The sequence below is a fragment of the Bradyrhizobium canariense genome, assembly GCF_019402665.1.
Lineage (GTDB): Bacteria > Pseudomonadota > Alphaproteobacteria > Rhizobiales > Xanthobacteraceae > Bradyrhizobium > Bradyrhizobium canariense.
Genome location: NZ_VSST01000069.1, coordinates 1 through 56784, shown reverse-complemented (window position 1 = coordinate 56784; position 56784 = coordinate 1). Strand labels below are relative to the sequence as shown.

The following is a 56784-nucleotide window of genomic DNA, read 5'->3' as shown; positions in this document are numbered from 1 at the left end:
TCGACTATGTCTCGCGCCGCCTTGCGGGCCGGCCGCGGCCGCAATTCGTGATCTTCGATCTCCACCGCGTCACCTCCACCACCCGCGCCGGGGCGCGGCTGGTAGCCGAAGCGTTCGAGGAGCTGGCGGCGCTGAATGTGACCGTCGTACTGTCCGGCGTCAGGCGCGCCTCCAAGGAATGGGACAGCCTGCGGGAATGGACCGCCGAGCTCAAGAACGTCCGCGACTTCTATTTGCTCGACACCGCGATCGAATGGGCCGAAGACCAGATCATCTATCGGTACGGAGGCTCGATCGATTTCCACGAGACCACCGAGCTTGCCGAACAGCCGCTGCTGGCCGGCATGAGCGAGGAAGAGCTGACCGACCTCGCCTCGATCTGCACGATCCGGACCTATCAATCCGGGACAAAGATCCTCACCACGGGCGATCCCGCCGATGCTCTGTTCTTCCTGCGCAGCGGCGCCGTGCATGTCACGCTGCCCGACGGCGTGCGGCTGGCGACGCTCACCGCCGGCATGGCCTTCGGCGAAATGGCCCTGATCGAGACCACTCGCTCCGCCGACGTGTTCGTGGACATGGCAGCGACCGCGTTCGAAGCGCCCCTGAAAGCGTTCGAGCGCTTCCGCAAGCAGCACCCGCACGCCAGCGAACGCATCATGCGCAATCTTGCGCAGCTTCTCGCCGACCGTCTGATCGTCGCCAACGCCAGGGTGGATATCTTGACCTCGACCTGAGCGGCCTAGCGGCCCGCCGCCTCACTGATCCGCCGATTAATCTTGGCCGCACTCGCCTTGAGCAATTCGGACGGCTGCTGGCCGGTCGCTGCGCATAGGCAGGCCCAGTAATAGATGACATCGCCGAGCTCTTCGACGAGGCCTGCCTGGTCGAGCCAGTCATCGCGCAGCAGCTTCTTGATGTGCTCGGCGACCTCGCCGGATTCGCCGGCGAGACCGAGGCCCAGATAGGACAGCCGTTCGTTGGACGGATGCTCATCGACTTTTGCAACGGTGGCGGCCCAGGCCGCATATTCATCGATCGTCATCGGCATCCCTCGCCGCGGCTTTGGATCAGCCAACCACTTCCGTGACCGGCTGAAGATCGATCTCAAACGTCTCCAAAAACTTTGACGTCATGATGTAGAAGCCGACCGAAAGCTGCAACTCGACGAGTGCGGCGGGTGTCAGCTTCGATGCGATCGCGTTGAAGATCGCCGCGGTCGGCTTGTTCAATTTCACGATCTCGTCGGTGAAGGCGAGCGCGGCACGCTGCACCTCGTCGAAGCACTTGGCGTCCTGCCAGTTCTCGAGCGCTTCGTTCTGCTCGTCGGTGACGCCGACATTCTTGCCGATGCGCTTGTGCGCGACGATCTCGTACGGCGCCTCGCACAAAATTCCGGTGCGGGTGATCGCGAGTTCGCGCACGATCGGATCGAGCTCGCCCTTGTGACGGATGGCGCCGCCGAGCCGGCAGTACTGCTCGAAATAGCTCGGCGAATGCGACATCATCCGGAAGATGTTGGCGTTGCGGTTCTTGTCGAGGATCTCGCGGGTGCGGTCGGATGCCTTGGACGGGTCGCTGTAGTTGATGCGGGCCATGATTTTCCTGAAGTTTTTCCCTAAGCCTTTAATGCTTTTTGTCGTTAGCGGCGAAAGTTCCACGAAACTGTATTCTTGCGCGTCCGCAGGAGCAACAACATCGAGTCAAAATGCCGCCGCATTGCTGAACGACCTTGGTACAGTCGATATTCGCCGCGTGGGGACTTGATCGCGGCGGATACTCGCAAGGGGTGTTCCGAGTAAAAACAATTGGCCGTTGGGCGCTAACCGCGCATCGATGAGTCACGCCCAAGTCTAGGGAGAAAATGGCATGAAGGAAGCCACCAAGGGGGCGGCCTCGGAGGCGCTCGCGCATATGCTGGCGGTGATGGCGATGCTCGTCATCGCCAGCATCCTGTTCTACGGGCGCTAGTTAAGAGTCGGGTGAGAGCTTTCGTCATTCCGGGGTGGCCCTCGCACAGGCCAGGCCCAGAATTCCCGTTCCAGGCTCGGTCTCTCAGGACCGCCCCCGAATGACGAATCCCACCGCTGGCTTTGCAGTAGCCCGGATGGAGCGAAGCGCAATCGGGAAAGTCTATCGGTGAGGTGAAAATTCCGGATTTCGCTGCGCTCCATCCGGGCTACATTCGAGCATCCAAATTTCACTATCCATCTTTGGCGAAGAACGGCACCAGCCTGCCAGCGAACGGTTTGAAGCTCGCACTGACCTCATCGCCGATGGCGAGATCATTCTCACCATGCGCCATCATGCGAAAACCCTCGGCGCAATCGACCAGCAGGATGTTGAAGGGCACGTGCGGCCGCGTCTCAGGCGTCGCGGCGCGGCAGACCAGCGACGTCGCGTAGACCCTGCCCTTGCCGCTGGCACGCTGCTCGCGCGGATCGGGCGCACCGCAGGCGGCGCAGAAGGCGCGATGGAAATACTGCACATGGCTGCAGGAGGTGCAGGTCTGAAAGGTGATGACTTGCACACCTTGGGTCCAATCCGCGATTCGCTCGCTCATCGCACCCGCTCCAGGAACATGCTGACGTGAGACGACAGCACGCCGCCGTCGCCGTGCAGGAGCGCGATCGAGGCGTCACGCACTTGACGATTCGTCGCCCGCCCCGTCATCTGCAGATGCGTTTCGACAAGATGCGCCATCGCGCCACCGACGCCGCAATGACCGTAGCTGAGCAGGCCGCCATGGGTGTTCAGCGGCATCGCGCCGTCGCGGCTGAAATGGCCTGCGCGCACGCGCGCGGCTGCCTCGCCCCGGCCAGCAAGGCCAAGGTCTTCCAGCAGCATCGCGAGCGTGATCGTAAAGCTGTCATAGATCGCGGCGTAGCGCACGTCGGAGATCGCAAGGCCGGTCGCCTCCTTGGCGCGGCCGACGGAGATCTCCGCGCCGAGCTCGCTCAGGGCGGGCGCTGCAGTGACGTGCTGATGGGTATGGGCCTGGGCACAGCCGCGAATGCGCACGCCGGCCTCTCCGGTCCGCTCGCGGCTAACGACGAAGGCTGCGCCGCCGTCGGACACCGGGCAGCAATCGAGCAGCTTCAGCGGCATCGCCACCGGCTTCGAGGCCATGACGTCGGCGACCTCGATGCGATCTTGGAATTGCGCACCGGGATGAGTGCAGGCGTGGGTGCGCATCAGCACCGCGAATTCGGCAAGGTCTTCTTCCGTCACGCCGTATTCGTGCATGTACCTGTTCGCGACCAGGCCGTAATAGGCGGGAATCGTCGGTCCGAGCGGCACTTCGTAATCGGGATGGCCGACCTGCGCCAGCGCCTGGATCGAGGCATCGCGGCTCTGCCCGGTGAGACGGTTCTCGCCTGCGACGACGAGCACATTGCGGGCGACGCCTGCTTCGACGAGATGATGGGCGAGCATGGTCATCGCGAGCCCGGTCGCGCCGCCGACCTGGACGGCATGGGCGTAACTGGGGCGGATGCCAAAATGCTCGGCAAAGACGGTCGCCAGCATGATGTGCGGCGAAACGGTGGAGTAGCCGCAGAGGATGCCGTCGATCTCGGCGCGCTCGAGCCCGGCATCGTCGAGCGCGGCCTGCGCGGCCTTACTCATCAGGTCCAGCGAGGACGAGCCTTCGTGCTTGCCGAAAGGCGTGAGGCCGACGCCGGTGATAAAGCTCATGGGCGCACCAGTGCATCGTCATTCCGGGGCGGCGAACGGGTGACGCCATCGCGGACCATGGCGTCGATCTCGTCGGCGGAATAGCCGATCTCACGCAGGATTTCCGCGCCGTGCTCGTTGAGCTGTGGCGCGAGCCGCACCGGTTCGGCCCCGGTCTCGGACCAGGTCGCCGTCACCCTCATGCTCCGGATCGGCCCTTCAGTTGGATGGTTCACCACCGGGAAAAAGTTGGTCGCCTCCAGATGCTCATCGTGCAGCATCGACGCGAGGTCGTGCATCGGCATCACGGGCACATCGGCCTTGGTCAGCAGGTCGATCCATTCCTCGGTGCTGCGCGTCTCGAAGATGCGCGCGAGCTCGGCATAGACGACGTCGATATTGGCGGCGCGGCCGGCGAATGTCGCGAACATCGCGTCGGCCCGCAGGTCGTCGCGTCCCGTCGCCTTGAAGAAGTTCTCCCACTGCTTGTCGTTGTAGACGATGACGCTGAGATAACCGTCCGAGGTCTTGTAGGGCCGGCGATCGCGCGAGAGGTGGCGGGCGTAACCGCCCTTGTCGAGCGGGGGCTCGTAGGTGAGCCCGCCCATGTGGTCGCCCATGACGAAGCCGGCCATGGTCTCGAACATCGGGATGTCGACGCGCTGGCCGCGTCCGGTGCGGTCGCGATGCACGAGGCTGGCGCAGATCGCGCCCACGGCGGTGAGGCCGACGATGCGATCGACCAGTGCGTTCGGCACATAGCGCGGCACGCCGTCGCCCGTCTGCGCCATCAAGGCCGGCAGCGCGGTGGCGCCCTGGATCAGGTCGTCATAGGCGGGTTTTGCAGCATACGGCCCGTCCTGGCCGAAGCCGAACACGCCGGCATAGACCAGACGCGGATTGATCTTGGAAACAACGTCATAGCCCAGTTGAAGCCGCGCCATCGCCTGCGGGCGGACGTTGTAGACGAGAACGTCGGCGTCTTTCAGCAAGCGCAGCACGGCCTCGCGGCCGGCGGGCTTCTTCAGGTCGAGGCAGATCGAGCGTTTGCTGCGGTTGGTGTTGAGGAACACCGGGCCCATGCCGGCGTGCCGCATCGGACCGATCAGGCGGGTGACGTCACCGTCCAGAGACTCCACCTTGATGACGTCTGCGCCATAGTCGCCGAGCATCTGGGTCGCATAGGGACCCATCAACACGGTGGTCATGTCGACGACCTTGATGCCCTTCAGCGGCCCCATCGTTCACTCCCGATTGCGCGGGCTCAAGCGAGCCCTGCGATTTCGGTCCAGCTAACGGCAGCGGCGGCGCATGCGCAAGGGCGGCCGGCGTATGGCCGCATGCGCCGGCCGCTAAGGGCTATTTCTTCTGACGGGATTCGCGAACCTTGAGGAGACGGTCGAGCTCCTCGTTCTGCTGGTTGATGCGGTCTGCGATCCGCGACTCGTTCTGCTCACCCGAGGCGGCCGCGGCCTGCTCGATGAGCTGGCGGATATTGTCCTCGAGAATCGCGATGCGATCGTTGAGTGCGTCCATCGACAGCGAATCTTCGTAGTCATTGCTCATGATGCATGTCCCGCGAATCAATCAGTGCCGTAGGGTGGGCAAAGCGAAGCGTGCCCACCATGATCTAGCGCAAACAAGATGGTGGGCACGGCGCTGGCTGCGCCTTTGCCCACCCTACAAGGTCGGAGCTTACTTCAGCGGCTCCAGCACGGAGACGTAGTTGGCAACCGCCGCACCGCCCATGTTGAAGATGCCGCCGAGTTTTGCATTCTTGAGCTGCATGCCCTCGGGCGCTTGGCCGGCGAGCTGCATCGCGGTCATCACGTGCATGGAGACGCCGGTGGCGCCGATCGGATGGCCCTTGGCCTTCAGGCCGCCGGACGGATTGACCGGGAGCTTACCGTCCTTGAGCGTCCAGCCTTCCTTGATGGCGCGGGCGCCCTGCCCCCTCGGCGTCAGCCCCATCGCTTCGTACTCGATCAGCTCGGCGACGGTGAAGCAGTCATGGGTCTCGACGAAGGAGAGATCCGACAATGTAACGCCCGCCTTCTCCAGCGCGCGCTGCCAGGCGACCGTGCAGCCCTCGAACTGGAGGATGTCGCGCTTGGACATCGGCAGGAAATCCTGGGCGTGCGCGGTGGCGCGGAAGCCGATCGACTTGCTCATGCCCTTGGCGGTTTCCGCGTCGGCCAGCACCAGGGCAGCGGCACCGTCCGAGACCAGCGAGCAATCGGTGCGCTTCAGGGGACCGGCAACGTAGGGGTTCTTCTCGCTCTCGGCGCGGCAGAACTCGAAGCCAAAGTCCTTGCGCATCTGGGCGAAGGGATTGGCGACACCGTTCTTGTGGTTCTTGGCCGCGATCAGCGCCAGTGCGTCGGACTGGTCGCCGTATTTCTGGAAATAGGAGCTGGCGATCTTGCCGAACACGCCGGCGAAGCCGCCGACGGTGTCGCCGTCCTCGGGCAGATAGGACGCCTTGAGCAGATTCTTGCCGATCTCCGGCCCCGGCGTGCGCGTCATCTGTTCGACGCCGACAACGAGGACAATCCTGGCCGCGCCGGCCGCGATCGCGCGCACGCCCTGATGGACGGCGGCGGAGCCGGTGGCGCAGGCGTTCTCGACCCGGGTCGCCGGCTTGAAACGCAGCTGCGGGTCGGCCTGGAGCACCAGCGAGGCGGTAAAATCCTGGGGCGAGAAGCCGGCGTTGAAATGGCCGAGCACGATCTCGTCGACATCGCCAGCCGAAATGCCGGCATCCGCCAGCGCCTCATTGGCGACCTTCACCACGAGGCTTTCCACGGTCTCGGTGTCGAACTTGCCGAACGGCGTATGCGCCCATCCGACGATGCTGGCGGTCATGGTCTTTCTCCCTGGCGGTCTCTTGCTGACCTAAGTCTTAGCTCAGGGATGGCAAGACTTCACGCGGGTTTAAGCGCCTGGAGGGTGCGCTGGCAGATGGCAGTTATGCCGGCCCAGTTCCCGGCCCTGATCTCCGACGTCGGGCACAGCCAGGAACCGCCGACAGCGACCACATTGGGCTCCGCGAGCCAGGTTGCCGCATTGGCCTCGCCGACCCCGCCAGTGGGGCAGAACCGCACGTTCGGGAACGGCCCACCCAGAGAGCGCAGCCCCTTGATGCCGCCAGCCTGCTCGGCCGGGAAAAATTTTGCGATGTCGAAGCCGTAGGACAGCGCCATCATCAGCTCGGACGCCGTGGCGATACCGGGCGCAAACGGCAAGGAGCTATGGGTGGCGGCCTTCAACAGGTCCGGGGTCAAGCCGGGGCTGATGCCGAACGCAACACCGAGCTTCTCGACACGCGTGAAGTCGGCCGGATTGAGAATCGTGCCGATGCCGACGATCGCCTCGGGCACCTCGGCCATCATCGCCCTCGCCGCCTCGATCGCAACGGGGGTACGCATGGTCACCTCCAGCGTGCGGACGCCGCCGGCGACCAGCGCACGCGCCAGCGGCACAGCATCCTGGATACGCTCGATGGTGAGGACGGGAATGACGGTCGCGGCCTTGAACAGCGCGGCGAGTTGGTTCTGTTGGGCAGTCGTGGTCATCTTGGCTTTCGTTTCACTTGGTCGCTTGACGCGTGGTCGCCGGCCGGTGCCGTTTCTTCGGCGGCATGGCATAACCCGGAATGATGGCGCCGGAATAGCAGATCACGAGGCTGGCGAGGCGGTGCCCGGCCTGGGCGGACTCGACCGGGTCGGAACCGGCGAGCCGTGCGGCGATATAGGCCGCCGCAAAGCTGTCGCCGGCCGCGGTGGTGTCGACCACGGGCTTGGTCATGGGCTCGGCGCGGACCTCGTAGGGGCCCCCGGGAAAGCGCAGCAGGCTGACCGGCTCCGCGAGCCGGAACACCAGCTCGGGGGTCGGGATGCGCGCCATCAACTGTTCGTGGCTTTCGCCGGGATAGAGGGCGAGCAGATCCTCGGTCGAGGTCAGCACGATGTCGGCAGCCGCGAAGGCGGCTGAAAACACCTCGCGCGCGACGTCGCGATCCGGCCATCCCCGCGCGCGGAAATTGGTGTCGAACACGAAGCGGGTGCCGAGCAGGCGCGCGCGCTTGATCGCCGCGAACAGGCGCTCGCGCCCGGCCGCGTCGTAGATCGAGAGCGTGATCGCAGAGAGATAGATGATGTCGTAGCTCATCAGCGAGTTGAGGAGATCGTCCGTCTCCGGCAGATTCATCAGCTGGCGCGCCGCCGCACTGTCGCGCCAGTGGAAGAACTGGCGCTCGCCCTTCGCGTCCAGCTGGATCATGTAGAGGCCGGGCAGCTTGCCCGGCAGCCGCGCGACGCGCCTCGTGCCGACGCCCTCGGCTGTCCAGGCCGCGATCATCTCATCGCTCAGGGCATCGTCGCCAAGCGCGGTGAAATAGTCGACCTTGACCTCGAGCCGCGCGAGGTACACGGCCGTGTTGAGAGTGTCGCCGCCGAATCCACGCGAGTAGAGGCCGCCACCCTGCCCGCCGGATTGTCCACCCTGGGCCTGCCGGAGCTCGACCATGCATTCGCCGATGCAAGCAACGCTCGCCATCACTTTACCCGCTCAGTCAGAGATCACGCGACGAAATTGCCGCCGAGCTCGTCTTCGATGTGAATGCGGATGATGTCGTCGAAAGTCTTCTCAGCGGTGGTGAAGCCGAGCTCGAGCGACCGCTTTGCATTGAAGTTGCGCGGCCAGCCGCCGACGATGCCGACGATGAAGGGATCGGGTTCCCGCTTGATGCGGGCGGCGACCTTGTCGCCGGCGACGCGTTTCAGCGCAGCGATCTGCTCGCCAACCGTCGCCGACAGGCCCGGCATGGTCAAATTACGGCGCGGCCCCACCGCGGCGAGGTCCATGGTGCCGGCATGCAGCAGGAAGCCGACGGCTGAGCGCGGCGTGGCATGCCAATGGCGGACGTCCTCGGACACGGGAAGGACCGCTTCCTTGCCGGCCAGCGGCTCGCGCAGAATATTGGAGAAGAACCCCGATGCCGCCTTGTTGGGCAGGCCGGGCCGAATGCAGATGGTCGGCAGGCGGATGCCGATGCCGTCGAGGAAGCCGCGGCGGGAATAGTCGGCCAGCAGCAGTTCGCCAATCGCCTTCTGCGTGCCGTAGCTCAGAAGCGGCGTGTGGAAGAACTCGTCGCCGATCGCATCGGGGAACGGCGCGCCGAACACCGCGATCGAGGACGTGAAGACCACGCGCGGCTTGTAGCCGCCGCCGGCGAGCCTGACGGCATCGAGCAGCATCCGCGTGCCGTCGAGATTGATGCGGTAGCCCTTGTCGAAATCGAGTTCGGCTTCGCCTGAGACGATCGCGGCGAGGTGAAAGATCACATCCGGACGGCCGGCGATCAGCTTTTCGGCCGCACCCGGCATGGCGAAATCGCTCGACACCGTCTCGACGGCAAAACCGGCTTTTTCCGGCGCCTTCGGCTCGACCACGTCATGCATGGTCAGCTTGGTGATGTCGCTCTTGCCAAGCCGGCCGTCGCGCAACAACCGTTCGCACAATTTGCGGCCGACCATGCCGGCGGCGCCCAGAACCAGAATGTGCAAGAGCCTACTCCTTTTTATTGGCCGGAACGCGCCGATTTCGGCGATTCGTCCTGGCGCGCTCTCAAGGCGGGCCCCGCGATCATTCCTTCACGGCGCCGGTCATCGCCGACACATAATACTCCACGAAGAAGGAATAAAGGATAACTACGGGGACCGAGCCGGTCAGAGCCGCCGCCATCAGCGCGCCCCAATGATAGACGTCGCCATTGACGAGCTCGGTGATCGCACCGACGGGGATCGTCTTGTTCTCGGACGAGGAGATGAAGGTCAGCGCGTAGATGAACTCGTTCCAGGACAACGTGAAGGCGAAGATGCCCGCCGAGATCACGCCCGGCAGCGACAGCGGCAGCGTGATCTTCATCAGAATCTGCAGCCGCGTCGCCCCGTCGATCAGCGCACACTCCTCCAGCTCATAGGGAATGGTGCGGAAATAACCCATCAGGAGCCAGGTGCAGAACGGGATCAGGAAGGTCGGATAGGTCAGGATCAGCGCCAGGTTGCCGTCGAACAGCCCGAGCTGAAACACGATCGCCGCCAGCGGAATGAACAGGATCGAGGGCGGCACGAGATAGCCGAGGAAGATCGCAAGGCCGACATAGCGCGAGCCCTTGTAGCGCAGGCGCTCGATCGCATAGGCAGCGCAGACGCTGGCGAACAGGGAGATGAAGGTCGAGGACACCGAGACGATCACGGTGTTCCACATCCAGAGCGGATAGTCGGTGTCGAAGAACAGCTTCTTGATGTGCTCAAGCGTCGGATGCACGATCCAGAACGGATTGTACTTTTCATAGTCGTACATCTCCGCGTCCGGCTTGAACGTCGCGACCGCCATCCAGTAGAACGGGAATAGCAGGAAGAAGATGATCAGGCCGAGCGGAAGGTAGACGCGAAAAAACTTCCGCGGAAAACTTTCCAGATAGTCCATTCCGACGCTTTGGTCGTCCGCTGTGGTCATGGTCAGTCCCTCCCGCCCTGCTGCCAGCGGGAACGCTGAAGCCCGAAAAAGCTGAGCAGGATCGCCGCGACCAGGAACGGAATCATCGCGTTCGAGATCGCCGCGCCCTCGCCCAGATTGCCGCCGGTGATGGCGCGCTGGAACGACAGCGTCGCCATCAGATGGGTGGAGTTGATCGGCCCGCCCCGCGTGATGGTGTAGATGAGCTGGAAGTCCGTGAAGGTCATCAGCACCGAGAACGTCATCACGACCGCGATGATCGGCGACAGCATCGGCAGCGTGATGTGGCGGAAGCGCTGCAGATTGGTGGCGCCGTCGAGATTGGCGGCCTCATAGAGCGAGGGCGAGATGGTCTGAAGTCCCGCCAGCAGCGTGATCGCCACGAAAGGAACGCCGCGCCAGATATTGGCGGCGACCACCGACCAGCGCGCATTCCAGGGATCGCCAAGGAAATCGATATAGCGTGTGATCAGGCCGGCCTTGATCAACACCCAGGAGATGATCGAGAACTGGCTGTCATAGATCCACCAGAACGCGATCGCAGAGAGCACCGTGGGCACGACGAAGGGCAACAGCACGATTGCCCGGATCATCGACTTCATCGGCAGCCGCTCGTTCAGCAGAAGCGCCAGGTAAAGGCCGATGGCGAATTTCACCGCGCTGGCGGCGACCGTGTAGAAGATGGTGTTGAACACCGACAGCCAGAACACCGAGTCCTTCGCCAGCGAGACGAAATTCTGGAAGCCGATGTAGCGTCCGGCACCGCCGATCTTGGTGTCGGTCATGCCGAGCCAGAAGCCGAGCGCCAGCGGGTAAGCCAGAAACAGAATGAGGATGGCGATCGCCGGCACCATGAACATCGCGCCGAGGAAATGCCGGCTCTCGAATGCTCTGGTCCACAAGCTGCTGCGCTTGGCCTGCGCGACAGTGGACTCGGCCATAACTGCCATGTCGGATTCCCCTCGACGAAAAGTCGCGGCGTCCGGCGAACCGGACGCCGTGCAGATTGGAGCTGATCAGACCTGGTAGTAGCGCTTGGCGCGCTCGGCTGCGCGTGCGGCTGCCGCCTTCGGCGTCACGGAGCCCGACGCCGCCTCGGCGAACATGTCGACGACGACGAAGTCGCCCATCACGGCGGCGGAGGCATAGCCGAGATCGCCGGCATAGCCGTTGTCGCGGCAGCGCTTCAGGCAGTCGCGATACGGCGTGATCTTGGGATCGGAGGTCCACACCGGGTTGTCGTTGTAGGCCGGAAGCGGCGGCGACACGTAGCCGTTGGAGGAGACCTCCCAGGCGTCGTAGTTCGGCTTGTCCATCATGAACTTGATGTATTCCTTGACCGCCTTCGGATACTTCGAGTGCTTGTAGCCGTAATAGACGAGTACGTTCTGCTGCTCGGTCGACACGCCCACGGGCCCGATCGGCATCGGCGCGTGGTTCATGTCCTTGGCGATCTCCTGCTGCTTCGGATCGGTCGAGTTCTTTCCGACGGTCCAGATCGAGATGCCGTTCAGCGTCAGGCTAAGCTCGCCGTTGAGGAACGCCTTGTTGTTGTTCGAGTCATTCCACGACAGCACGCCGGGGATGAAGGTCTCGTAGAGCTGCTTGACGTATTCGAGCGCGGCGATCGTCTCCGGCGAGTCGATCACGACCTCGTTCTTCTCGTTGACGACCTTGCCGCCGAAGGCCCACAGCGCCCACTGGCACCAACCGTTGGCGTCACCCGTGGCGTGGCCGAGCGCGAAGCCGGCCGGCGTGTTGTTCTTCTTCAGCGCCTGGCAGAGCTTGAGGAAGCCGGCAGTGTCCTTGGGAAATTCATCGAAGCCGGCGGCCTTCACGTGACTGACGCGGTAGTTGAGGCAGCCGCCGGTCGCGCCCTGGGGAATGGCGATCCAGCTGTTGCCCTTCTTGCCGTAGCGTTCGGCGACCGGGTACCAGCCGCCATACTGCGCGCCGAGATAGTCGGCGACGTCAGTCATGTCGATCAGCTTTTCCGGGAACTTGTGGGGATCATCGAGCGTGCCGATGATCAGGTCGGGACCGGCGCCGACATTGGCGGCGACCGCGGCTTTCGGGCGGATGTCCTCCCAGCTCTCGGCCTCGAGCTTGACCTTGACGCCGGTCTTCTCGGAAAACGCCTTGGTCTGCTCGGCGAATTTGTCGAACTCGGCCTGAATGAACTGCTTCCAGCGCAGCACGCGGATGGAGGCGTTCGCCTCGGGCGTGTTGGTCCACTCCGCCGCGCGCACCGGGACGATGCCCGGGCCGGCCAGCAGCGCCGCGCCGCCCAGACCGACTTTAAGCACACTTCGCCTGTCGAAATCGCTCATCGTTCTCTCCCTAAATTTTATATTTGTATTGGGTCGTCTTGTATTGGGCAGTTCTTCGGCGTCGCTACACGCGTTTGCCCGTCGCCTCGTCGAACAGATGAATTACGGAAGGATCGGGCTTCAGCTTGACCTTGTCACCCGGGTTGAACTGGTGACGTTCGCGGAAGACCGCGACGACCTGCTCACCACCGAGCTTCGCAAACACCTGCGTTTCCGAGCCGGTCGGCTCGACCACGACGATCTCGGCATCGGCGCCGTCGTCAGCGATGGTGAAATGCTCTGGGCGCACGCCGTAAACGACAGGACGCCCGTCGGACGCCGCCGGCGCGTTCCTGAGCGGCAGCTTCACGCCATTCGGCCCCTCGAAGGTCGCAACGCCGTTGACGCGCACATGCCCCTTCAGGAAGTTCATGGACGGCGAGCCGATAAAGCCGGCGACGAACTGGTTCTCGGGCTTGTCGTAGAGCTCGAGCGGCGTACCCATCTGCTCGACGATGCCGTCATGCATGACGACGATCTTGTCGGCCATGGTCATGGCCTCGATCTGATCGTGGGTGACGTAGACCGTCGTGGTCTTCAGCCGCTGGTGCAGCTCCTTGATCTCGGTGCGCATCGCGACGCGCAGCTTGGCGTCGAGGTTCGACAAGGGCTCGTCGAACAGGAAGACCTGCGGGTCGCGCACGATGGCGCGGCCCATGGCGACGCGCTGGCGCTGGCCGCCGGAGAGCTGGCGCGGATAGCGTTCGAGCAGCGGCGACAGTGCCAGGATCTCGGCGGCGCGCTTGACGCGCTTGTTGATCTCTTCGGTGCTTTCGCCCCGCAGCTTCATCGAGAAGCCCATGTTCTCGCCGACCGTCATGTGCGGATAGAGCGCGTAGTTCTGGAACACCATCGCAATGTCCCGCTCCTTGGGCTGGACATTGTTGACGACGCGGTCGCCGATCGAGATCGTGCCAGAGGTGATGTTCTCGAGACCGGCAAGCATGCGCAGAAGCGTCGACTTGCCGCAGCCGGAGGGACCAACCAGGACAACGAACTGGCCGTCCTCGATCGGAATCGAAACGCCGTGCAGGACTTCAAAATTGCCGAACGATTTCCGCACGTCGCGGATTTGCACAGACGACATCTAGCTCCCTCCTCGAAAGTCCACGACGCATCTCGCGCCGCGACCGTCTTGTTTTTTCAGACTTCACCGAACGAAGCCCAACCTTAGCGGGCGACATTGTCGGCAGTTTGTGCGGTTTTGGCAATTTGTCTTTGGTTAGTCCGTGCTGGTAGCGCTGTCAACGTTCCTTTGTTTGCGACAGTGAGTGTGTTAAGAGCAGCAAATGGGTCGAAACCGCACCAAGTCAGGCAAAATCCGGCTGGCGGAAGTCGCCGAGCTCGCCGGCGTAAGCCCGATCACAGCGTCCCGCTTCTTCCGCAATCCCGAGGCGCTGTCGCTCGCCAAACGGACACGGGTCGAGAGCGCGGCCAGGGAGCTCGGCTATGTGCCGAACCTGGCGGCGCGCGCGTTGGCTTCGCAGCGCACCGAGGTGATCGGTGTCTTGATTCCGTCACTGACCAATAATGTGTTCTCCGACGTGCTGCGCGGCATCTACGACGCCTCCGAAAACAGCCGTTACTCGATCCAGTTGTCCAACACACGCTACAGTATTCTCCAGGAGGAGAAGCTGCTGCGCCTGTTTCTCGCGCAGAAGCCGGCCGGGCTGATCGTCACCGGCATCGACCAGACCACGGAATCGCGCGCGATGCTCGATGCCGCCGACTGCCCGATCGTGCAAATCATGGAGATCGGGCCCCATCCGGTCGACATGATGATCGGCTTTTCGCACTATGACGCAGCCCGTGCGGCGGTTGCACATCTGTTCGCGCAAGGTCACCGCAAGATCGGCTTCGTCGGCGCGCGGATGGATCCGCGGGTACAGCGGCGGCTCGACGGATACGTCTCGGCCATGAAGGACGCAGGACTATTCGAGCAACGCCTCGTCGTCACGACGGCGACTCCGACCTCGGTGACGCTCGGAGGCGCCCTGTTCACCGATCTCCTGGCGCGGGAGCCAGGCATGGATGCGGTGTTCTGCGCCAATGACGACCTCGCGCTGGGTGTGCTGTTCGAATGCAGGCGCCGCGAGATCGCCATCCCCGAACAGATCGCGATCGTCGGCTTCAACGATCTGGAATTCATGGCCTCCGCGGTCCCGACTCTGACGAGCGTGCGCACCAACCGCTACGAGATGGGCAACACGGCCGCCAGCATGCTGATCGACGCGATCGACGGACGGCGCCCGGAACATCCGGTGCTCGATCTCGGCTTCAAGGTGATCGAGCGGCAAAGCTCGTCGGCCCGGCGGTCGGACAACCGGCCAGCCGCTTCAGGCACAGGCGCTGCGAACAAAATGGTAGCGTTACCAAGCGGCCATGACTAGTATCGGATTTGTGAGGAAACGACCCGCCAGCGGGCAGGCAAATCGTCGCTCGCGCCGTTGGGCATCGCACAAGCCGATACCATAAAACGGACGCCAGTGCGTTTGCATTGCAGGAGAAACCAATGACAAAAAGACCAACCAATGGGCATGCCCCCGCCGGCAACGGCGCTCGCCGCCACCTCCGCTCGCAGGAATGGTTCAACAATCCGCATAATCCGGGCATGACCGCGCTCTATATGGAGCGCTATCTGAACTATGGTCTCACCCGCACCGAGCTCCAGTCCGGCAAACCGATCATCGGCATCGCGCAGACCGGCAACGACCTCTCCCCTTGCAACCGCCACCATATCGAGCTTGCCCACCGCGTCCGCGAAGGCATCCGCGAGGCCGGCGGCATTGCGATGGAATTCCCGACCCATCCGATCCAGGAGACCGGCAAGCGCCCGACCGCGGCGCTCGACCGCAACCTCGCTTATCTCGGCCTCGTCGAAATCCTCTACGGCTATCCGCTTGACGGCGTGGTGCTAACCACCGGCTGCGACAAGACTACGCCAGCCTGCATGATGGCGGCGGCGACCGTCAACCTGCCTGCGATCGTGCTGTCGGGCGGGCCGATGCTGAACGGCTGGCACAATGGCGAACGCACCGGCTCTGGCACCATCGTCTGGAAATCGCGCGAGCGGCTCGCCGCCGGCGAGATCGACTATGAAGAATTCATGGAGATCGTGGCGTCATCGGCGCCCTCGGTCGGCCATTGCAACACCATGGGCACCGCCTCCACCATGAACGGGCTCGCCGAAGCGCTCGGCTTCTCGCTTCCGGGCTGTGCGGCGATCCCCGCCCCCTATCGCGAGCGCGGCCAGATCGCCTACGAGACGGGAAAACGCATCGTCGACATGGTCTGGGAAGACCTCAAGCCTTCGGACATCCTGACCCGCAAGGCGTTCGAGAACTGTATCGTGATCAATTCGGCGATCGGCGGCTCGACCAACGCACCGATCCACATCAACGCGCTGGCGCGCCACATCGGCGTTGAGCTCTCCATCGACGATTGGCAGAAGGTCGGTCACGACGTGCCGCTGCTGGTCAACATGCAGCCGGCCGGCTTCTATCTCGGCGAGGAATTCCACCGCGCCGGCGGCGTGCCGGCCGTGGTGCGCGAGTTGATGAAGCACAAGCGCATCCACGAGGACGCGGTCACGGTCAACGGACGCGGCATCGGCGAGAATTGCGCCAATGCACCAAAGCCCGACAACGACGTGATCTGGGCTTACGACAAGCCGCTGGTGAAGGACGCCGGCTTCCTGGTGCTGAAGGGCAATCTGTTCGATTCCGCGATCATGAAGACCAGCGTGATCTCCAAGGAATTCCGCGATCGCTACCTCAGCAATCCGACCGATCTCAATGCCTTCGAGGGCCGCGCCGTCGTGTTCGAGGGGCCTGAGGACTATCACGAGCGGATCGACGATCCCTCGCTCGAGATCGACGCGCGCTGCGTGCTGTTCATCCGCGGCACCGGCCCGATCGGCTATCCCGGCGGCGCCGAGGTCGTGAACATGCAGCCGCCTGCGGCGCTGATCAAGCGCGGCATCATGTCCCTGCCCTGCATCGGCGACGGCCGGCAGTCAGGCACCTCGGGCTCACCTTCGATTCTCAATGCTTCGCCGGAAGCCGCCGCCAATGGCGGGCTCGCGATCCTCAGGAACGGCGACAAGGTGCGCGTCGATCTGAACAAGGGCAGCGCCAACATTCTCATCTCGGACGACGAGGTGAAGAAGCGCCACGCCGAGCTCAAGGCCAATGGCGGCTTCAAGCATCCGCCGAACCAGACGCCGTGGCAGGAGCTTTATCGCAACACCGTCGGCCAGCACGCGACCGGCGCCTGCATGGAGCTCGCCACGCGCTACCAGAACGTCGCCGGCAGCTTTGGTGTGGCGCGGGATAATCACTGAATTAGGAACACTTAGCCCGGGTGAGCGAAGCGACACCCGGGACATCGGCTCCCGGATATCGCGCTCGCGCGCTCATCCGGGCTACGGCACTGAGCACATCGAGGAGAAAGAAGAAAATGGCAGACCGCCTCAAGGGAAAGCGCGCCGTCGTCACGGCTGCAGCGGCAGGCATCGGACGCGCATGCGCCGTCGCCTTCGCGCGTGAAGGCGCAACCGTCATCGCCACCGACATCAACGAGAGCGGCATCGCGGGCCTGACCAAGGAAGGCATCGCCGAGGTCGCCAAGCTCGACGTGCGCAGCACCGCCGACGTCAACGCCTTCGCCAAGCGCGTCGGCAAGGTCGACATCCTGCTCAACGCAGCGGGCTTCGTGCACCACGGCACCATCCTGGAGTGTTCGGAAGAGGATTTTGATTTCTCGTTCGACCTCAACGTCAAGTCGATGCACCGGACCATCAGAGCCTTCCTGCCGGACATGCTCGCGGGCGGCGGCGGCAGTATCGTCAACATCTCCTCCTGCGCTGCGCTGCGGCCGCCGGCCAACCGCTACGTCTACAGCGCCTCGAAGGCCGCGGTGTCGCTGCTGACGCGCGCGGTCGCACTCGACTTCATCACCAAGGGCATCCGCTGCAACAGCATCTGCCCGGGCACCGTCGAGACGCCTTCGATGCTCGACCGCGCCGCAGCGCAGGGGCCGCAGGGCAAGGAGATGTTCGTCTCCCGCCAGAAGATGGGCCGGCTCGGCACCGCCGACGAGATCGCGTCGATGGCGGTCTATCTCGGCAGTGACGAAAGCGCCTTCACCACCGGCGTCGACCTCGTCGTCGACGGCGGCTACATGCTCTGATCACTCCTCATCCCGAGGAGGCGCGTCAGCGGCGTCTCGAGGGATAGGCCACGGGCTCTATGGTTCGAGACGCGCGCAAGTGCGCGCTCCTCACCATGGGGATAGATAAGGGGATTTGGCATGAACAAGATCGATCTCAACGGCCGTGTCGCCATCGTCACCGGCGGCGCGCAGGGCTTCGGCCGCGCCATCGTTCAGCGCTTCGTCGCCTCCGGCGCCAAGGTCGCGATCTGGGATTTCGACGCCGCGCTGGCCGAGAAGACGTCAAAGGAAATTGGCGGCGAAACAAAAGTCTTCAAGGTCGACGTCACCGATACCGCGGCCGTCGAGCAGGCTCGCGACGCGACGCTTGCCGCCTTCGGCAAGATCGACATCCTCGTCAACAATGCCGGCATTGCCGGGGTCAATAAGCCGGTCTGGGAGACCGACCTCGAGGAATGGCGCAAAGTTCTGCGCATCAACCTCGACGGCCCCTTCATCTGCTGCAAGGCGATCGTGCCCGCGATGCTCAAGCAGAAATACGGGCGCATCGTCAACATCGCCTCGATCGCCGGCAAGGAAGGCAACCCGAACGCCTCGCACTATTCGGCCTCCAAGGCCGGCCTGATCGCGCTGACCAAGTCGCTCGGCAAGGAATTGGCCGCACATGACATCCTCGTCAATGCGGTCACGCCCGCGGCTGCGAAGACCGCGATCTTCGACCAGATGACGCAGCAGCATATCGACTTCATGCTGTCGAAGATTCCGAAAGCGCGCTTTGTGCTGGTGGAAGAGCTAGCCGCGATGGTGAGCTGGCTCGCATCCGAAGATTGTGCCTTCTCCACCGGCGCGGTGTTTGATATCTCCGGCGGACGGGCGACGTACTGAGTCATTGGCCGCCCGCGGGGCGGACCATGCTAGGACGTCGGGATTGCGTGAAGCTCGCAGCGAGCGCAGGCGCGCTGCCGCTGCTGTCATCGACCACGCTCGCGCAACTCACGCCCAACCCGGCGAGCATCCGCCCGCCGTCGCCGGCCGAGCGCGACGCCATGGCACGGCTCGCGCACGGCTTCATGGACAGATATGGCGTGTCGGCGCTGTCCTTTGCGATCGGCTATGCCGGCACTGTTATCCACGAGGACGCCTTCGGTGTTGCCGATATCGAGCGGAACGAGGCCCTGACGCCGCGGCATCTGTTCCGGATTGCCAGCGTCAGCAAGATGATCACGTCGGTCACGATCTTCCGCCTGATCGAGGCGGGCCGCCTCAAGCTGACGGACCGGGTGTTCGGCCCCGGCGCGCTGCTCGGCACCGAATACGGGCCGCCACCCTACTCTGCCGGTATCGACCAGATCACGCTCGAGCATCTCCTGACGCACACCGCCGGCGGCTGGAGCAACGACAACCGCGATCCCATGTTCACGCATACCCGGATGGATCATGCCGGGCTGATCACCTGGACGCTCGCCAACCGGCCGCTGGACCTCTTGCCGGGCCAACGCTACGCCTACTCGAATTTCGGCTATTGCGTGCTGGGGCGCGTCATCGAGAAGCTCACTGGCCAATCCTATGCCGAGCATGTCCGCAGCGAGGTGCTCGCACGCTGCGGCGTCACCGACATGACCATCGCGCGCGACACGCGCGAGCAGCGCCAGGACGGCGAAGTCGTCTATTACGGCCAGGGCGAAAATCCCTACGGCATGAACGTCCCGCGGATGGATTCCCACGGCGGCTGGATCGCGACGCCGGCGGACCTGGTTCAGTTTCTGATGCATGTCGACGGCTACACGAAGCCCGTGAACATCCTACGGCTGCGCACCATAGAGATCATGACCACCGCACCCGCTGACAGCCCCAACTACGCCAAAGGCTTCTGCGTCAACAAGTCAGACAATTGGTGGCACAATGGCAGCCTGCCGGGCACCAGCACGATTGCGGTACGGACCCATGGCGGCTTCTGCTGGGCCGCCTTCACCAACACCAGACGCAGGAGTTCCGACATGGATGGCGAACTCGACAAGCTAAACTGGAGCATGGCGCGTCAGGTCGCCGAGTGGCGGGTCGCATGATCCGGGAAGGCGGATGCCTGTGCGGCGCGGTGCGATTCAAGGCCGAGGGCGAGCCGCTCAACGTCCGCATCTGCCATTGCCGCCTCTGCCAGAAGGCGATGGGCTCGCCCTATTTCGCCCGTGCGCAATTCGACCAGCGCGCGTTGACCGTCGAGGGCGACACCCAGCGCTATGCGTCGTCCGAGCACATCGACCGCGTGTTCTGCAAGCGCTGCGGCACGCGCCTGTTCGCCTGGCGGCGCAACGGCACGCTGGCTGGCGTCGCACTGGCGACCTTCGACGATCGCAACGCGTTTGTGCCGACCGAGCACATCTGGGTCAGCGAAAAGATGGGCTGGGTGACGATCGAGGACGGCATGATCCGATATGAGGGGACGATCCCGACGTAGTTCATCCGGCGCCAAGGCTCGACGTCATGGCCGCCGGTCTCGCCGATTATTTGCGGCGTGGCATTTCGGAACCGGCCACCCTATGTTGAGGTGAAGCGTTGCTGCACCACCGGTTGGCTGGGTCGGCTGCAAGACCGCAGGCAAATCGGGACGGACGAGCCGTGAACATTTCTTTGTATGACCTCTCGGTGTGGGTGCTGCCGCTGGTGCTCGCCATCACCTTCCACGAGGCTGCGCACGCCTTCGTCGCATATCGTCTCGGTGACGACACGGCATGGCAGCTCGGCCGTGTCAGCTTCAACCCTATCAGGCACATCGACCCGTTCGGCACGCTGATATTGCCGGCGATGCTGCTGTTCGCGCATTCGCCGTTCCTGTTTGGCTATGCCAAGCCTGTGCCGGTGAATTTCCGCAAGCTCAACGACCCCAGGCTCGGCATGGTGTGGGTGGCGCTGGCCGGGCCCGCCACCAACATCCTGCTGGCGCTGGCCGCAGCTCTTGCCCTGCACGCCCTTCCCTGGGCTCCAGCCAACTCGGCGCAATGGATCTTCGACAATCTCAAGAACGCACTGCTGATCAACGCGGTGCTGGCGGTGTTCAACATGATGCCGATCCCGCCGCTCGACGGCGGACGCGTCGCGGTCGGGCTGCTGCCCCGGCCGCTCGCCCTGCCCCTGGCGCGGCTCGAGCCGTTCGGGATGCTGATCCTGATCGGTCTGCTGATCCTGCTACCGCTGGCGGGCTCCCAGTTCGGTCTAAATCTTGATGTTATTTCAGCAATACTGCGAACGTTGACCGGTTATGTGATTCAGGGTGTTCTCATTCTGACCGGCAATGCGTAGTTGAACAGCGACACACCCGAACACAAGCCGAAGGGCTCGAGGCCGACTTGGTCAAAGCTGCCGATATGCTGATCGCGCGACGCGCCGATACCCGCGCCCGCGCGGATTTCGCCACCTGGAAGATGATGGCCAAGCTCAACGGGTCGTCCGCGCTGCCTCCTGGGGCGCAGGAGTTCCTGGTGAGCTACAAGAACCTGCAGGCGCAGATGAACGAGGGTGAGGCGACCGAGGCCACCATCGGCGCCATCTACAAGGCCTACTATGCCGAGATGGGCGGCGCGGGAACCCCGCCTGACGTCCGCCCCCGTCCGGCCGAACCGGCGGCGGACAATGTTACCGCTTTCCGTCGCCCAGACCCGAAACCGAAGAAGGCCAGTTTCTTCGGGGCAGCGACCGCGGGCGCAAGCCAGAAACGGCCGCTCCCGGTGGCGCTGATCTTCGCCTGCCTGGTCGTGGTCTATGTCGGGATCAGGTTCTACTGGCGCTGAGCCGTCTTCTTCTTTTTCTTTGCGTCCGGCGGGGTGAAGATGATGTCGACGGTGCGCTCGAACCGGTCGTCGGTCAGGCTGGCAGGCGGCTGCGGGATGGGATCGGACTTGCGGACAATCGAGATCGCAGCCGCATCGTAAGCTGCATCCCCGGACGACTCGACAACGTCGACTGAAAGCACGTTACCCCGTCGGTTGATCGCGAAGCTGACCTTGACCTTCTGATTGTTGGGCTCCTTGCCCTCCGGGTTGACCTTGTGGGCCGTGAGATGCGCGCTGATCTTGCGATTCCAGTCTGCCGTGAGCTTCAGAATATCCTTACCGATGCCGAGCACAGGCGCCAGCGCCTTCTCGGCCTCGCGCGCGTCCTCGTCGAGCGTCTGCCGCGCCGTCGCAACGGACTTCGGCGAAGCTTCCGCAGCGGGCGTTTCGACCGCCGCAATCTTCGGATCCTCGTCCTGCGGCTTCTTCGAGATGTTCTCGGTGACGACCCGATCGGGATCGTCGACCTGTTGCGACTGATCCTTTGGAAGCTCGGTTTCCTTGGTCTCGGCCTTTTGCTCGGGAAGCGCCTGCTGCTCCTGCATCGCCTCACTATCCGGTCCCGGCGGAAGGTCGGTGTCAGGCGCCTTCGGCGAGGCCATCTCGACAGCGAACTCCGCGCCGGCCGCGCCGAGGCCATCGTCGCCGTCGTCGGCCCGCAGGTGCGCCAGCGCGAGCGCGGCACCACCGAGATGCAGCGCGAGCGCCGCCAGCGCTGCGAAAATCCAAAGCGTCCGGGCTGGTCTGGACTCATCCGACATCGCGGGCCTCTAAGGCTGAGCGGCGCCTGCCGCAGGCGCTCCCGGAGCGCCTTCCAGCGCAACCAGCTTCACCCGCGAATAGCCGCCGGAGCGCAACAGCTCCATGACGCCCATCAACTCGCCATACGGCACCGAGCGATCGGCGCGCAGGAAGACGTACTTGTCCTTGCTCATGTCGGACAGACCATCGAGCGTGCCGATCAACTCGGCGCGGTGGACCGGGTTCTCTCCGATGGCAAGCGTCAAATCGGGCTTGATGCTGAGATAGGTCGGCTTGTCCGGCTTCTTCTGCGGCGTCGCGCTCGACGTCGGCAGATCGATCGGCAGGTCGACGGTCGAGAGCGGCGCTGCGACCATGAAGATGATCAGCAGCACCAGGATGACGTCGATGAACGGCGTGACGTTGATTTCATGCGTTTCGCCGAAATCGTCGTCGTCATCATTGTCTGCGAGCGAAACGCCCATGGTTCACTCCGCCGCGCGCGAATGCACGCTGCCGTGGCTGCGGTCGAGATCGCGCGAGAGCAACCGCCCCGCAGCGCCCGAGGCACGGCTGACGAGTTCGAGATAGCTCTTCGTCACGCGCGAGAAGTAATTGTAGATGATGACGGCGGGAATGGCGGCGACCAGACCGATGGCGGTGGCGAGCAGCGCCTCGGCGATACCGGGCGCGACGACGGCGAGGTTCGTGGTCTGCGACTTCGAGATGCCGATGAAGCTGTTCATGATGCCCCACACCGTGCCGAACAGACCGACGAAGGGCGAGGTCGAGCCGATGGTGGCGAGCACGCCCATACCGACGCGGATGCGCCGCGCCTCCGCCCGCATGATCTCGGAGAAGCTCGAAGCCGCCCGCTCCTTGATGCCGGTGTCGCTGGAGAGGCCGGCCGACATCCGCGCCTCCCGCAGCGCCGCCGCCAGGAAGGACGGCAGGATGCCCGCCTTGGCGCCGAGCGCCATCTGCGCTTCCGCGAGCGAGCGCGCCTCTGCGATCTTCTTCAGCGCCGAACGAAGCTTGGTCGCGGCGATCGACAATTCGATCGACTTCGCGATCAGCACCGTCCAGGTCATCAGCGATGCAAAGGCCAGCCCGATCATCACCGCCTTCACGATGATGTCCGCCGACATGAACATCACCCAGGGCGACAATTCCTTCATGGCGGGCGCGATGCCGGCTGCCAAATCGGACTTTGCAGCCGCGGGCACGGCAGCTTGGGGCGCCGCAGGTGCAGCAACAACCGGGGCCGGGCTGACCGCTGACGGCTGAGCCGTCGATTGAACCGGTGCCGCGGGCGCGGCTTGCGTCTGGGCAGAAACAGGGGATGCAAGCCAGGCGGCCGCCAGCACCAGAGCTGCGGCAAGGCTTGCTTGGAAGGACATGATCTTCATACTTCGGCCCAGTAGCGAATGAGGTTGTGATAGATACCCGTCAATTTGACCGTTTCGGGATCGTCACGCCCGAGCCGTTCCACCAGCGCCTGTATCGCGGTGTCGAGGTCAAAGATCATGCTCCGGGCTTGATCGTCCCGTATCATGCTCTGAAGCCAGAAGAAAGATGCAACCCGCGTTCCCCTGGTCACCGGGGTCACGAGATGGAGGCTGGTCGAGGGATAGAGCACGCAGTCCCCGGCTTGCAACTTGACTTCGTGCGAACCGTAGCTGTCCTCGATCACAAGTTCGCCACCGTCGTACTCCTCCGGCTCGGCCAGGAACAGCGTCACCGAGAGGTCTGTGCGGATGCGAAGGCCGGTCAGGCGGTCGCCTCGGATGGCATTATCGACATGCAGGCCAAAATGGTGGCCGCTGCTGGCCGCATAGCGGTTGAACAGCGGTGGGAAGATCTGGAGCGGGATCGCCGCCGCGATGAAGCGCGGATTCGACGTCAGCGCCGAGATGATGCGGTTGCCGAGTTTTCGCGCGATCTCGCTATCGGGCGGCAGTTGCTCGTTGCGCTTGACCATGGCCGATTGCGAGCCGGCGGTGGAACGGCCGTCCTCCCATTCGCTGGCATCCATGATGCGGCGGAAATCCGCCACATCATCTTTGCTCAGGACGCCAGGAAGGCAGGTCAACATGATCAGAACTTCGCCGTCGTGATGAGGTAGAACGCCCGCCCCGGCGCGACCGCGACGAAGGGAACCGCGCTGCGATAGAGCGTGTCGTAGTAGAGCTTGTTGGTGAGATTCTGGGCGTAGAACTTCATCGTCCAGTTCTTGTCGATCTTCTTCTCGACGAACGCGTCGAAGCGCCAGTAGCTCGGCAGCTCGTTGCCGGTGTTGGCGGCGAACGTGCCGCCATACACCTTCGAACGGTACACCGCCTGACCGCCCAGCTCCCAGCCGTCGTCGAACTTGTACTTGGTCAGCATGCTGAACGATTGATGAGCCACGTTGGCAAGCTGCAGGCCGAGATTTGAGGCGACACCGCTCTGCGTGACCTTCGATTGCATCAACACCAGGCCGCCGAAGATGCTCCAGCGATCGGTGATCTTGCCTTCGGCCTCGATATCGATGCCCTGGATCCTGTAGGCAGCGCCCGAAGTCAGCAGGCCGCTGACGGTTTCGCGCGCATTGTCCTTCGTGGTCTGGAACAGCGCGGCGCTGACCAGCAAATGGCGATCAGCTAGCTCCCATTTGGTGCCGAGCTCGGCTGCCTTATTGCGCTCCGGCCCGAGCAAGATAGCCGTGTTGGCAGGAATGCCGCCGTAATCGGTGGCGGTCGCATCAAGCTCCGATCCGAACGGATTGGCGGAGGTCGCATAGGCCGCATAGAGGCTGCCGATCGACATCGGCTTGTAGACCAGGCCGACGTTGTAATTGACGAGATCGGCGTTCTGCTTGAGATGGTCCGCGTTGGTCGACGAACTCTGGCTGTAGCCATCGTAGCGCACGCCACCATTGACGATGATCGTGTCCTGCCAGTTCGCGGTGTCCATGACGTAGACGCTGCTGGTGTTGACGCCATAGCGCGTCGGATTTCCAACCAGCGACGGCGTGTTGCTGAAGGGAATGTAGGTGTACTGCGGCGAGTAAAGGTTCACCCCCGTGACCGCCCCGCTGCTGGTCGAGCCGCCGCCGAACAGTTCCGACGAGAGGCCGGTGTAACGGTCGATCGAGATATTCTCGTTCGAATATTCGACGCCGAACACCGCCGTGTGCTTGACCCCGCCCGTGTCGAGCTTGAAGGTGGCCTCGTTCTGGTTGGCCCACACGTCCACGTTCTGGTAGCGGCTCTGCGCGCTCGCCGTCGTCGTCCAGAGCAGCGGATTGGGGCTCGTCGTAACCGGGTTCTGCGGCAGCGTGCCGATATAATTCAGCAGCGAGTGCTCGCCGCGCACCTTGCTGCTCAGCGTGATGGCCTCGTTGACCTTGTACTCGATCGTGCCGGTGCCGAAATCTTGCCGCGCGGTCTGGAAGTCGCGGTTGAGGAAGCCGTACCAGTTGCCACGCGGAATGCCCGCCGACGTCACTGGGACGTTGCCCTGCTTGTAGTAGGGCACGCCGAAATCAGGATAGCCGCTGAGGTCGGTGTGGACGTAGTTCGTCGTGATCTTGATGTCGTTGGTCGGGGTATACCTGGTCGAGATGAACGAACCCCAGCGATTGTCGGTGACGTAATCGCGGCCGGCGACGTTGGCGTCCTGGAACAGGCCGCCGGCGCGCACCGAGAACGTGGGATCGATGACCTGGTTGACGTCGAGCGTGACCCGCTTGGTCCGGTCGGTGCCGAACTCGGTGTCCATTCGCTTGAAATTGACGTCGCCAGCCTGCTTGGTAACGATGTTGATGGCACCGCCGGCGGTGCCGCGGCCGGCGTAGGACGAGGCCGGCCCACGCAGAATCTCAATCTGCTCGGTGAAGAAGTTCTCGCGGATCGAGACCGCGGGATCGCGGATACCGTCGATGAAGACGTCGTTGCGCGCATCGAAGCCGCGGATGAAGAAGCGATCCCCGAACGCGTTGCCGCCTTCCCCAGATCCCAGCGTCACGCCGGCGGTCGAGCGCCCGATCTCCTTCAGCGTCGTGGCGTTCTTGTCCTCGAGCACTTCCTTGCTGAGCACGGTGATGGTCTTCGGCGTGTTCAGCATCGGCTCCGGAAACTTGCCGGAGGCCTGGACGTGGTCAACCTTGTAGGGCGCCGCCGGATCGGAATACGGATTACGGTCGACTTCGCCGGACGGCGTGGTGGGAGCGGTCTGCTGCGCCGCCTGCTGACGCTGCGCGGCGCGGCGAAGCGCATTGCGCGCGCGGACCTGGTCCGCCGTCGGCTTCGAAGCCACCGGGCGCGGACGCGCGACCGGCGCATCGACCGTTACCGGCGGCAGGTTCGACTGCTGCGCCTCGGCACCGCTCGACACCGATGCTGCTGCGATCAGGCCGGCGACTGCGGAGACCTTCTTGCCGGAAACGCTCGTCAACTTCTCATCGAATGCTGCGACCGAACGCAACGACTTCGGTGCGACCACCTGCCCCATTACCAACACGCCCCATATTCCTGTTCGCCCATTCACTTCGACGAGCGATTGGAGTGTTGGTATCGACCGCAAAATAGCGGGTCAATGCGAGTAAGCCGCGAGAACCCTTGAATAAGTCCAGATCAAAGCGATTCTAAACTGCAGTTTGAAATCGTTCTAAAGCACGATTGGATTCGTTCTAAAGAGCGCACGAAAATGCCGCGAGATCGGCGGTCGCGCGCGCATCGTCAATCGCTACTTGGCGGCTTCATCAGCGAGAACAATTCGTCGACGGTCTTCTGCGCCACGGCGCGCACGCGATCGCTGTTGTCCATGCCGGCAATGTTGACGCCGCCGACGACGGCTCTGATCTCGTCGCGGAAGTCGGTGAGAAAGCGCAAGGGATCACGCTGCTCGTTGGCGACGCGTGCGATCAGTCCCGTGATCAGGATTTGACACGCGATCAGCTTGCCGTTCAGTTCGTCCATGCTGCGCTCCCGTTGTGGCGCGCCGATATGACTGATGCCGGTTTGCCTGACAACCGAAACGGCCTCCGCGCGACTTAGAACCGTTCTTGCGAGCCGCCCCGCGCAGCGCATCCCTATCCCGCGCACACCGCTTCCGAGCATTGCACAAGATTTACTCGCGGATCGTTCGTCGCGGGGGAATGCAGCACTGCACACCGTAGTGACACGGAGCTGCCTAAGCAGTGCAAAGCTTTCCAATTGTTTAGGATTCTCAGCCGATAGTGCTGTTTACACTGGAACTTGGCGTGTATTATACAAGCGCGCTGGAACCCTATGATTGCCCCAAAATTCGTAACTCAGGGCATACCAGCCGACACGAGACGAAATGAAAAAGTCCCGGCCGATCCTCTGGATTCTGATCGTCGCGGCCGTGGCCTCCGCGGGTTACTATGGTTGGCAGAAATTCGGCTCGCCCGACGCCGGAAAAACCCAGACCGCACAGAAGGGGCCGCAGCGCCCGCCCGCCGTCCCCGTGAGCGTTTCGCCGGTCCAGAAGGTGGACTTTCCGGTTTACCTGACCGGTCTCGGCACGGTTGCGGGCTTCAACACCGTCCAAGTCCGGACCAGGGTGGACGGCCAAATCGACAAGATCGCCTTCACCGAAGGCCAGATCGTCAAGGAGGGCGAGCTCCTCGCCTCGATCGATCCCCGCCCCTATCAGGCCACGCTCGACCAGGCCAAGGCCAAGAAGGCCCAGGACGAGGCAAATCTGGCCAACGCCAATCTCGAGCTCCAGCGCGCCATGAAACTCGGCGAATTCGCCACCGCACAGCGGGTCGACACCCAGCGCTCCACGGTCGCCCAGCTCACCGCGCAGATCGCCGCCGACGAAGCTTCGATCTCCAACGCGCAGACGCAGCTCGACTACACCCAGGTCAAGGCGCCGATCACCGGCGTCGCGGGCCTGCGTCAGGTCGACGTCGGCAACATCGTCAATTCCTCGACGCAGACCGGCATCGTCACGATCTCGCAGGTCGAGCCGATCTCGGTGATCTTCACCGCGCCGGAAGATCAGTTGCCCTATATCAGCGAGGGCCAGAAAACTGGCGCGCTCAGGGTGATCGCCTTCACCACCGACGGCAAGAAGACGCTGGCCGAGGGCAAGCTCGCGGTCATCAACAACCAGGTCGACACGAGCAGCGGCACGATCCGGCTCAAGGCGGTGTTCGAGAACAAGGACCACGCGCTTTGGCCCGGTCAATCGGTGTCGACGCGCCTGCTGGTGCGCACCCTGAAGGATGCGACCGTTGTCCCGGATGACGCGGTCCAGCACTCCACCAACGGCCTCTACGCTTATACTGTCAATCAGGACAACAAGGCTGAGGTGCACAAGATCAAGGTCAGCTACGCCATCGACGGACGTTCGGTCGTCGACGAAGGGCTCACGCCCGGACAGCAGGTGATCACCGGCGGCCAATTCAAAGTCCAGCCCGGAAGCCTCGTCTCCACGGCCGTGGCGAGTACGGATCCGGCCCAGAACAAGGTTCGACGGGAATGAACGCGGGCGGGATTTCGGCACCTTTCATCCGTTATCCCATCGGCACCTCGCTGCTGATGGCCGGCATTCTCTTCGTCGGTCTCGTCGCCTATCCCCTGCTGCCCGTCGCGCCCCTGCCGCAGGTGGACTTCCCGACCATCCAGATCACCGCCAATCTGCCGGGCGGCAGCCCAGAGACCATGGCCTCGTCGGTGGCCCAGCCGCTCGAACGGCAATTCGCCCAGATTCCCGGCATCGCCCAGATGACCTCGACGAGCTATCTGGGCACCGCGTCGATCACCATCCAGTTCGACCTCAACCGCAGCATCGACGGCGCCGCCAACGACGTGCAGGGCGCCATCAACGCCGCGAGCGGTCAGCTGCCGAAGAACCTGCCCTCGCCGCCGACCTACCGCAAGGTTAACCCGGCCGACGCGCCGATCCTGCTGTTGTCGGCAACCTCCGAGACAATGCCGCTGACCAGCGTCAGCGACGCGGTCGATGCCCAGCTCGCCCAGCAGATCAGCCAGCTTTCCGGCGTGGCGCAGGTCTTCATCGGCGGCCAGCAGAAGCCGTCTATCCGCATCCAGATCGACCCGGCGAAACTCGTCGCCAAGGGCCTGTCGATGGAGGACGTGCGCAGCCAGATCGCGATCACCACGGTCGACAGTCCGAAGGGCAACATCGACGGCGACAAACGCGCCTACACGATCTACGCCAACGACCAGCTGACCCAGTCCAAGGACTGGAACGACGTCATCATCGCCTATCGCAACGGCGGTCCGTTGCGGATCCGCGACATCGGCCAGGCGGTCAGCGGCCCCGAGGACGCCAAGCAGGCGGCCTGGGCCAACGGCAAACGCGGCGTGTTCCTGGTGGTGTTCAAGCAGCCCGGCGCCAACGTCATCGAGACCGTCGACCGGATCAAGGCGACATTGCCTCGCCTCGTCGCAGCGATCCCGCCCGCGATCAAGATCGAGGTCATCAGCGACCGCACCACGACAATCCGCGCCGCGGTCGAAGACGTCCAGTTCACGCTGCTGCTGACCATTGCGCTGGTGGTCATGGTCATCTTCACCTTCCTGCGCAGCTTCTGGGCGACCGTCATTCCCACCATCACGGTGCCGCTGGCGCTGCTGGGCGCCTGCGCGCTGATGTGGGTGTTCGGCTATTCGCTCGACAATCTGTCGCTGATGGCGCTCACCATCGCGGTCGGATTCGTCGTCGACGACGCCATCGTGATGCTGGAGAACATCACGCGCTACATCGAGGAAGGCGAATCGCCGATGGCGGCGGCCTTCAAGGGCTCGAAGGAAATCGGCTTCACCATCGTGTCGATCAGCATCTCGCTGGTCGCGGTGCTGATTCCGCTGCTGCTGATGGGCGGGATCATCGGGCGCCTGTTCCGCGAATTCGCCGTCGTGCTGGCGATGACGATCTTCGTCTCGATGTTCGTGTCGTTGACCCTGACCCCGATGATGGCCTCACGCTTCCTACGCGCCCATGGCGAGGTCACCCACGGCAAATTCTACCAGTGGAGCGAGCGCGGCTTCGATGCGATGTTGCGCGGCTACGAATGGGTGCTCGACCATGCCCTGGCCTGGCGCCGCACCACGCTCACGATCTTCTTCGCGACTCTTGCCCTGTCGGTCTATCTGTTCGTCCTGATCCCGAAAGGGTTCTTCCCGCAACAGGACGTCGGCCTGATCACCGCGACCTCGGAAGCCTCCCAGGACATCTCGTTCGCGGAGATGCAGCGCCGCCAGGTCGAGCTCGGCAAGATCGTGATGGACGATCCCGACATCGCATCCATCGCGATGAACATCGGCGGCAGCGGCCGCGCCGGCAACAACGGCAACATGTTCATCACGCTGAAGCCGCGCAACGAACGCGAAGCCTCCGCGCAGCAGATCATCGCCCGGCTGCGTCCCAAGCTCGAGAAGGTGTCCGGCGCCCGCCTTTACATGCAGGCGGCTCAGGACGTTCGGCTCGGCGGCCGCCCGACGCGTACGCAGTTCGAGTTCACTCTACAGGACGCCGATCTCACTGAGCTCAACGACTGGGCGCCGAAGATCCTCGCCAAGATGCAGACCTTGCCGCAACTGCGCGACGTCGCGACAGACCAGCAAACCCAGGGCACCACGGTTCAGCTCAAGATCAATCGTGATACCGCAGCGCGTTATGGAATCCAGCCGCAGCTGATCGACGACACGCTGTACGACGCCTTCGGACAGCGTCAGGTCACGCAGTATTTTACCCAGCTCAACACCTACAAGGTGATCCTCGAGATCCTGCCGGAGATGCAGGGCAGCCTCGAGAGCCTGAACAAGCTCTACCTGAAATCTCCGCTGACCGGCGACCAGGTGCCGCTGTCGACATTTGCGACCTGGAGCACCGATCCGGTCCGCCCGCTCTCGATCAGCCACCAGGGCCAGTTCCCGGCGATCACGATCAGCTTCAACCTCGCCCAGGGCGTCGCGCTCGGCCAGGCCACGGAGGCCGTGCAGAAGGCGATGGCCGACCTCGGCGCGCCGCCGACGCTCAATTCGAGCTTCCAGGGCACGGCACAGGCGTTCCAGCAGTCGCTGGGCACCGTGCCGCTCCTCATCCTCGCCGCGCTGGTCGTGGTCTATCTGATCCTCGGCATCCTCTACGAGAGCTACATCCATCCGATCACGATTCTGTCGACCCTGCCCTCGGCCGGCGTCGGCGCGCTCGCGATCCTGATGGCGGCCGGTTTCGAGTTCAGCCTCATTGCTCTGATCGGAGTCATTCTGCTGATCGGCATCGTGAAGAAGAACGGCATCATGATGGTGGACTTCGCCATCGCTGCGGAGCGCGACGAGCACAAGACACCGGCGGAATCGATCCGGCAGGCGGCGCTGTTGCGCTTCCGTCCGATCATGATGACGACGATGGCTGCCCTGCTCGGCGGCGTGCCGCTGATGCTCGGCCACGGTACCGGCGCCGAGATTCGCCAGCCGCTCGGCTACGCCATGGTCGGCGGTCTGATCGTCAGCCAGGCGCTGACGCTGTTCACCACCCCGGTCGTCTATCTCTATCTCGACGAGCTCAACAACTGGTTCTCGGGCTGGGGCCGTAAGGGTGACGGCGAAGGCGACGAGACGGTCGAGCACGGCACCGTTAAGGAAGCTGCCGAGTAGTAGCAGCTTGCACCGCGCGCCTCACGACGTTACAGCGAGGCCCTCGCTTCACGTCAACGCGGTTTTGCCATGCCCATGCAATCCAGACTTGTCGCCCTTATCGCCGCTGTCCTGTTGTCGGCGGGTGCCGCGCATGCCCAGCAAGGCGCCAAGAAGAACGCGGCTCCCTCTGCCCCGGCGGTACAGCCCGCACCGGCTCCGGCGCAACCGCAGGCTGACGGCGCTCCGGCGCAGCAGCCCGGCTGGGTCGTGCGCTGCACCAGCGTCAGCCGCGACGCACCGCTCGAATGCGCGATGGAGCAGAACGCGGTCCTGACCAAGACCGGCCAGACCATCGTCCTGATCAACATCCGCATCGCGCCCGACACCCGCACACCGGTGGCGCTGCTGCAATTGCCGCTCGGCCTCAACCTTCCCATCGGCGCCAAGCTCCAGGTCGACGACGGCAAGACGATCGATCTCCAGATCCAGACCTGCGAGAACCGCGGCTGCTACGCCTCGACGCCGATCGCACCGGACCTGCTTGCGACCTTGCGGTCTGGCAAACAGCTCAAGGTCTCCTTCCAGAACATGGCCAAGGAAACGATCGCGATCCCGATGCCGCTCGGCGATTTCGCGGCGGCCTACGACAAGATCAAGTAGCTCTTTCGCGCGTTCACTGCCGCGCCATCTGCGCGTTGCCGACGGCGTCGCCGTCGAGCTTCTGGTCGTCGTGCATGGTGACGGTGACGCGCGAGAGCCGTCCTTCGAATTCGAACGGCGTCACGCAATGCGACACCGGGCTGCCTCGGTCGCGGCCGACGGCATCTTGCGCTCCGAGCGGACGATCTGATGACTGCCGCCGATGTTGAGGTCGTGCACGAGATGGCCGGCCTTGACGTAAAGGCTATATCGGCAAGTGACGGCTTGCCACGAGGCTGCATTGACAAGCAGCGACGTGTGGGCCTGGTCAGCGCCCTCACCACACGGGGTCGCTCGCCCTCAGCAGCGTCGTGAAGCCGCCATAGATCATGCGTTTGCCGTCGAACGGCATGCCGTCCAACTTCAGCCGCGGGTCCGCCATCACCTTCTTGTTGACGGCGTCGCGAGTCTCCCGGTCGCGATAGACGATCCAGGAAAACACCACGATCTCGTTCTCCTTCGCCATCACGGCACGCGGAAACGAGGTGAGCTCGCCATAGGGCACGTCGTCGCCGATGCATTCGACGTAATCGAGCGCACCGTGCTCCATCCAGATCGCGCAGGCCGTTTTCGCCAGCGCCTTGTAAGCCTCGATCTTGTCCTTCGGCACGGCCAGCACGAAACCATCGACATAGGGCATCACGGATCTCCTTGGTGTGTGTGTCCGAAGGACGATGCGGCGCCTGACGATCCGACCAGGAAGCGTGATTTTCGGATGAGGCAAACGGTCGCGCGCCGCCGGGGCGCGCCGCCGGAGTCCGCGATCCCACGGCCCGCACGCCCCAAGTGGACCGCAAAACACCCTGCCTCGCAGCGCTTGCCAGCCCACAGCCGAGCGGGTAGAAACCCTCCACGCCTGAGCCGTGATTTGCGCGATAAGCGCCATCGGCCGCAGCCGGACAAATCAACAAGTCATTGAATTTGTTCGTCTATTCCGTTGGGGAATGGTGTAACGGTAGCACAACAGACTCTGACTCTGTTTGTCTAGGTTCGAATCCTAGTTCCCCAGCCACTCCAGATAGGCAGCTCACAATCAGATCGTCAGAGGTTGCGCTCTATTTGAGCGGCCGCTAAATCACGATGCGATCGAAGTCGGCGGCGATCCGCGTGTTCGGAAAAATCATGGTCGCTTCGGCCAAAATCTCTTCGTCCCGATAACGCCCCGACATGTGATTCAGCACGAGTTGCCCGACATTGTTCGCAGCGGCAAATGAAGCCGCCTCGCGTGCGGTGAGATGGCCATAATCCCGTGCGGTCGCGGCGTCTCGATCGAGGAAGGTCGCCTCGATCACCAGCAGATCGGCGTTGGCGACATGTTCGGACAGCCCGTCGGTAGTTTCGGTGTCGCCGATGACCACGAGCTTCCTGCCGCCGCTCGGCGGCCCCAGAACGTCTTCCGAATCGATCGTACGGCCGGCGATCACGACTGGTCGTCCCGCGGCCAGTTCTCCACGTAGCGGCCCATCGGGAACACCGAGTTCGGCGAGGCGCTCCCGCTCAAGATGGCGACGTGCGGGACTCTGGAAGCAAAAACCAAAGCTGTCGGTGTCGCGGTGGCGAACCGGAAAGCAGTCGATGGTGAAGTCGCCGGCGTCGATAACCTGTCCTTCGGCTAGCGGTGCGAACTCCACGGGGATCGGCGCCCTGCCCGCGCCCCACAGGCCGGCAAGCATGCGGGTGACGATGTCGAGCGTGCCCTGCCCTCCATGGACGGTCATCACGTCCGATTGCTGGCGCAACCCCAGCGTCGAGAAGAGACCGGGGATGCCGAGCACGTGATCGAGATGGGCATGCGTCAGCAGGATGCGGTCAAGCCGTCGAAAGCCCGCGCCGCTGCGCAGCAACTGGCGCTGCGTACCCTCGCCGCAATCGATGAGGACGCGCTTGCCCGCCGCCCCCACCAGGAGAGCCGGATGGTTGCGCTCCGCCGACGGAACGCTGGCGGAGGTCCCAAGGAATGTCAGGGCGAACATGCTCGTCAGTATCCAGGCTTCACCGCCCCCAATGCCACGTGAGTAGCAGCGCGTACAGAGCCCATCGATCGCGCATAGAGCGGGGCAAGAAGTGCGTATCCCGCGATCTGATGGCCGGGCGCCGCCTTCGGCCCCCGACCGGCGGACAGATCTGGTTCCCGTTGCGCGGCCTCCTCATCCCATCTGCCAAATTGCATGCTCGATACTCGGATCGATTTGCAGCCGAGCGACATCGACGCGGCGATGCAAGACAATGGAGATCGTGATGCCGCCCGGATCGACCGCCACTGACTGGGACTATGGTTCGATCAGCACATTGCTGAGCGCCCTACACGCGCGCAACATTTCTGCGTCGGAGTTGATCGAGCATACGATCGCGCGCATCGAGGCGCTGGACGGGCGGATCAATGCCGTCATCGTTCGCGATTTCGATCACGCACGAGACGCCGCGCGCGCCGCCGATGCCGCGCTTGGCCGCGGCGAGCGGCAGCCATTGCTCGGCATCCCCGTGACGTTGAAAGAACCGTTCAACGTCGCCGGCCTGCCGACGACATGGGGCTTTCCGCATTTCAAAGATTTCCAACCGGCGGAGGACGCCCTTGTCGTCTCGCGGTTGAAGGCGGCGGGTGCTGTCATCATCGGCAAGACCAATATCCCGATCGGTCTGCGGGATTTTCAGAGCTACAATGAGATCTACGGGACGACGAACAATCCGTGGGATCTCGGCCGATCGCCCGGCGGCTCCTCAGGCGGATCGGGCGCGGCGCTGGCCGCAGGGTTCGGTCCGCTCTCGATCGGCTCGGATATCGGCGGCTCGATCCGGGTGCCGGCACATTTCTGCGGTGTGTTCGGACACAAGCCGAGCCACGGCCTGGTCCCGCTGCGCGGATACAACCTGCCGCCGGCGCCGCCCGTGCCTGGCCAGGGCGATCTGGCTGTCGTCGGGCCGATGACGCGCACCGCCTCGGATCTCGCACTCGCGCTCGACGTGATCGCGGGGCCGGATGAGACGCGCGACGGGATCGGCTATCGTCTTGCGCTGCCGGCCCCGCGACACGACCAGCTCAGGGATTTCAGGATCCTCGTGATCGATACGCATCCGTTGATGCCGACGGGCGATGCCGTGCGTTCCGCCATCGGGCGGCTGTCGGAACGGCTCGAACGATCAGGCGCACGGGTCGCGCGCTCGAGTGCGTCACTGCCCGATCTCGCCGAATCCGCGCGGCTCTACATGAAGCTGTTGAACGCGGCGCGAAGTCCGCGCCTGACACCGGCCGCCCTCGCAGAGGCGCAAGGCCTTGCCGCGGCACTCTCGCCCGACGACCGCAGCCTGCAGGCCGAGCGCGCGCGCGGCTGGGCGATGATCCATCGTGAATGGCTGGCGACCGATGCGGCGCGCTTGCGGCTGCAACAACGGTGGCAGGAGCTGTTCCGCGATTTCGACGCAGTGATCTACCCGGCCGCCGCCGTGCCGGCCTTTCCACAGGACCAGTCCGAGCCGTTCGACGCGCGGCAACTCGATATCGATAGACAGCTGTATCCCTATGCCGATGCGTGCTTCATCTGGGCAGACCCCGCTTCGACCTGCGGACTGCCTGCGACGGCCGTTCCGATCGAGCGCACGCCATCGGGCCTGCCAATCGGCGTCCAGATCATCGGGCCTTATCTCGAGGATCGCACTACGATTGCGCTCGCCGGATTGATCGAACGCGCGTTCGGCGGCTTCGTCCCGCCACCGTTGTTGGCTGCAAAGTAATCGCGAGCTGATCGAGGGCGATTAAGTTCTGTCGGCCGACTGGGCCTCGACCGCCTGCACGGCCACGCTCGCGACCTGCTGCAATGCCTCGCGATCGGAGCCTGAGGACGCCATCACGCCCATGCCGACCGAGACGGCCGAGACGTAGCGCGCGAGTGCCGCGGGATCCGAGGTCGGCTTGAGATCGCCTTCGGCCTTGGCGCGAACAAAACGATCGCGAAGCTGGTCCTCGTTCTCCGCGCGGCGGGCGGCGAGCTCGAAGGGGACGCTCTCTGATCCGGTGCCGCAGGCGATGCCGCCTTGCACCAGAAGGCAGCCGGGTGGGTTGGCGGGATCGGTCTGCTTGTCGGCGATGCCCATCAGCATCCGTTCGGCGACGTCGCGGGCGGTGGGCGCGGCCACCACCTCGTCCATCCAGACGTTGCGCAGTTTTGTATAGCGGTCGAGCGCGGCCTTCAGCAGCCCTTCCTTGTTGCCGAAACAGGCATAGAGGCTGGGCGGATTGATCCCCATGGCTTCGGTCAACTGAGCGATCGTGGCACCCTCATAGCCATGGCGCCAAAACACTTCCATCGCCTGATCCAACGCCGTTTCGGCGTCGAATTCGCGGGGGCGTCCCATGCCCATGTGCCTGTTCTCCTCGAAATCGGCGTCGTCCCTGACCTAACGCCTGATCCTATCTATTTGTTCTCGCTTTATTTTCTCTTCCACTTGCCAACTCTTGCGGTAAGCGGGTACAATTTTCTTAGCGGACGGTACATAAGTATCTTGCGCTGCGGTATCCAGCTCCACATCTGTAGTGAACACTACATATCTGGAGCGCGCAAATGCCCCCCTCCCAAAATACCTCTCGCCCTGGCCGTGTCCGCCGCCTTCTCGGCGGTGTCGCCATCGTGGGCGCTCTCGTCGTAGCCGGCTCGATCGCGACCGGCCATTACTTTCGTGCCGCGCAGGCGACCGCGACCGCCGCGGCCGAGCAAGCCGTCCCCGTCACTGTCGCGCTGATCGAACCAAAGCAGACGGTGCTGTGGGACGATTTCTCCGGCCGGCTCGAGGCGATCCAACGCGTCGAGCTTCGCCCGCGCGTGGCTGGCGCGATCCTGTCGGCCAACTTCACCGAAGGCGCGCTGGTGAAGGCCGATGACGTTCTGTTCAAGATCGATCCGGCGCCTTACGCGGCCGAGGTCGACAAGGCCGCCGCCCAGGTCGAAGCGGCGAAAGCGCGCGTGGTGTTCACGCAGAGCGAGCTCGAGCGCGGCGCGCAGCTGGTCGGCAACGCCGTGGTGACGCGGCGCGACTACGACCAGCGCGACAATGCCTACCGCGAGGCCATCGCCAACGTGAAGGCGGCCGAGGCGACGCTCCAGACCGCAAAGCTCAATCTCGACTACACCGAGGTGCGCGCGCCCGTGGACGGCCGCGTCGGCAAGATCGAGATCACCGTCGGCAATCTCGTCGCCGCCGGCACCGCCTCCCCCGTGCTGACCTCGCTGGTCTCGGTCAATCCGATCTACGCGTCGTTCGATGCGGATGAGGAGGTGGTGCTGCGGGCGCTGAACTCGATCGCAGATAGCACCGGCAAGCGCGGCAATCTCGACCAGATCCCGGTGGAGATGACGACCTCAGGCGGCCTCTCGGCCAAGGGCCACATCCAGCTCATCGACAACCAGGTCAACGGCCAGAGCGGCACCATCCGTGTCCGCGCGGTGTTCAGAAACGAGGACGGGCGTCTCATCCCCGGTCAGTTCGCCCGCGTGCGCATGGGCCAGCCAAAGCAGCAGGCGCTGGTCATGATCGACGAGCGCGCGATCGGCACCGACCAGGACAAGAAGTTCGTGATGGCGGTCGGCGACGACAGCCGCGCGGTCTATCGGCCGATCACGCTCGGGGGCGCGGTCGATGGCTTGCGCATCGTCACCGCGGGCCTGAAGTCCGGCGACCGCATCGTCGTTAACGGCCTCCAGCGCGTGCGCCCGGGCGCCCTGCTTAAGACGGAGATCGCGGCAATGGGCGCGCGCGGGCCGCAGCAGGCCTCCAACCACAGTAATCAGGACGTCGTGCAGCGTTAGCGTCTCCGCCATGCCGGAACGCGCGGGCAGCGCGAGCCGGATTGTCGAATTGGTTGAACTACCAAGACATCACTTCTGGATTTCCAGGTTTGCGGGCTTTGCCCGCGCCCGGGAATGACGGGAGAGCTGTCTCTCGCGCAGGGGCAAAGCCATGAATCTCTCGAAGTTCTTCATTGATCGTCCGATTTTTGCCGGCGTCTTGTCGGTCCTGATCTTCCTCGCCGGCCTGATCTCGCTGTTCGCGATGCCGATCTCGGAATATCCCGACGTCGTGCCGCCCTCCGTCCTCGTGCGCGCGACCTATCCCGGCGCCAATCCCAAGGTGATCGCCGAGACGGTGGCGACTCCCATCGAGGAGCAGATCAACGGCGTCGAAGGCATGCTCTACATGTCGAGCCAGGCCACCACCGACGGCGCGATGACGCTGACGGTGACGTTCCGGCTCGGCACCGACCCCGATAAGGCGACGCAGCTGGTGCAGAACCGCGTGCAGCAGGCCGAGCCGCGCCTGCCCGCTGTGGTGCGCCAGCTCGGCATCATCACCAAGAAGTCGTCGCCCGACCTCACCATGGTCGTGCATCTGTTGTCGCCCAACGGGCGCTACGACATGACCTATTTGCGCAATTACGCCGTGCTCAACGTCAAGGACCGCCTTGCACGGATCGACGGCGTCGGCGATGTCCAGCTCTATGGCGCCGGCGACTATTCGATGCGGGTCTGGGTCGATCCGCAGAAGGCCGCCGAACACGGACTGACTGCGAGCGACATCGTCAAGGCAATCCAGGCGCAGAACGTCGAGGCGGCTGCCGGCGTGGTCGGCTCCTCCCCGAACGTCAAGGGCATCGACCTGCAGCTGTCCGTCAATGCGGAAGGGCGGCTCGCGAACGAAGAGCAATTCGGCGACATCGTGGTCAAGACCGGTACGCGTGGCGAAGTCGTGCGCTTGCGCGACGTCGCCCGCATCGAGCTCGGCGCGTCCGAATACGGCCTGCGCTCGCTGCTCGACAACAAGCAGGCGGTGGCGATCCCGATCTTCCAGGCGCCCGGTTCCAACGCGCTGGAGATCTCCGATCACGTCCGTGCCACCATGGCCGAGATCAAGAAGAACATGCCGGAAGGCGTGTCCTACCAGATCGTCTACGATCCCACCCAGTTCGTGCGCTCCTCGATCGAGGCCGTCATCCACACGCTGCTGGAGGCGATCGCGCTGGTGGTGCTGGTGGTGATCCTGTTCCTGCAGACCTGGCGCGCTTCGATCATTCCCCTGCTCGCGGTGCCGGTATCGATCGTCGGCACTTTCGCGGTGATGCACGTGTTCGGCTTCTCGATCAACGCGCTCAGCCTGTTCGGGCTCGTGCTCGCGATCGGTATCGTGGTCGACGACGCCATCGTCGTGGTCGAGAACGTCGAGCGCAATATCGAGGGCGGGCTGTCGCCGCGCGATGCGACCTATCAGGCGATGCGTGAAGTTTCCGGCCCGATCATCGCGATCGCGATGGTGCTGATCGCGGTCTTCGTGCCCCTCGCCTTCATCTCCGGCCTCACCGGGCAGTTCTACAAGCAGTTCGCGCTGACGATCGCGATCTCAACCGTGATCTCCGCCATCAATTCGCTGACGCTGTCGCCGGCGCTGTCGGCGCTGCTGCTCAAGGGACACAATGAGCCTAAGGACCGGCTGACGATCATCATGGAAAAGGGCCTCGGCTGGTTCTTCCGCGGATTCAACAAGGTGTTCACACGCTCGTCAGAGAATTACAGCGGCACCGTCACCAAGGTGATCTCGGGCAAGGCTGCGGTGATGGGGCTCTATGTGGTGTTGGTCGGCGTGACCGCGCTCCTGTTCCAGCAGGTGCCGAGTGGCTTCGTGCCGGGCCAGGACAAGCAATATCTGGTCGGCTTCTCGCGGCTGCCTGACGGTGCAGCGCTCGATCGCACTGAAGAGGTGATCCGCAAGATGAGCGACATCGCGCTGACCCAGCCCGGTGTCGAGAGTTCGGTCGCCTTTCCGGGCCTGTCGATCGCCGGCTTCACCAACTCCTCCAATGCTGGCATCGTGTTCTCCACGCTCAAGCCGTTCGACGAGCGCAAGGATCCTTCGCTCAGCGGCCCCGCGCTCGCGGCCGAGCTGAACAAGAAATATGCCGGCATCCAGGAAGCCTTCATCGCCATGTTCCCGCCGCCGCCGGTCAACGGCCTCGGCACCATCGGCGGCTTCAAGCTGCAGATCGAGGACCGTGCCGGTCTCGGCTATGAGGCGCTGAACGAGGCGACCAAGGCGTTCATGGCGGCGATGCAGAAGGCGCCGGAGATCGCCGGCGTGTTCTCGAGCTTCCAGGTCAACGTGCCCCAGCTGTTCGCCGACATCGACCGCACCAAGGCGCTCCAATTGGGCGTGCCCGTGACGGAGGTGTTCAACACGCTGCAGATTTACCTGGGCTCCTACTACGTCAACGACTTCAACAAGTTTGGCCGCACCTATTCGGTCCGGGTGCAGGCCGACGCGCCGTTCCGCGCCCGCGCCGACGACATCCGGCAGTTGAAGGTGCGCTCGTCCTCGGGCGACATGGTGCCGCTCTCGGCGCTGTTGAGCGTTCGCCAGAGCGCAGGTCCCGAGCGCGCGATCCGCTACAACGGCTTCCTGTCCTCCGACATCAACGCGGCGGCTGCGCCCGGCTTCTCCTCCGGTCAGGCGCAGGAGGTCGCGACGCGGATCGCGGCGGAAACGCTACCGCCCGGCTTTGCCTTCGAATGGACCGACTTGACCTATCAGGAGTTCATCGCCGGCAATTCCGGACTGTGGGTGTTCCCGCTGGCGATCCTCCTGGTGTTCTTGGTGCTGGCCGCGCTCTATGAGAGCCTGACCCTGCCGCTCTCGATCATCATGATCGTGCCGATGGGCCTGCTGGCTGCGATGTTCGGCGTCTGGATCTCCAAGGGCGACAACAACGTCTTCACCCAGATCGGCTTGATCGTGCTGGTGGGCCTCTCGGCCAAGAACGCGATCCTGATCGTCGAATTCGCGCGCGAGCTCGAATTTGCGGGACGCACGCCGATCCGGGCTGCGATCGAGGCGAGCCGCTTACGGCTTCGTCCAATCCTGATGACCTCGATGGCGTTCATCATGGGCGTGCTGCCGCTGGTGCTCTCGACCGGTGCCGGCTCGGAGATGCGGCGCGCCATGGGCGTTGCCGTGTTCTCCGGCATGATCGGCGTCACCGTGTTCGGCCTGTTCCTGACGCCGGTGTTCTACGTGCTGCTGCGGACCGTTACCGGCATGAAGCCGCTGGTCCATCACGGCAGCGACATCAGCGCGGCACCGGTTCAGGGCGCCGGGCACTAGATCAGGGAAATCCCCGACAGCAACAACAGAACGAGCACGGTCTTGCGGAAGACCGTCTCGTTGACCCTGTGGAAGGCGATCACGCCGAGCGCGGATCCTGCGAACAGCGCCGGCAGGCTGACCGCGAGATCGACGAAGACTTTCGACGACAGATCCTGATGTCCGACCAGCAGCGCGATCGCGAACACCTGCATCGCGGCGATGAATGGCTGCACCAGGCCGCGCTGCTCGCTCTTGGGCATGCCGCGCATGTCGCACCAAATCGTCGGGATCGCGCCGGGCATCGCGGTCAGCCCGCCGACCAGCCCTCCCCCGAACCCGATCAACGCGACCCAGTGCCGCCCGACCGCCTCGCCGGCCGTCATCAGAGTCGGCCGCAGCAGCATGTAGGCCGCATAGAGTGCAACGATAATGCCGAAGCCGCGCCGGAGCAGATGCGTATCAGTGCTCTGGAGCAGCGATACCGCGATGGGAACGCCGATCAAGCCACCGACGATCAGCAGCAGACTGCCTTCCCAGCGAATATTGCGCCGAAGCGCCCACAGATTGGTGGCCTGCACGCCGATGCTGCACGCCATCATCAGCGGCACGGCTTCGAGCGGCTGAAACACCCGGAGCAGGATGGCGCCCGCCACTGCGGAAAAGGCAAATCCCGAGAGCCCGGAGACAAAGGCACCGGCGAACACGGCAACGCTGAGCAGCATCAGAGTCGTGACATCAGGCACAATCCGCCCTCCGGTCAGTCGTAGGGAATTTGCGAGACAGAGATATCGGCGCTCTCCGTGCAAGCGGCCGGCTCGAGTGGAGCCGACGGATGCGCGTAAGCGTGCGATCGCTCCAGCATCGCGAGGCCGACCAGTTGGAGAGCAACGAGCGCCGCGGTCAGCGCAATGGCGACGATGCTGACGTTACGCACGTTCGAATTTGGGGTGGCCGGTCGTGCGCTCGCGCGGATCAACTCCGTTGGCATTTTCAAAAGCATCCTCTTCACGGGAGACGGGAATAATTTCATTCAAACACGGCGCTTCGTGCGGCTGGTCCAGCAGGTGGCGATAGCGTTGCAACACGCGCTGCGCGTCGATTTCCCGCTGCGCGCGGAGTATCGCGCCTATGCGGGCGACGATATCGCGGAACCTGCCTGTCAGAACCGGTGACGTCGTTCGCATGACAATCTCCTCTCAACCTGTTCGAGAGATTGACGGGATCCACTTCCGCCTACAGTGAGTTGCTTCACACAAATGCCTGACGCGTCGAACAACAGACCGTGTGATGTTCAGTAGAATAGCGCGTGGAAAATCGCGTCATTCGATCGAACGACGTGCGATAACTTTCTAATGATGCTTCTGATTGAACCTATTGCGAGCTGCAGCGACTCGCGTGTGTTTTTGAAGGCGTCTCAGTGCACGAGCAGATTGGAAAATCCAGCTGCGAGCTTGACGAGATCGGCCTGACGAGAAACGCCGGTCTTGGCGAACACGCGATGCAGATGCGTCTTCACCGTCGTCTCCGCGATACCGAGCGCAACCGCCGTCTCCGGCACGCCGCCGACATCGACGATCGACTGCAAGACCCTCAGTTCCGCAGGCGTGAGTTCGAAGGTGCGGTCAATGAGACCGGCACACGAGCGGCCGTCGAGCTCCGCTTTCCAGATGAACAAGGCTCCGACGGCCGAACTGCGCTCGGCCCTACCCTCGCGCAGCAGTGATGGCAGCGCGATGATTTGCGCGACGTAGTAAGAACCGTCATGCGACATCAGCGGAATTTTCCGTCCCGAAGATGCCGCCAACGCGACCTCGCTTGTGTCACGGAAAATATCGCGCAGGGCCGAATTAGCAGCGGAGGATCTTGCCACCAGCCGGCCCGAGACAGACCGCAGGACATCGTCGACGGCCAGGATCGTCGCCGCGGCCGGATTGCTGTGGACGATATGACAGGTCGAATCGAGCAGGATGACACCGGCATTCAGTTGGTCCACGACGTCGGCGAGCGCGATCGCGCGCTGCTGCTTCCGCTCGATCGCCCGGTTGATCAACAGCGCCCGGCTCGCATGCGGAGCCAGGAACTGCATCCGCGCCCGTTGCTCGGCATCGAGCATCTCCCTGCCCGGGATCACGGTCATCAGCATCGGAGACGGCGACTTCGACTGCTCCAGCACCACGTTGGCGACGTCGACGCAGCCCTGGGGGCGCAGCCATTCCTGGTAGAAGCGGCCGCGGCGATATTCGTCGAAATCCACGAGATCGGGGATGTTGCGCACCTCGCCATAGCGCGGAAGCCGAGCAAGCGGGTCGTACCGGGAGTAGGTCTCCGCATAGAGCTGAATGTAGTGCGGATCGACCCCGCAATAATAATGCGTCGCGCCTGATTTGCTGACCGGGTCCTTCGAAATCAGACCACAGGCCTGGCTGCCGATGAAGGCATTGAGCTTGACAACGACCTCGCTCCACAACTCCGGGTGGAGACCTGCGTCATAGATAGTCTCAATCAACTCGGACGGTTTTGGAAGTCGGGGCATCGGAAGAGCCAATGGTGACACATGGAGATGGCGACATGTTCTTCATGCCCGGCGGCTTCTGTGAGTCTGGCGAGGGAGGGAAAGGTTCAATCCTGAGGGCGCAATGAGCCGCTAAGTTGACCAGCGGATTGGAGAATCCTGCCGCGAGCTTGACGAGATCGGCCTGACGCGAAACGCCCGTCTTGGCGAACACGCGATGCAGATGCGTCTTCGCCGTCGTTTCTGCGATACCGAGCGCGACCGCCGTCTCCGGGACGCCGCCAACCTCGACGATCGACAGGAAGACGCGCAGCTCGGCCGGTGTAAGGTCGAAAGTCCGCGCGATCAATTCGCCGTAGGACTGTCCGCCGAGCGATACCTTGCGCAGGAGCAGCGCACCGACGGCATCGACCACCCGCTCGCTGCCGTGCCGCAGGACCGAGGAGAGCGGCAGGATGTGCGCGACGTAGCGCTCGCCCGAGGGCGAAAGCAGCGAAAACGCCTGCCCCTTCGCGGCAAGCTGGGCAATTTCATTGCGGGTCGCGAACGCTTCCCGCAGCGTCTGATTGGCCTCCGCACTGCCGGTCACCAGTTGCCCGGCAACGGACCGAACCAGATCGTCGGCCGCAAGCAAGTCGTGCCCCGCGGAATTCGCGTGCACCAGCCGGCAGAAGCCATCAAGCAGGAAGATGCCGCAGGCAAGATTGTCCAGGACCTCCGCCAACGCCGTCGCCAACGTCAGTTGCGAGGTCATGGCACGGTTGATCAGCAACGCACGGCTGGCGTGCGGCACGATCAGCGAGAGGCGGTGCTTCATCACCGGATCCACCATCCGGCGGCCCGACAGCACCGTCATCATCACGGGGCAGCTCGCATTCGAATTCTCGAGCACGACGTTGGCCGCATCGCTGCAACCCTGCGGCCGCATCCATTCCTGGTAAAAGCGTCCACCCCGGTAATCATCGAAATTGACGAGATCCGGAATGCTGACGATCTGGCCGTGCGGCGGCAGGACCGTCAGCGGATCGAACTTCGAATGCGTCTCGGAATAGAGCTTGATGTAGTGCGGGTCCGCCCCGCAATAATAGTGCGTGACGCCGAATTTGCTGATGGAATCCTTGGAAAACAGTCCGCAGGCCTGGCCGCCGACGAAGTCACGAATGCCGGTGACGACATTGTTCCACAGCGAAGGATCGAGTCCGGCATCGTAGATGGCTTCGACGAGATCGGGCAGCTTCCGCGGTCCGTGCATGGCTATAAATGGCCTATGTGATCAATATCACCAAGCATACCACAACCGCACTATGCGGCATCCTCCGATCGGAGGAGGCGCCGGCCGGGCAACGAACGGACATCCGTTTCGGGCGCTACTGATGCAGAGTCGCGATAGCGCACCGGGCCGCTCACACCTGATCCCAACCGACCTTGTCCGCATTCTCCGACCACACCGCGGCACGATAGATCTCGCGCCCGACGGCGTCTCTGACCCGGATGCAGGCATCGCGGTCGCGCAAATCGTCGCGCCAGACGAACAGGTGGCTTGCCATCTCGTTGGCCACCACGAGCGTCGCTTCGGGGCATTCGAACACCATGCCGCCCGGATCGATCTTCACGATATTGCCGACGATAAGATCAAAGAAAAAACGACGCATGCAATACTCCAACTGCGGGCGGCGCACGCCCGTGCCATCTCCATCGGCATTTGACCTGAAATTCAGCCGCGCGCGTTCACGACATCTCGCCGCTCCTGACGTCACTGGGCGTGGCGCCATAAGTCCGCCGGAAGCAGCGGTTGAAATAGGAGAGATCGCCGAAGCCGACATCGTAGGCGATCGAGCTCACCGTCCGCTCGGCGTATCCGGGTTCGCGCAACATGCGATGCGCACGCTTGACGCGTTGTTCGATCAGGAACGACGAGAACGTCTTGCCGTCGGCCTCGAACAGGCGTTGGAGATAACGCGGCGTCACGCCGAGCTCCTGGGCGACCGTGGCAACCGACAGGTCCTGCCGCCAGCAATTGTTGGCGATGGAGACTTTGGCCTTCTGCAGCCGTGCCGCCTTTAGGCCGCGCCGACCGGCCATCTCCCGCGGCTCATTGGTGGCACCGAGGACGATTGCCAGAAGATCGTGCAGATGCCCGACCCCGAGCTTGCGCAAATTGGGCATCGCGAATGCCTTCTCCCGCACCAGCGTCACCGCGTAATCGACCAGCAGCCGAAGTCCCGTTGAACTCTCCGGCATGACCCGCATCACGGCGTCATCGACATCCACGATCATCGGCGCCAGCACGCGTCTCGGCACACGCAGCGAGAAACAGCTACCCAGCGACAATCGCTCGAACGTCGTGACGTCCTCCGCGCTCGTCAGGACAGCCTCTCCGGCACGGAGGCTCAGATCGTGCCCTCGCTCGGATATCCCAAGCACGCCGGATCGATTCACGATCAGGGCCAGACTATCATCGCCATCGGCAATCAGGTGCTTGGTGCGAATGATCCGCGCTCCGCACAATCCTCCGATCAGCAATTGGGCTTCCGGCAAGACGTGGGACGTGAAGCTCGCCGCGAACGGCTTTCCTTCCCTCACCTCGACCTCCGCCTTCAACACCCCGCGACAGTAGAAATCGCGAAGCAGCGGGATACGCTCGTTTTCGGGAATTTCGTTCGTTGAAACATTGATAACGGAAAAATCAAACTGGGTCACTGCAATCCTCCAACCGACGAGCAGGTCCGGCCGCGCGCTGTCGTTTCCTCACACTCGCGTTCGACGCCGTCGCGGCATCTCTTCGCCGGCGCTCGCTGCTCTTCACTTTTCTAGAACGCGATATACGAAAGTCTCAAATGACTCGCGTCCTGCATTCGGAGGACACCGGAGCTCGGCTCATCACAATGGATTGAGATTGCGGCACATAGCCGGCGAACCATGTGAAATAAATCACAAGGCATCGTCACCGTCGTTCGTGCGACGCGCGAATGGAACGGCAAAGCCGGTGGCAATCTTGACCAAGTCGGCCTGCCTGCCGGCGCCAGTCTTCTCGAACAGGCGGCCGAGATGCGTCTTCACGGTCGTTTCGGCGATGCCGAGCTTTGCCGCAATGTCGGGAACGCCGCCAATCTCGATAATTGCCATCAATACGCGCAATTCGGACGGTGTCAGCCTGAAGGCCGCAGCGATCGCATCGGCTGCGAGCCATGTCGCCGCCGATGCCTTCTGAACGAACAGCACCGTGGCTGCAGCATCTCGCGATGGAGTGCGATCGCGCTTCAAGGGAAAAGCGTGGAGCAGATAGTGCTGCCCATCAACTGATGTCGCAAGCTCGATCTGACGGCGGGCAGCGGAACGAGTTTCGTTGCCCGCATCGATTTCGCACAGGCCGCGGAATATTTTGTCCGTCTGGGTGTTGCGGGCCACGATCCGGTCACCGACCATTGCGAGCAGGCTGGCATCGGCGAACAGCCCGCGGGATGCTGCGTTGGCATGCACGACCCGGCCATCTGCGTCGAGCAGGCAGATCGCCGTGCTCAGCCCATCGAGGACATCGGCAAGGTCGTCCACGGTATGCGAGCGTGCCCTGATCTGCCGGCCCATGATTCTGGAACGCTGGAGGTGCGGAGCGAGCAGCCGCATGCGCTCGCGCATCGGCTCGTCAACGAGTCCGCGCGAGCGGTGGCGCAACACCTGCAGGATCGTGGTGCGTGTCTCCGACTTCTCGAGCGCGACGGTTGCAAGGTCAATCGCTCCTTGTGGTTCCACCCACTCGCGATAGAAGCTCGTTGCCAGGAAATCCGCCTGAGTCATGATGTCGGCGACGCCGATCGTCTGCTCCGCCGCGAGCGTGAGATGACGATCGAGCAGAGGGTCCAGTTCCACATATCGGTCGCGATAAAGCTGGCGGAAGCGGGATTCGGTGCCAAAATGCTCGTGGATCTCGATCGAGAGCCGGGCTCTGTCCCTGGACAGGATGGTCGCGGCACATCCACCGACGAAATGCGAAACCTGTTCCAGCACCCCGCTGCGCAGCGCGGGATCGACCGCCGCGTCGTAGATCTCGCCGACGAGGGACGAAAATCGATTTGCGTGGAGGATTGTCATCGGCCGGACGATGCAATCTGCGTATGGCTCGCGCGCGAGAGAGAGATCGCGATCCGGGGCCAGCCGGAGGAGACGGGCCGGTCAATCGCCGCCTTCGACGCGGAGAAAACGTTGCAACGAAATGCTGGAATATCGAACATCGTCCTTGCGTAACGTCAACCGCAGAATGCGGCTTGGACGTTTTCGCCAAAGACTAGGATAAATGCGAACAGCGCGCGGACTGTGTGCGATGAGTCACGTGTGCGATACGTCAGGCGCCGGTCGCGCTGCAGAACCCTTTCGCCACCGATCCCGCCGGCCTCGCATCCGGCTCCGGCAACCTACTTGCGATTCTCCTCGCAGAATTTCAGCGCCGCCAGCGCTTCACCGGCACGCGGCACCTGTATCTCGATGCTGTCGTCGTCATCGTCCTCGAAATCGAGCGAGAGACGCTTGGCCCTGGACAGCCGGTCCATCATGGACTGATCGTATTCGAAAATGCCGCGCACGGTGGTCTTGTCCATGACCTCCCACTTGGCCTTCTTCATGATATCGGCGTCATCGGTTCCGACATCGGCTCGGAGGATCTCGCCCACCTTGTCCCACTCCCAGCCGTCATAGATCATGACGATGACGATCGCCTTCTCGGAATAGGTGATGACGATGACGTAGTCCCGGTTCTCGTCTTCCTTGTCCTTGTAGCCGCGGCTCGCATTGCAATGTGCGTCCTGCGTGCGCTTCTCGATGGTCCAGTCGCCGACTTTGGATTGTTGCGCCTGCACCGGTCTTGCGGTCAAAGCGACTGCGCTCAAGGCGCCGGTCAGCAACCCGGCGGCGAGAAGAGATCGTTTCATGTCAGCCTCCAGCGTGTTCCCCGGACCGAGATGACCACCTCTGCCGGTGACCCGCAAGGGCTTCTGGCGGCTGCGTAGGGCGCCGACCCTGCCCTACTCCCGCCGCGGCACGATCGCGATCGGGGTGAAGGTGTAAACCTCCTCGCCGTTCTGGTTGAACATGGTCCATTTCACCAGCGCGATGCCCTGCGGCTTCGACTTCGACGGCGTGAGGCTGATGACCTCCCCGACCAGATGCAGGCGGTCATCGGGCCGTACCGGGATGGTCCAGCGCAGCCCGTCGACGCCGGCGCCGATCAGCGGATGCGGGCCGAAGGGGCGGGTCTGGATCGCGAGGCTCATGGCAATCGCGGCGGTGTGCCATCCCGAGGCAGCGAGACCCCTGAACAGGGTCCGCTTGGCGGCTTCATGGTCGAGATGCATCGGCTGCGGATCGAACTCGACCGCGAACCGCTTGATGTCGGCCTCGGTGACGTGAACTTCGGGGGATTTGAACTGCATTCCAATGGTGAGATCGTCGAACCACTCGACCTGCGCCATGATTTCGCCTCGCAATGTGATGCGCCGCCTCGCGGCTAACAGGGTTGAGCAAGAGCGGGATGTAGCGGCTCCGCAGCGCACAAACTAGCCTGGGACTCCCCCAAGAAACCCGTTTCCAGATGCGACGAAACACGCCTGAAACAGATGGTCGGTTATCTAGTTGTCAAAATCATACAGGGACGGCCATCATGCAATTCTTCCTCGACCTGATCTGGGATTACTCCTGCTGTCAGCACCTCGTCGCCCTACCGCTGCAGGAGGACGAGCTATGATCGAACTGATCTCGGCCTTGCTTGCGCTTTGCAGCGTCGGCGTTTTTGCAGCGCACGCGGTAGATGCCTATCGCACCACACATTACTGATAGGCACTGATAGGCCCACCCTAGAACGGCCGCCGGTAGAAGTGCTCCGAATGTGTTGCCGGCGGAAACCTGTTAGCGAGCGCGAGAGCTCCCCTTTCGTCGGTCTCGAGCGCGATCTTCTGTGCGAGCATGACGTCGCCGGGGACGAGAAAGCCTGACGGGACGAAGCACCACCCCATCGTCGCATTTCCGGCCGCGTCGATCTCATGGACATTTGCGGCGGTGCCATAATGGATGCGATACGTCTTGCCGGTATCGCAGCCGACGACATCGAAATGCCGGTACTGCTCGAATTGCGCGCGCTGCGCCGGTGACAGCCATTCGGCCAGGAGCCGGCGACCCCGGGCATCCGGCGTGTTCTCGCCGAAGAAGCGCCGATAGAGTTCGCGTAGCGCATGCAAACGCGCACGCGCCGGCGCGCGGAGCCAGACTGCCGCGATCATGAGCAGCTCAGATCAACCGCCGACCAGGCGGGGATAGAACAGCGTTTCCTGCGCGGTCGGGTCAAACGATCGGATCCGGGTGACTTCGCCAGGTCCGGTTCGCAGCGCGGCGGTGAAGCCCGCTCCGGTCAGCTCCCGAAAGCGCCGTTCGGCCCGCGCCAGCGCTTCGGCATTGCCAGGATCAAACTCGTGGCGCGTGTCGCCAGTCTGGTCCATCACGATCTGGGTTGCCATGTTGAGTCTCCTCATGCCCAGCCCTGTTCGATCAAAGCAAACCTCGTGCCGTCGGTTCCAGTTGGCAACAACTTTCTCTTGCCCGCGCATCACGCCTTGCTGAGCAGGAGCGTGTCCAAGCGAAGTGGATGCCGGTTCGCCTAAGGAAAACGCGCCAAAACAAGGAGCCAGAGCCCCGTTCGAAACGGGGCTCTGGTCAGCGCGAGGCGGCCGTACCTCCGCCCTCATCGATCTGCCGTCCCATCAGGGCGATCGCCTTCTGATAAACGCCGGCGGCATTCCAGGCTTCGATGGCGGCGAAATTCGGCTCGCCCGGCTGGTAACCCGCTCCGGCACGCCAGCCATGGGCTTTCAGGAAATTCGCTGTCGAGTTCAGCGCATTGGCGGCAACTTCGAGATTGCCGGTGCCGTAGGCCAGGATGTTCTTGGGCATGAACTGGGTCTGACCGACTTCGCCGTGCATCGAGCCGCGGGTTGCCCCCGACAGCGTGCCGCGATCGATCAGCTTCAGCGCCGCATAGAGCTGCTCGGTGAAGAATTCGGGACGGCGGCAGTCATAGGCGAGCGTCGCAATCGAGGAGAGCATGTTCTGGTTGCCGCGCTGGCTGCCGAATCCGGTCTCCATGCCCCAGATCGCGATCAGCGGCCCCGGCGGGACGCCATAGCGCTGCTGGATCGAGGCGAACAAGGCGGCCTGCGAGTTCTTGAGCTGACGCCCCTTGGCGACGATGGTGGTGGCGCCGCGCTTGGCGAGGAACTGGTCGAGCGACAGCGAGAAGCTGCGCTGGCCGCGGTCGGCCGCGATGGTGGCACTCGCGTAATTGGTCTGCATCAGCGCCGAGAGCGCAGTCTGGCCGACGCCCTTGCCCTGCGCTTCCGCACCGAACTCGCGCTTCCAGGCCTCGAAGCCGGCCGACGAACTGCCGCATTGCGCGGCTTGGGCGGCGGGCGCCAGGCAGCCGAGCAGCGTCATCGCCCCGAAAACCGCCGCAGCTACAGTTCTGCCCCTGATCATGTCTAATGTCCTCTCTCTGGCGCGATCCAATGCCCGAGTTTACCCGGACGAAGGCGCCGACTCCATGGCGTGATCATACGACAGTTCCAGTCCATCCAAATTGCCCTCCTTGCGCCACTTGTCGAGCAGCCGCAGGAATGCCACCGGCCCGCGCCAATACTGGCTGTTTCTCGCCGCGATCGGATCGAACACGCCTTCATTGTTGTAGTAGCCGGGCGTGCATTCAGCGAGATAGGTCTGGCGGCCGAGCGCGGCTTTGACCACCTCCTCGACCCAGGCGTTCTCGGCATCGAGCGTCGGCTCCAGCGTCCGCGCTTTGCGCTTGCGCGCCTCGGCGATCACATAGGCGATGTGCTGCGACTGCTCGTCGATGATGTGCGGAAAGTTGGCGCTCTGGCCGGCCTGCACCATGACGATCAGGAAGCAGTTCGGGAAGCCGCGGCTGTAGAAGCCATGCATCGTCTTGACGCCGTCGCGCCAGCGCTCGGACAGGCTCGTGCCATCGCGTCCATAAATCTCGAAGCCCATACGACGGGCGTAATCGGTACCGACTTCGAAACCGCTGGCATAGATCAGGCAGTCGAGTTCGTAGGCGTGGCCGTCGACCACGACGGCATTCTCGGTGATGCGATCGACGCCCTGTCCCCTGGTATCGACGAGATGCACATTGGGACGATTGAACGTGTCGAGATATTCGTCGTGGAAACACGGCCGCTTGCAGAAGGCCTTGTACCAGGGCTTTAACGCCGAAGCAGTCATCTCATCCTTGACGATCGCATCGACGCGCGCCCGGATCTCTTCCATCTTGCGATAATCAGCCTGCTCGATGACCTTGAGCGCCTCCTCGATCGAGGTCACCGGCTGGGGCTGGCGGCGCGGCGCCAGCAGGATCTCGCCGAGCAGGCCGGTCCAGCCGTCCTGCACCAGATCCTGTTCGAATGGCTCGCCCGAGATCACGGCGGTGAAATTGTCCATGCGTTCGCGCTGCCAGCCAGGCCTGAGCCCCTGCGCCCAGCACTGATCCGTCGGGCGGTCGTCGCGCACGCCGATCGCCGACGGCGTACGTTGGAAGACGTAGAGCTCCTTGGCCGAGCGGCCGAGATGCGGCACGCATTGCACGGCGGTGGCGCCGGTGCCAATGATCCCGACGCGCTTGTTGCCAAGACCGGTCAGACCACCTTCGGCCGTGCCTCCGGTGTAGGCGTAATCCCAGCGGCTGGTGTGGAAGCTGTGTCCTCTGAAGCTTTCGATGCCGGGAATACCCGGCAGCTTCGGACGGCTCAACGGGCTGCCAGCGAGGATGACGAAGCGCGCGCGGATGCAATCACCGCGATCGGTCTCGACCAGCCAGCGTGCCTCGTACTCCTGCCATTCCATGCGCGTGATGACGGTCTGAAACAGAGCGCGCTCATAGAGGCCGAAGTGACGGCCGATGCGGCGCGAATGTTCGTAGATCTCGGGTGCTCGCGCATATTTGCGCACCGGCATGTAGCCGGTCTCTTCCAGCAACGGCAGGTAAATGTAGCTCTCGGTATCGCAGGCCGCACCAGGGTAGCGATTCCAGTACCAGGTGCCGCCGAAATCGGCGGCCTTTTCCACGACCCGGAAATCATCGATGCCGGCTTCGCGCAGTCGCGCGCCACACAGAAGGCCGCCGAAGCCGCCGCCGACGATGAGCACCTCGTTCTGTTCGCTGACGGCCTCGCGCGCGAATCCGGAATTGGCCCAGGGATCGTCGAGATAGCGCCCGAACTCGCCGGTCATCTCGACATATTGCGCCTTGCCTTCGGCGCGCAGGCGCCGATCGCGCTCGTCGCGATAGCGCGCACGGAGTGCGTCAATGTCGAGTGTAGATTCGCCGGCTGCACCGGTCTTGTGTCTTTCCGCTGACATTCATTTCCTCCCGGGCGGAAACTGCTTCGCCGGCAGCTCGCATCACTTAGCCCTGAAAAAGAGACGCATGCAATCACGTCCCTCGCTTTTTACGTGAACGTCGCGTGGCGTTCCGCTAACCTCAAGCGCACATCACAAGCGCACGCCATGCAACGACATGGCGGTCCGGAGGAGACGATGCAGGGATTGATGATGGACATGCCGCTCCTGATCAGCGGCCTGATCCAGTATGCGGCCGATTATCACGGCGAGGCCGAGGTCGTCGCCCGCGAGATCGAGGGCGACATCCATCGCTACACCTATGCCGACGCCCATCCGCGCATCAAGCGCATGGCATTGGCCCTCAAGAGGCTCGGCATGATGCCCGGCGACAGGGTCGGCACGCTGGCCTGGAATACGCACCGTCACTTCGAGATGTTCTATGCCGCGCCGGGCATGGGCTACGTGTTGCACACCGTCAACCCGCGGCTGTTTCCCGAACAACTCGTCTACATCGTCAATCACGCCGAGGACCGCCTGCTGTTCATCGACCGCGCCACGCTGCCGATCGTGGAGGCAATCGCGCCGCAGCTCACATCGATCGAAGCCTATGTCGTGATGTCCTCGCGCGAGCGGATGCCGGAGACCAGGCTTGCCAACGTCCATTGCTACGAGGACCTGCTGGAGAACGAGCACGACGACGGCTTCGTCTGGCCGGAGTTCGACGAAAAGTCGGCGTCCACGATCTGCTACACCTCCGGCACCACCGGCAATCCGAAGGGCGTAATCTATTCGCACCGCGCCGCGATCCTGCAGACCATGGTCTCCTGCAATTTCGACTTCCTGCCCGGGCACCTGGAAGGCGTGCGCGAGGTGATGATGCCGATGGCGCCGCTGTTCCACGGCAACGGTTGGAACATGCCGTTCACCGCGCCCTATACCGGCTCGAAGCTGGTGCTGCCCGGCCGCAATTACGAGCCGGACAAGCTCTACGAATTGCTCGAAGGCGAGAAGGTGACGCTGTCGGCGGGCGTGCCAAGCTTCTGGCTGATCCTGCTCGACTGGTTAGGGCGCACCGGCAACAGGTTCTCGACACTTCGTGCAACATTGTCGTCAGGCTCGGCACCGCCGCGCGCAATGGTCGAGAAGCTCAAGCGCGAGTACGACGTCGACTACGTCCAGGCCTGGGGCATGACCGAAGCCTTGGGCTGCTCGATGCCTGGCCTGCGGCCGGGCTCCGAGCATCTCGACGACAAGGAGAGGTTCGACCGCCGCCAGGTGTCCGGCCGCGCCTGTTTCGGCACCGCCTTGCGCATCGTCGACGACGGCGGCAACGAGCTGCCGCGCGACGGCAAGAGCGTCGGCCATCTGCGCGCGCGGGGACCGTGGGTTGCGTCCGGCTACATGAAACTCGACGAAGGCCTCGACCGCGACAGCTGGCTGATCACCGGCGACATGGCCGTGATCGACCCCCAGGGCCACGTCACGCTGACCGACCGCTCCAAGGATGTCATCAAGTCCGGAGGCGAATGGATCTCCTCGATCCAGCTCGAGGACGTCGCCTTGTCTCACCCCGATGTGCTGCAAGCCGCCGTGGTCGCGATCAACCATGAGAAATGGCAGGAGCGGCCTCTGCTCCTCGTCGTCCGCAAGAAGGGCACGACCGTCGACGGCAAGACGCTGCTCGACCACATGCGCCCCAAGATCGCGAGCTGGTGGATGCCCGACGCCGTCGAGTTCATGGACGAGTTCCCGATGACCGGCACCGGCAAGGTGCTCAAATCCGCGCTGCGCGAGAAATTCAAAGAGTATCGCGTCGCCTGAGCCGATTGCGCACCGGCCTGTCCATCGATTGAGGAGACCAAAGATGCTCTACCCGATGTCCCCCAAAATCGTTGAGCTCAAGCGCAGGCTCGAAAGTTTCATGGACCGGCACATCTATCCGAACGAGGAACGTTTTTATCGCGAGGCGGAGGAGCTGGGCCCCTGGAAGGTCTATCCGGTCGTCGAGGAGCTGAAGCCGCTGGCGCGCGCTGAAGGCCTCTGGAATCTGTTCCTGCCGGACTCCGGCTACGGTGCGGGCCTCACCAACCTCGAATATGCCCCGCTCTGCGAAGTCATGGGCCGCTCGCATCTCGCGCCCGAAGTCTTCAACTGTTCGGCGCCCGATACCGGCAACATGGAGGTGCTGGAGCGCTATGGCACGGAGAACGACAAGGAGCGCTGGCTGAAGCCGCTGCTCGCTGGCGAAATCCGCTCCTGCTTCGCCATGACCGAGCCCGCCGTCGCATCGTCCGATGCGACCAACATCGAAAGCTCGATCGTCCGCGACGGCGACCATTACGTCATCAACGGCCGCAAATGGTACACCACCAACGCGACCGACCCGCGCTGCAAGATCTGCATCTTCATGGGCAAGACCGATCCTGACAATGCGGACCGCCACAAGCAGCAATCCATGATCCTGGTGCCGATGGACACAGCGGGCGTCGAGGTCAAGCGTCCCCTGCCCGTGTTCGGCTTCTACGGCGTGCCCGACCGTGCCTCCGAGGTCGTCTTCACCGATGTGCGCGTGCCCAAGGAGAACATGCTGCTCGGCGAGGGCCGCGGTTTCGAAATCGCGCAGGGACGCCTCGGCCCCGGCCGCATCCACCATTGCATGCGGCTGATCGGGCTCTCCGAGCGCACACTGGAGAAGATGTGCCGCCGGGTGCGCAGCCGCGTCGCCTTCGGCAGGCCGGTTTCCGAGCAGACGGTGACGCAGGAGCGAATCGCTGAAGCCCGCATCATGATCGAGCAGGCCCGGTTGCTGACGCTCAACGCCGCCCACGCGATGGACACCGTCGGCAACAAGGTGGCGAAAGCCGAGATCGCGATGATCAAGGTCGCTGTGCCCAACATGGCCTGCCAGATCATCGACTGGGCGATCCAGGCCCATGGCGGCGGCGGCACGTCGAACGATTTCGGATTGACGCAGGCCTACGCGACCGCGCGCTTGCTGCGTCTCGCCGACGGCCCGGACGAGGTCCACAGGAACCAGATCGCGCGGTTCGAGCTGAAGAAATATTCGAACGCGTAAAACACTGCACTCGCCGGAAGCACAGTGCCATCTTCCCCTCTCCCCTTGCGGGAGAAGG

54 protein-coding genes and 1 tRNA gene (1 of these 55 only partly in view) are annotated in these 56784 nt (G+C 63.5%); 20 read left to right on the top strand and 35 right to left on the bottom strand.

The genetic code is table 11. The features are described 5' to 3' along the window. A protein-coding gene (glsA, locus tag FXB41_RS32425; RefSeq protein ID WP_219684655.1) for a glutaminase A crosses the window boundary here: on the top strand, positions 1-737 show its end. The gene continues 1111 nt to the left of window position 1, outside the view; only the last 737 of its 1848 coding nucleotides appear in the window; the start codon falls outside the window, past its left edge; its stop codon occupies positions 735-737. A gap of 5 nt (positions 738-742) precedes the next feature. Here the strand turns inward: glsA and FXB41_RS32420 are convergent, their stop codons facing one another. From FXB41_RS32420 to FXB41_RS32355, 14 genes are all read right to left on the bottom strand, one after another. Further along, entirely contained in the window at positions 743-1045 is a 303-nt protein-coding gene (locus FXB41_RS32420) for a nucleoside triphosphate pyrophosphohydrolase family protein (protein ID WP_007592303.1), read from the bottom strand. A gap of 25 nt (positions 1046-1070) precedes the next feature. Further along, positions 1071-1598 carry a carboxymuconolactone decarboxylase family protein gene (locus tag FXB41_RS32415; protein WP_007592305.1) on the bottom strand — a complete coding sequence of 176 codons (528 nt, stop codon included), beginning with the start codon at positions 1596-1598 and terminating at the stop codon, positions 1071-1073. A gap of 605 nt (positions 1599-2203) precedes the next feature. Next, a complete protein-coding gene (locus tag FXB41_RS32410) occupies positions 2204-2563 on the bottom strand; it encodes a Zn-ribbon domain-containing OB-fold protein (RefSeq protein WP_219684654.1) in 360 nt (119 codons plus the stop codon). Next, on the bottom strand, positions 2560-3696 hold the full coding sequence (locus FXB41_RS32405) for a thiolase family protein (RefSeq protein ID WP_219684653.1): 1137 nt from the start codon (positions 3694-3696) through the stop codon (positions 2560-2562). Before FXB41_RS32405 ends, FXB41_RS32410 begins: the two co-directional genes overlap by 4 nt. Beyond that, a complete protein-coding gene (locus FXB41_RS32400) occupies positions 3693-4916 on the bottom strand; it encodes a CaiB/BaiF CoA transferase family protein (protein ID WP_007592310.1) in 1224 nt (407 codons plus the stop codon). The genes FXB41_RS32405 and FXB41_RS32400 overlap by 4 nt, the downstream gene beginning before the upstream one ends. A 118-nt stretch (positions 4917-5034) precedes the next feature. Further along, positions 5035-5241, bottom strand: a complete 207-nt coding sequence (locus tag FXB41_RS32395) for a hypothetical protein (RefSeq protein ID WP_007592312.1) — start codon at positions 5239-5241, stop codon at positions 5035-5037. Between the two features lie 129 nt (positions 5242-5370). Continuing rightward, complete coding sequence (locus FXB41_RS32390) at positions 5371-6540, bottom strand: acetyl-CoA acetyltransferase (protein WP_007592314.1); 1170 nt, start codon at positions 6538-6540, stop codon at positions 5371-5373. A 59-nt stretch (positions 6541-6599) separates the two neighbouring features. After that, positions 6600-7250: a bifunctional 4-hydroxy-2-oxoglutarate aldolase/2-dehydro-3-deoxy-phosphogluconate aldolase gene (gene eda / locus FXB41_RS32385; protein WP_219684652.1), complete on the bottom strand. Its 651-nt coding sequence runs from the start codon at positions 7248-7250 to the stop codon at positions 6600-6602. Between the two features lie 13 nt (positions 7251-7263). Continuing rightward, positions 7264-8232 carry a sugar kinase gene (locus tag FXB41_RS32380; protein WP_219684651.1) on the bottom strand — a complete coding sequence of 323 codons (969 nt, stop codon included), beginning with the start codon at positions 8230-8232 and terminating at the stop codon, positions 7264-7266. Positions 8233-8255: 23 nt separating this feature from the next. Next, positions 8256-9242, bottom strand: coding sequence for a D-erythronate dehydrogenase (denD, locus tag FXB41_RS32375; RefSeq protein ID WP_219684650.1), 987 nt, complete (start codon positions 9240-9242; stop codon positions 8256-8258). A gap of 79 nt (positions 9243-9321) precedes the next feature. After that, positions 9322-10197, bottom strand: a complete 876-nt coding sequence (locus tag FXB41_RS32370) for a carbohydrate ABC transporter permease (protein WP_007592322.1) — start codon at positions 10195-10197, stop codon at positions 9322-9324. Positions 10198-10199: 2 nt separating this feature from the next. Beyond that, positions 10200-11147: a carbohydrate ABC transporter permease gene (locus tag FXB41_RS32365; protein WP_007592324.1), complete on the bottom strand. Its 948-nt coding sequence runs from the start codon at positions 11145-11147 to the stop codon at positions 10200-10202. Positions 11148-11213: 66 nt separating this feature from the next. After that, positions 11214-12527: an ABC transporter substrate-binding protein gene (locus tag FXB41_RS32360; protein ID WP_007592326.1), complete on the bottom strand. Its 1314-nt coding sequence runs from the start codon at positions 12525-12527 to the stop codon at positions 11214-11216. A gap of 64 nt (positions 12528-12591) precedes the next feature. Further along, complete coding sequence (locus FXB41_RS32355; RefSeq protein WP_007592328.1) at positions 12592-13653, bottom strand: ABC transporter ATP-binding protein; 1062 nt, start codon at positions 13651-13653, stop codon at positions 12592-12594. A gap of 202 nt (positions 13654-13855) precedes the next feature. Between FXB41_RS32355 and gntR the strand changes: the two genes are divergently transcribed. The 8 genes from gntR to FXB41_RS32315 all read left to right on the top strand — a co-directional run bounded on the left by gntR (position 13856) and on the right by FXB41_RS32315 (position 21523). Next, entirely contained in the window at positions 13856-14956 is a 1101-nt protein-coding gene (gene gntR, locus FXB41_RS32350; RefSeq protein ID WP_007592329.1) for an HTH-type transcriptional regulator GntR, read from the top strand. 122 nt (positions 14957-15078) lie between these two features. After that, positions 15079-16908 carry an IlvD/Edd family dehydratase gene (locus FXB41_RS32345; RefSeq protein ID WP_219684649.1) on the top strand — a complete coding sequence of 610 codons (1830 nt, stop codon included), beginning with the start codon at positions 15079-15081 and terminating at the stop codon, positions 16906-16908. 116 nt (positions 16909-17024) lie between these two features. Then, on the top strand, positions 17025-17756 hold the full coding sequence (locus FXB41_RS32340) for an SDR family oxidoreductase (RefSeq protein ID WP_219684648.1): 732 nt from the start codon (positions 17025-17027) through the stop codon (positions 17754-17756). A 120-nt stretch (positions 17757-17876) separates the two neighbouring features. After that, the gene (locus FXB41_RS32335; RefSeq protein WP_219684647.1) at positions 17877-18623 is read left to right on the top strand and encodes an SDR family NAD(P)-dependent oxidoreductase; all 747 of its coding nucleotides are present in this window, start codon (positions 17877-17879) and stop codon (positions 18621-18623) included. Positions 18624-18670: 47 nt separating this feature from the next. Beyond that, positions 18671-19804: a serine hydrolase domain-containing protein gene (locus FXB41_RS32330; RefSeq protein ID WP_311985931.1), complete on the top strand. Its 1134-nt coding sequence runs from the start codon at positions 18671-18673 to the stop codon at positions 19802-19804. After that, the gene (locus FXB41_RS32325) at positions 19801-20193 is read left to right on the top strand and encodes a GFA family protein (RefSeq protein WP_219684645.1); all 393 of its coding nucleotides are present in this window, start codon (positions 19801-19803) and stop codon (positions 20191-20193) included. The genes FXB41_RS32330 and FXB41_RS32325 overlap by 4 nt, the downstream gene beginning before the upstream one ends. Positions 20194-20354: 161 nt before the next feature. Beyond that, on the top strand, positions 20355-21035 hold the full coding sequence (locus tag FXB41_RS32320) for a site-2 protease family protein (protein WP_219684644.1): 681 nt from the start codon (positions 20355-20357) through the stop codon (positions 21033-21035). Between the two features lie 65 nt (positions 21036-21100). Beyond that, positions 21101-21523: a hypothetical protein gene (locus FXB41_RS32315; protein WP_219684657.1), complete on the top strand. Its 423-nt coding sequence runs from the start codon at positions 21101-21103 to the stop codon at positions 21521-21523. On the opposite strand, the gene FXB41_RS32310 is transcribed toward FXB41_RS32315, so the two are convergent. The 6 genes from FXB41_RS32310 to FXB41_RS32285 form a co-directional block, all read right to left on the bottom strand. Next, complete coding sequence (locus FXB41_RS32310) at positions 21511-22326, bottom strand: energy transducer TonB (protein WP_219684643.1); 816 nt, start codon at positions 22324-22326, stop codon at positions 21511-21513. The genes FXB41_RS32315 and FXB41_RS32310 overlap by 13 nt on opposite strands. Before the next feature lie 9 nt (positions 22327-22335). Next, on the bottom strand, positions 22336-22791 hold the full coding sequence (gene exbD / locus FXB41_RS32305; protein WP_018459254.1) for a TonB system transport protein ExbD: 456 nt from the start codon (positions 22789-22791) through the stop codon (positions 22336-22338). A gap of 3 nt (positions 22792-22794) precedes the next feature. Then, entirely contained in the window at positions 22795-23715 is a 921-nt protein-coding gene (gene exbB, locus FXB41_RS32300) for a tonB-system energizer ExbB (RefSeq protein WP_219684642.1), read from the bottom strand. Then, positions 23712-24401 (bottom strand): Fe2+-dependent dioxygenase, encoded by a 690-nt coding sequence (locus FXB41_RS32295; protein ID WP_219684641.1) that lies wholly within the window; start codon positions 24399-24401, stop codon positions 23712-23714. The genes exbB and FXB41_RS32295 overlap by 4 nt, the downstream gene beginning before the upstream one ends. A gap of 2 nt (positions 24402-24403) precedes the next feature. Next, a complete protein-coding gene (locus tag FXB41_RS32290) occupies positions 24404-26800 on the bottom strand; it encodes a TonB-dependent receptor (RefSeq protein WP_219684640.1) in 2397 nt (798 codons plus the stop codon). A 227-nt stretch (positions 26801-27027) separates the two neighbouring features. Next, complete coding sequence (locus FXB41_RS32285; protein WP_007592354.1) at positions 27028-27267, bottom strand: hypothetical protein; 240 nt, start codon at positions 27265-27267, stop codon at positions 27028-27030. Positions 27268-27631: 364 nt separating this feature from the next. Between FXB41_RS32285 and FXB41_RS32280 the strand changes: the two genes are divergently transcribed. The 3 genes from FXB41_RS32280 to FXB41_RS32270 all read left to right on the top strand — a co-directional run bounded on the left by FXB41_RS32280 (position 27632) and on the right by FXB41_RS32270 (position 32589). After that, positions 27632-28804 carry an efflux RND transporter periplasmic adaptor subunit gene (locus tag FXB41_RS32280; protein ID WP_007592356.1) on the top strand — a complete coding sequence of 391 codons (1173 nt, stop codon included), beginning with the start codon at positions 27632-27634 and terminating at the stop codon, positions 28802-28804. Further along, a complete protein-coding gene (locus tag FXB41_RS32275; protein ID WP_219684639.1) occupies positions 28801-31947 on the top strand; it encodes a multidrug efflux RND transporter permease subunit in 3147 nt (1048 codons plus the stop codon). Before FXB41_RS32280 ends, FXB41_RS32275 begins: the two co-directional genes overlap by 4 nt. A gap of 69 nt (positions 31948-32016) precedes the next feature. Continuing rightward, positions 32017-32589, top strand: coding sequence for an invasion associated locus B family protein (locus FXB41_RS32270; RefSeq protein WP_219684638.1), 573 nt, complete (start codon positions 32017-32019; stop codon positions 32587-32589). Positions 32590-32905: 316 nt separating this feature from the next. Here FXB41_RS32270 and FXB41_RS32260 read toward each other — a convergent pair whose 3' ends face one another. Next, on the bottom strand, positions 32906-33268 hold the full coding sequence (locus FXB41_RS32260) for a DUF1428 domain-containing protein (protein WP_007592362.1): 363 nt from the start codon (positions 33266-33268) through the stop codon (positions 32906-32908). A gap of 298 nt (positions 33269-33566) precedes the next feature. Between FXB41_RS32260 and FXB41_RS32255 the strand changes: the two genes are divergently transcribed. Beyond that, positions 33567-33640, top strand: a tRNA-Gln gene (locus FXB41_RS32255). A gap of 58 nt (positions 33641-33698) precedes the next feature. Here the strand turns inward: FXB41_RS32255 and rnz are convergent. Beyond that, on the bottom strand, positions 33699-34601 hold the full coding sequence (rnz, locus tag FXB41_RS32250) for a ribonuclease Z (RefSeq protein ID WP_219684637.1): 903 nt from the start codon (positions 34599-34601) through the stop codon (positions 33699-33701). Between the two features lie 265 nt (positions 34602-34866). On the opposite strand from rnz, the gene FXB41_RS32245 reads away from it, so the two are divergent. Further along, positions 34867-36357: an amidase gene (locus FXB41_RS32245; protein WP_376707527.1), complete on the top strand. Its 1491-nt coding sequence runs from the start codon at positions 34867-34869 to the stop codon at positions 36355-36357. 21 nt (positions 36358-36378) lie between these two features. Here FXB41_RS32245 and FXB41_RS32240 read toward each other — a convergent pair whose 3' ends face one another. Then, the gene (locus FXB41_RS32240; RefSeq protein WP_219684635.1) at positions 36379-36984 is read right to left on the bottom strand and encodes a TetR/AcrR family transcriptional regulator; all 606 of its coding nucleotides are present in this window, start codon (positions 36982-36984) and stop codon (positions 36379-36381) included. Positions 36985-37184: 200 nt separating this feature from the next. On the opposite strand from FXB41_RS32240, the gene FXB41_RS32235 reads away from it, so the two are divergent. Together FXB41_RS32235 and FXB41_RS32230 are read left to right on the top strand one after the other, a co-directional pair. Then, positions 37185-38426: an efflux RND transporter periplasmic adaptor subunit gene (locus tag FXB41_RS32235; protein ID WP_219684634.1), complete on the top strand. Its 1242-nt coding sequence runs from the start codon at positions 37185-37187 to the stop codon at positions 38424-38426. A gap of 151 nt (positions 38427-38577) precedes the next feature. Further along, positions 38578-41766, top strand: a complete 3189-nt coding sequence (locus FXB41_RS32230) for an efflux RND transporter permease subunit (protein ID WP_007592372.1) — start codon at positions 38578-38580, stop codon at positions 41764-41766. Here FXB41_RS32230 and FXB41_RS32225 read toward each other — a convergent pair. Beyond that, positions 41763-42491: a sulfite exporter TauE/SafE family protein gene (locus FXB41_RS32225; protein ID WP_219684633.1), complete on the bottom strand. Its 729-nt coding sequence runs from the start codon at positions 42489-42491 to the stop codon at positions 41763-41765. The genes FXB41_RS32230 and FXB41_RS32225 overlap by 4 nt on opposite strands. A gap of 165 nt (positions 42492-42656) precedes the next feature. Here FXB41_RS32225 and FXB41_RS32220 point away from each other — a divergent pair, with 165 nt between their 5' ends. After that, on the top strand, positions 42657-42920 hold the full coding sequence (locus FXB41_RS32220; protein WP_219684632.1) for a hypothetical protein: 264 nt from the start codon (positions 42657-42659) through the stop codon (positions 42918-42920). A gap of 242 nt (positions 42921-43162) precedes the next feature. On the opposite strand, the gene FXB41_RS32215 is transcribed toward FXB41_RS32220, so the two are convergent. The 5 genes from FXB41_RS32215 to FXB41_RS32195 all read right to left on the bottom strand — a co-directional run bounded on the left by FXB41_RS32215 (position 43163) and on the right by FXB41_RS32195 (position 48127). After that, complete coding sequence (locus FXB41_RS32215) at positions 43163-44281, bottom strand: helix-turn-helix transcriptional regulator (RefSeq protein WP_219684631.1); 1119 nt, start codon at positions 44279-44281, stop codon at positions 43163-43165. Next, complete coding sequence (locus FXB41_RS32210) at positions 44247-45512, bottom strand: helix-turn-helix transcriptional regulator (protein ID WP_246649393.1); 1266 nt, start codon at positions 45510-45512, stop codon at positions 44247-44249. The genes FXB41_RS32215 and FXB41_RS32210 overlap by 35 nt, the downstream gene beginning before the upstream one ends. A 151-nt stretch (positions 45513-45663) precedes the next feature. Beyond that, on the bottom strand, positions 45664-45912 hold the full coding sequence (locus FXB41_RS32205; protein ID WP_219684630.1) for a DUF6894 family protein: 249 nt from the start codon (positions 45910-45912) through the stop codon (positions 45664-45666). Positions 45913-45988: 76 nt separating this feature from the next. Beyond that, on the bottom strand, positions 45989-46960 hold the full coding sequence (locus FXB41_RS32200) for a helix-turn-helix transcriptional regulator (protein ID WP_219684629.1): 972 nt from the start codon (positions 46958-46960) through the stop codon (positions 45989-45991). Positions 46961-47191: 231 nt separating this feature from the next. Further along, entirely contained in the window at positions 47192-48127 is a 936-nt protein-coding gene (locus tag FXB41_RS32195; RefSeq protein WP_311985930.1) for a helix-turn-helix transcriptional regulator, read from the bottom strand. Here FXB41_RS32195 and FXB41_RS41180 point away from each other — a divergent pair. Further along, positions 48098-48502, top strand: coding sequence for a hypothetical protein (locus tag FXB41_RS41180; protein ID WP_246649392.1), 405 nt, complete (start codon positions 48098-48100; stop codon positions 48500-48502). The two genes, FXB41_RS32195 and FXB41_RS41180, sit on opposite strands and share 30 nt — an antisense overlap. 167 nt (positions 48503-48669) lie before the next feature. Here the strand turns inward: FXB41_RS41180 and FXB41_RS32190 are convergent, their stop codons facing one another. The 6 genes from FXB41_RS32190 to FXB41_RS32165 form a co-directional block, all read right to left on the bottom strand. Beyond that, a complete protein-coding gene (locus FXB41_RS32190; RefSeq protein ID WP_007592391.1) occupies positions 48670-49182 on the bottom strand; it encodes a hypothetical protein in 513 nt (170 codons plus the stop codon). 93 nt (positions 49183-49275) lie between these two features. Next, complete coding sequence (locus FXB41_RS32185; protein WP_219684627.1) at positions 49276-49722, bottom strand: MaoC family dehydratase; 447 nt, start codon at positions 49720-49722, stop codon at positions 49276-49278. A 381-nt stretch (positions 49723-50103) separates the two neighbouring features. After that, positions 50104-50526: a hypothetical protein gene (locus FXB41_RS32180; RefSeq protein ID WP_007592397.1), complete on the bottom strand. Its 423-nt coding sequence runs from the start codon at positions 50524-50526 to the stop codon at positions 50104-50106. 12 nt (positions 50527-50538) lie between these two features. Next, on the bottom strand, positions 50539-50760 hold the full coding sequence (locus tag FXB41_RS32175; protein WP_007592399.1) for a hypothetical protein: 222 nt from the start codon (positions 50758-50760) through the stop codon (positions 50539-50541). Positions 50761-50956: 196 nt separating this feature from the next. Then, positions 50957-51775, bottom strand: a complete 819-nt coding sequence (locus FXB41_RS32170; protein ID WP_219684626.1) for a lytic murein transglycosylase — start codon at positions 51773-51775, stop codon at positions 50957-50959. 39 nt (positions 51776-51814) lie between these two features. Then, positions 51815-53668, bottom strand: a complete 1854-nt coding sequence (locus tag FXB41_RS32165) for a flavin-containing monooxygenase (RefSeq protein ID WP_219684625.1) — start codon at positions 53666-53668, stop codon at positions 51815-51817. 177 nt (positions 53669-53845) lie between these two features. On the opposite strand from FXB41_RS32165, the gene FXB41_RS32160 reads away from it, so the two are divergent. Both FXB41_RS32160 and FXB41_RS32155 read left to right on the top strand, forming a co-directional pair. Continuing rightward, a complete protein-coding gene (locus FXB41_RS32160) occupies positions 53846-55471 on the top strand; it encodes a long-chain fatty acid--CoA ligase (protein WP_219684624.1) in 1626 nt (541 codons plus the stop codon). Between the two features lie 43 nt (positions 55472-55514). Then, positions 55515-56726, top strand: coding sequence for an acyl-CoA dehydrogenase family protein (locus tag FXB41_RS32155; protein WP_219684623.1), 1212 nt, complete (start codon positions 55515-55517; stop codon positions 56724-56726). Positions 56727-56784: the final 58 nt, after the last annotated feature.

Bases quoted from the DNA above. Each gene is read 5' to 3' on its own strand.
- FXB41_RS32175 (WP_007592399.1), bottom strand. From the start codon at position 50,760: ATGGCAACCCAGATCGTGATGGACCAGACTGGCGACACGCGCCACGAG.
- FXB41_RS32270 (WP_219684638.1), top strand. From the start codon at position 32,017: ATGCCCATGCAATCCAGACTTGTCGCCCTTATCGCCGCTGTCCTGTTG.
- gntR (WP_007592329.1), top strand. From the start codon at position 13,856: ATGGGTCGAAACCGCACCAAGTCAGGCAAAATCCGGCTGGCGGAAGTC.
- FXB41_RS32410 (WP_219684654.1), bottom strand. From the start codon at position 2,563: ATGAGCGAGCGAATCGCGGATTGGACCCAAGGTGTGCAAGTCATCACC.
- FXB41_RS32295 (WP_219684641.1), bottom strand. From the start codon at position 24,401: ATGTTGACCTGCCTTCCTGGCGTCCTGAGCAAAGATGATGTGGCGGAT.
- FXB41_RS32390 (WP_007592314.1), bottom strand. From the start codon at position 6,540: ATGACCGCCAGCATCGTCGGATGGGCGCATACGCCGTTCGGCAAGTTC.
- rnz (WP_219684637.1), bottom strand. From the start codon at position 34,601: ATGTTCGCCCTGACATTCCTTGGGACCTCCGCCAGCGTTCCGTCGGCG.
- FXB41_RS32235 (WP_219684634.1), top strand. From the start codon at position 37,185: ATGCCCCCCTCCCAAAATACCTCTCGCCCTGGCCGTGTCCGCCGCCTT.
- FXB41_RS32335 (WP_219684647.1), top strand. From the start codon at position 17,877: ATGAACAAGATCGATCTCAACGGCCGTGTCGCCATCGTCACCGGCGGC.
- FXB41_RS32280 (WP_007592356.1), top strand. From the start codon at position 27,632: ATGAAAAAGTCCCGGCCGATCCTCTGGATTCTGATCGTCGCGGCCGTG.
- FXB41_RS32285 (WP_007592354.1), bottom strand. From the start codon at position 27,267: ATGGACGAACTGAACGGCAAGCTGATCGCGTGTCAAATCCTGATCACG.
- FXB41_RS32165 (WP_219684625.1), bottom strand. From the start codon at position 53,668: ATGTCAGCGGAAAGACACAAGACCGGTGCAGCCGGCGAATCTACACTC.
- FXB41_RS32415 (WP_007592305.1), bottom strand. From the start codon at position 1,598: ATGGCCCGCATCAACTACAGCGACCCGTCCAAGGCATCCGACCGCACC.
- FXB41_RS32290 (WP_219684640.1), bottom strand. From the start codon at position 26,800: ATGGGGCAGGTGGTCGCACCGAAGTCGTTGCGTTCGGTCGCAGCATTC.
- FXB41_RS32340 (WP_219684648.1), top strand. From the start codon at position 17,025: ATGGCAGACCGCCTCAAGGGAAAGCGCGCCGTCGTCACGGCTGCAGCG.
- FXB41_RS32190 (WP_007592391.1), bottom strand. From the start codon at position 49,182: ATGAAACGATCTCTTCTCGCCGCCGGGTTGCTGACCGGCGCCTTGAGC.
- FXB41_RS32315 (WP_219684657.1), top strand. From the start codon at position 21,101: ATGCTGATCGCGCGACGCGCCGATACCCGCGCCCGCGCGGATTTCGCC.
- FXB41_RS32160 (WP_219684624.1), top strand. From the start codon at position 53,846: ATGCAGGGATTGATGATGGACATGCCGCTCCTGATCAGCGGCCTGATC.
- FXB41_RS32345 (WP_219684649.1), top strand. From the start codon at position 15,079: ATGACAAAAAGACCAACCAATGGGCATGCCCCCGCCGGCAACGGCGCT.
- FXB41_RS32220 (WP_219684632.1), top strand. From the start codon at position 42,657: ATGGCGACGATGCTGACGTTACGCACGTTCGAATTTGGGGTGGCCGGT.
- FXB41_RS32170 (WP_219684626.1), bottom strand. From the start codon at position 51,775: ATGATCAGGGGCAGAACTGTAGCTGCGGCGGTTTTCGGGGCGATGACG.
- FXB41_RS32245 (WP_376707527.1), top strand. From the start codon at position 34,867: ATGCCGCCCGGATCGACCGCCACTGACTGGGACTATGGTTCGATCAGC.
- FXB41_RS32420 (WP_007592303.1), bottom strand. From the start codon at position 1,045: ATGACGATCGATGAATATGCGGCCTGGGCCGCCACCGTTGCAAAAGTC.
- FXB41_RS32205 (WP_219684630.1), bottom strand. From the start codon at position 45,912: ATGCGTCGTTTTTTCTTTGATCTTATCGTCGGCAATATCGTGAAGATC.
- exbB (WP_219684642.1), bottom strand. From the start codon at position 23,715: ATGAAGATCATGTCCTTCCAAGCAAGCCTTGCCGCAGCTCTGGTGCTG.
- FXB41_RS32310 (WP_219684643.1), bottom strand. From the start codon at position 22,326: ATGTCGGATGAGTCCAGACCAGCCCGGACGCTTTGGATTTTCGCAGCG.
- FXB41_RS32360 (WP_007592326.1), bottom strand. From the start codon at position 12,527: ATGAGCGATTTCGACAGGCGAAGTGTGCTTAAAGTCGGTCTGGGCGGC.
- eda (WP_219684652.1), bottom strand. From the start codon at position 7,250: ATGACCACGACTGCCCAACAGAACCAACTCGCCGCGCTGTTCAAGGCC.
- FXB41_RS32355 (WP_007592328.1), bottom strand. From the start codon at position 13,653: ATGTCGTCTGTGCAAATCCGCGACGTGCGGAAATCGTTCGGCAATTTT.
- FXB41_RS32240 (WP_219684635.1), bottom strand. From the start codon at position 36,984: ATGGGCATGGGACGCCCCCGCGAATTCGACGCCGAAACGGCGTTGGAT.
- FXB41_RS32275 (WP_219684639.1), top strand. From the start codon at position 28,801: ATGAACGCGGGCGGGATTTCGGCACCTTTCATCCGTTATCCCATCGGC.
- FXB41_RS32230 (WP_007592372.1), top strand. From the start codon at position 38,578: ATGAATCTCTCGAAGTTCTTCATTGATCGTCCGATTTTTGCCGGCGTC.
- FXB41_RS32395 (WP_007592312.1), bottom strand. From the start codon at position 5,241: ATGAGCAATGACTACGAAGATTCGCTGTCGATGGACGCACTCAACGAT.
- FXB41_RS32370 (WP_007592322.1), bottom strand. From the start codon at position 10,197: ATGACCACAGCGGACGACCAAAGCGTCGGAATGGACTATCTGGAAAGT.
- FXB41_RS32210 (WP_246649393.1), bottom strand. From the start codon at position 45,512: ATGCACGGACCGCGGAAGCTGCCCGATCTCGTCGAAGCCATCTACGAT.
- FXB41_RS32325 (WP_219684645.1), top strand. From the start codon at position 19,801: ATGATCCGGGAAGGCGGATGCCTGTGCGGCGCGGTGCGATTCAAGGCC.
- FXB41_RS32405 (WP_219684653.1), bottom strand. From the start codon at position 3,696: ATGAGCTTTATCACCGGCGTCGGCCTCACGCCTTTCGGCAAGCACGAA.
- FXB41_RS32400 (WP_007592310.1), bottom strand. From the start codon at position 4,916: ATGGGGCCGCTGAAGGGCATCAAGGTCGTCGACATGACCACCGTGTTG.
- FXB41_RS32365 (WP_007592324.1), bottom strand. From the start codon at position 11,147: ATGGCAGTTATGGCCGAGTCCACTGTCGCGCAGGCCAAGCGCAGCAGC.
- FXB41_RS32155 (WP_219684623.1), top strand. From the start codon at position 55,515: ATGCTCTACCCGATGTCCCCCAAAATCGTTGAGCTCAAGCGCAGGCTC.
- FXB41_RS32215 (WP_219684631.1), bottom strand. From the start codon at position 44,281: ATGCCCCGACTTCCAAAACCGTCCGAGTTGATTGAGACTATCTATGAC.
- FXB41_RS32260 (WP_007592362.1), bottom strand. From the start codon at position 33,268: ATGCCCTATGTCGATGGTTTCGTGCTGGCCGTGCCGAAGGACAAGATC.
- FXB41_RS32380 (WP_219684651.1), bottom strand. From the start codon at position 8,232: ATGGCGAGCGTTGCTTGCATCGGCGAATGCATGGTCGAGCTCCGGCAG.
- FXB41_RS32185 (WP_219684627.1), bottom strand. From the start codon at position 49,722: ATGGCGCAGGTCGAGTGGTTCGACGATCTCACCATTGGAATGCAGTTC.
- FXB41_RS41180 (WP_246649392.1), top strand. From the start codon at position 48,098: ATGACGATCGAGCAGAGGGTCCAGTTCCACATATCGGTCGCGATAAAG.
- FXB41_RS32180 (WP_007592397.1), bottom strand. From the start codon at position 50,526: ATGATCGCGGCAGTCTGGCTCCGCGCGCCGGCGCGTGCGCGTTTGCAT.
- exbD (WP_018459254.1), bottom strand. From the start codon at position 22,791: ATGGGCGTTTCGCTCGCAGACAATGATGACGACGACGATTTCGGCGAA.